The organism is Ruegeria sp. BF10, assembly GCF_056538725.1.
The window spans coordinates 1907866-1957702 of sequence record NZ_JBQFTR010000001.1 but is presented as its reverse complement, the minus strand read 5'-3'; the positions used below and the strand labels follow the sequence as shown (position 1 = coordinate 1957702).

Below are 49837 nucleotides of genomic sequence, written 5' to 3'. Positions count from 1 at the left end.
GGACGCGATCAGCTCGATCTCGTCGCGCTGACGACCCAGTTCCGACGTGATCGAGCCAAAAAGCTCGGGATCACGATCAGCAAGGGACTGGGTGAAAAATCCGGTGTCACGAAGATTGGCGTTCATGGGCGCTCCACATGGCTGGGTAAAAATCTTGCGGATTTCCTATCGGAAACGCCACATTTGCAAAAGGCTTAAAGCGACGATTTGGCCCGCTGCGGCGTCAAGACTGGCCTATCGGGGAAAGGTATGTTTGTTTCGGAACCAAATGTGCAGCACCGGAAACCGGAAAACATGAAAAAAAGAATCGCCTTTCTTGCCAGTGAGGTCAAAGTGGCGCAAACGGCCCGGGATATTCTGGTGTCCAAACACGGTAATGCGGCGCCCCGCGACGCAGATGTTGTGGTTGCTCTTGGGGGGGATGGCTTCATGTTGCATACCCTGCACAACATGCAGCACCTTGATACACCGGTATACGGGATGAACCGTGGCACGATCGGGTTCCTGATGAACGAGTATCACGAAGACGACCTGATGGCCCGCCTGGAAGATGCCGAGGAAGAGGTCATCAATCCGCTGGCGATGCGGGCGATGGATCAGTCCGGAAAGCTGCACGAGGCGTTGGCAATCAACGAAGTATCGCTGTTGCGCGCTGGGCCACAGGCGGCTCGTTTGAAGATCAGTGTTGATGGCCGCGAGCGCATGGATGAACTTGTCTGCGATGGAGCGCTACTGTCCACTGCGGCGGGGTCGACGGCGTATAATTACTCGGCACACGGGCCTATTCTGCCGATTGGCTCGGACGTTCTCGCGTTGACGCCGATCGCCGCATTCCGCCCCCGCCGATGGCGTGGTGCATTGCTGCCGAAAATCGCGAAGGTACGGTTCGATGTGCTGGATGCGGACAAGCGACCCGTTATCGTTGCCGCTGATTCCGTAGCTTTCCCAGACATTGACTGGGTCGAGATCCGATCCGATCCCACGATCTCACACCGCATTCTTTTTGACCCCGGGCACGGTTTGGAAGAACGACTGATTTCCGAACAATTCACATAAATTTTCGTTTCTGCGAGCTTTTTTGAGCCTGTGTGAAGCAGTTCACAGGGGATTTGCTCATAATTGGATAGTGTGGACTTGCCCGGAGAACACGCCAAGGTGGGAGTGAGTGGCCACCTGAACGGCGTATTCGAATGATTGCGCAGATTTTGCGCTGGCGAGGGTGGGTGGTGCTACGCTCGTCATCAGAAATCCGGGCTTATTTTAGCAGTCGGGCCCCGGGTACAATGTCCCGGGGTCTATTTTTTGCAGCCACCCTGCAACTCTGTCTTTTCCCAAAGCGGCAGGCACATTTGCCCCACGCGTGCCTCGATGGCCGCGGCCGCATCCACCGCCAGATCTTCGCGCCAGCGCTGAGCGGCAATCTGAACACTGATCGGCTGAGGACCCTTCGGCAATTCAGCCAGCCGGGCCGGGACACATGCCGCAGGCAGGCCCAGAAAGTTCATCGCATAAGAATATACGGCGCACCCCAAAACCTCGTGCACACCCTCAGCGCCTTCGGTGTCCCGGTCGGGTTTGAAGAACGGTTGTGGCAGGAAAGGCGACAGCACCAAAGGGTAATCCTGCAAAAACAGGGACCATTCGCGCGCATAGTGGCTTCGTTTGGCCAGCATCCGAACCATCTCGGTTTCGACAATTGGCGGGAATTCCTGAAAATACACCGCAAAGATATTCTGAATCGTTTTCGAACCAGCGGCTTCGATATCTGATTTCATAAGCGTCAGCACTTCGCCCATCAGCGTACGATAACCGATTCGACCGCATTCAAAAACGTCAGGCGGGTCAATCTCTTGCACCACATATCCCGCATCAACCAGCGCCTCTCGTGCCGTGTCGAGTGCTTTCTCGACCTCGGGGTGCAAGGCATAGCCGAATGTGTTTTTCGTAAAGGCCACCTTGACGGGCGCGTCGGGGGCAGGGCCACGCCAGGGCATCGGCACGTGAAACGGATCACGCGCGTCGGCGGCGATCAGGCTGGGCATGGACAGATACAGGTCAGCGGCCGACCGGGTTATCAGGCCCTGAACAGACATCGACTGCGCCAGCAAACCGCGTTCGGCTTTCTGGCTTGGGTTCCATGCCGGGACGCGCCCCAGCCCGGGCTTCACCGTCACGGCTCCGTTGGCCGCCGCGGGAAAGCGCAGGCTGCCGCCGATATCGTTGCCGTGGGCCAGCGCGCCGATTCCGGCCATGACCGCAGCGCCAGCCCCGCCGGAAGAGCCGCCGGGTGAGATATGCCGCCCCCAGGGGTTGTGCGTACGGCCATACAGCGGATTGTCCGTGTCGGCGCGGAAAGAGAACTCGGGCGTGTTGGTTCGTCCGACAACAACAGCCCCTGCCTTTTGCAGATTGCTTACAACCGGGGCGTCATCCGGTGCAATTACATCTTTCAGTGCGACGACACCGTTGGTTGTGGCGTGGCCTTTTTGGTCAACATTCACCTTGATCGTGACCGGCACGCCATGCAGCGGACCCGTGGGTTTACCGCCAGCCCGCGCATTGTCCAGCGCTCTGGCGCGTTCCAACGCCTGCTCGCGCAGGTCTTCCACCACCGCATTCAAATCCGGGTTGACCTCATCCATTCTCTCGATCGAGGCCTGAACCGCCTCGGTCGCACTCAGGTCGCCGCGTCTTGTCAGGGTGGTCAGGTCTGTGGCGCTGAGACGCCAGATATCGGTTTGTGTCATGGGTCCTCACTGTCTTAACGTGACAGTAGGGAGGCTGCTTCCGGTTGCAAGAGAAGACAAAAAAATGGGCGGCTAATGCCGCCCCCGGGTTACTTGGCGTAACCGATTGTCTGCAAGGACTCTTTGATCTCGTCAAGAATGGCTGGATCATCGATCGTTGCAGGCATTTTATAGTCCTGACCGTCTGCAATCGACACCATCGTACCCCGCAGGATTTTACCCGAACGTGTCTTGGGCAACCTGTCGACGACGACGGCCAGTTTGAAGGCCGCCACCGGGCCGATCTTTTCCCGCACCATCTTGACGACTTCCTGAACCACGTCGCCATGATCCCGATCAGCGCCGGCATTCAGGCACAGGAACCCAACGGGCATCTGACCCTTTAGCTGATCCGATACACCGATCACAGCGCATTCGGCTACGTCCGGGTGAGCGGCAAGCACTTCTTCCATCGCCCCGGTCGACAGGCGGTGGCCCGCGACGTTGATGACATCATCGGTGCGGGCCATGATATAAAGATATCCGTCCTCGTCGATCATTCCGGCGTCGCCGGTTTCATAATACCCGGGGAAGTGCTCCAGGTAGGATTTCCTGAACCGCTCCTCGGCGTTCCAAAGGGTCGGCAGGGTGCCCGGAGGCAGCGGCAGCTTGACCGCGATGGCCCCCAGTTCGCCGGCTTTCATCGGGTGGCCACCTTCGTCGAGAATTTGCACGTCATAGCCGGGCATCGGTTTCGCGGGCGAACCCAGCTTGATCGGAAGCTCTTCGATGCCCAGCGGGTTTCCAGCAATGGCCCAACCGGTTTCGGTCTGCCACCAATGGTCGATCACCGGAACCTTCAGCGCATCCTGTGCCCAGATGATAGTGTCGGGGTCAGCGCGTTCGCCCGCCAGATACAGCGCCCGCAGATGAGACAGATCGTATTTGGCGATCAATTCGCCCTTTGGATCTTCACGTTTGACGGCACGGATCGCCGTAGGGGCGGTGAAGAAGCTTTTGACTTTATGTTCCGAGATTACACGCCAGAAGGTTCCCGCATCAGGGGTGCCGACCGGTTTGCCTTCGAACACGATCGTCGTGTTCCCGTGGATCAGGGGTGCGTAGCAGATGTAGGAATGTCCAACGACCCAACCCACATCGGATGCCGCCCAGAATACATCACCGGGATCAACGTTATAGATGTTCTTCATGGTCCAGTTCAGCGCCACCAGATGCCCGGCAGTGGGGCGCACGACGCCCTTGGGTGCCCCTGTGGTGCCCGAAGTGTACAGGATGTACGCCGGATCGTCTCCGTCGACGGGAACACATTCCGCCGGTTCAACACCGTACTGGAACCCGTGCCAGTTGTAGTCACGCCCTTCGATCAGCTGAGCAACTTCTTGTTCGCGCTGAAAGATGACGCAGAAATCCGGCTTGTGCTCGGCAAGTTCGATGGCGCCGTCCAGAAGCGGCTTGTAGTGCACGACCCGGCCAGGTTCCATACCGCAGGACGCCGCAATGACGGCTTTGGGTTTGGCGTCGTCGATACGGACCGCCAGTTCATTGCTGGCAAATCCGCCGAAAACAACGGAATGCACAGCGCCCAGACGAGCGCAGGCCAGCATCGCTTCAAGCGCTTCGGGGATCATCGGCATGTAGATGATGACGCGGTCACCTTTCTCGATGCCTTTCGCCCGCAGCGCGCCGGCAAGATTGGCCACGCGGTTGCGCAGCTCGACATATGAAATCTCGCGCTTGGTATGGGTGATCGGGCTGTCATAGATGATGGCGGTCTGCTCGCCGCGCCCGTTTTCCACGTGGCGGTCCACGGCGTTCCAGCAGGTATTGACCCGTGCGTCGCTGAACCATTCGTACAAGGGCGCGTTGTCGTCGAACAGAGCTTTGCTGGGTTCTTTGACCCAATCGATCCCCTTGGCTGCGTCCATCCAGAACGCCTCGGGGTCTTTCTTCCAACTGTCATAAACGTCCTGATACGCCATCTCGTCCTCCTCACAACGACTTGGTCTTTGTGTTAGGACCCAGAAAACTATCGGGCAAGCGCGTCAAATGACGACGCGTCAGTTTATCGCAAAATATTTGCAGTAATTCGCGCAACGGCTTGCAAATTTTTGCAAACTTCTTTCTCACCATTGGATTTTCTGCGCCGAAGAGGCCATTTTGCAAACTTGCAAACTCGACCATGCAAAAGATCACGTCCGAGGCGAGTCGGCATAATGCCAATTCGCCATTCTTCCGCGTGCCCCAGGGTTCCCACGGAGATGCCACGACATATAGCCGTCAAAGTGTGAGAATTGTGTTAACCGCACCCCCGCGGGGGATGTGGTTCAGGGTGTCGGGCGGCCGGCTTACCCGTAATGCGCCACCGGCGTCCCCGCGATGGCAGCCATGTTCAACAATCCGCGTGCGGTAATGGATGGGGTGACGATATGCGCCTTGTTGCCCATTCCCATCAGAATGGGGCCGACTTCGATCCCGTCCGCTTTCATTTTCAGGATATTGCGCACGCCGCTGGCCGCATCCGCATGGGCAAAGATCAGCACATTTGCCGCGCCCTGCAGGCGTGAACCCGGAAAAATCCGCGCCCGAAGATCCGCATCAAGGGCCGCATCCAGGTTCATTTCGCCTTCATAGACAAAGTCGCGCGGTTTCTGGTCCAGGATGTCCAATGCGGCGCGCAGGCGTTTTCCCGATCCTTCCGCCTGATTGCCGAATTGCGACTGCGAGCAGAACGCGATCTTGGGTTCGATCCCGAATCGGCGAACATGCCGCGCGGCGCCAATGGTCGATTCGGCCAACTCCTCCGGTGTCGGCAATTGCCGGACATGCGTATCGGCGATGAACAGGGGGCCGTCTTCCAATATCATCAGCGACAACGCGCCGTGCGGGCGCAGGTCGCCGTCAGCCAGCACCTGTTCAACATAGTTCAGATGCCAGCGATATTCGCCGAACGTGCCGCAGATCATACTGTCAGCCTCGCCCCGATGCACCATGATCGCGCCAATGGCGGTTGTATTTGTGCGCATGATCGCTTTGGCCAGATCCGGGGTCACACCTCGGCGCTGCATGATCTGATGATACGAGCTCCAGTAATCGTAATAACGCGGATCGTTTTCCGGGTTCACGATCTGGCAGTCCGTGCCCGGGCGAATGGTCAGGCCCAGTTTTTCGCACCGGGATTCGATGACTTCGGGGCGTCCGATCAGGATCGGTGTTTCCGTTGTTTCCTCAAGAATGGCCTGTGCAGCCCGCAGCACCCTTTCATCTTCGCCTTCGGCAAATACGATGCGACGGGATGCGACGGCCGCGGCCTCGAATACGGGGCGCATCAAAAGCGCCGACTTGAAAACAGACTGGTTGAGTTTTTCCTTGTAGACCTCAAGATCCTTGATGGGGCGCTTTGCGACGCCGCTTTCCATGGCTGCCTTGGCAACGGAAGATGAGACGACGCCCACCAAACGCGGATCAAAAGGTTTCGGAATCAGATAATCCGGCCCAAAGGTCAGTTGCTCGCCCTTGTAGGCGGCAGCCGCCTCGGCGCTTGTCGTCGCGCGGGCCATTTCCGCAATGCCGTCAACGCAGGCGATCTGCATCGCGTCATTGATCTCGGTCGCGCCCACATCCAGAGCGCCCCGGAAGATGAACGGGAAACACAATACGTTGTTGACCTGATTGGGAAAATCGCTGCGCCCCGTGGCGATGATCGCGTCCGGGGCTACCTCACGCGCGGCTTGTGGCAAGATTTCAGGCGTCGGGTTGGCCAGTGCGAAGATGATCGGACGATCGGCCATTTTCTGAACCATTTCAGGCTTCAGGACATTCGGGCCGCTCAGGCCCAGAAACAGATCCGCATCGCCGATGACATCATCCAGAGTCCGCAAGTCCGTTTTCTGCGCGAACTGCGACTTGTGCGGGTTCATATCCTCGGCACGCCCCTCGTAGACGAGCCCGTGAATATCGCACAGCCAGATGTTTTCCTGTTTCACACCCAGTTTCACCAGCATGTTCAGGCAGGCAATCCCCGCGGCCCCGCCGCCGGTTGATACGACCTTGATGTCCGCAAATGTCTTGCCGGCTACATGCAGAGCATTCTTCGCAGCGGCCCCAACGACAATGGCGGTTCCGTGCTGGTCATCGTGGAAAACGGGAATGTTCATGCGCCCGCGGCACAGCTTTTCGACTATGAAACAATCCGGCGCCTTGATGTCTTCCAGGTTGATGGCCCCGAATGTCGGCTCCAGCGCGCAGACGATATCCGCCAGCTTTTCCGGATCGGGCTGATCGACTTCGATATCAAAACAGTCAATGCCTGCGAACTTTTTGAACAGGACGGCTTTGCCTTCCATCACCGGTTTCGAGGCCAGCGCCCCGATGTTGCCTAAACCAAGAACCGCAGTGCCGTTGGACACCACGGCGACAAGGTTGCCGCGCGCCGTATACTTTTCCGCGTTTGCGGCGTCGGCTTTGATTTCAAGGCTGGCCTCGGCAACGCCGGGCGAATAGGCGCGCGCCAGATCGCGACCATTGGCCATCGGTTTCGTGGCCTTGATCTCGAGTTTTCCAGGTTTCGGATGGGCGTGATAGTCAAGCGCGGCCTGTCGCAGGCTGGGGGTGTCAGACATTGGAGATTCAGTTCCCTCTGAGAATTTGATTTAACATTAAACTATTCGTCCGAGCTTGGCTACGTTGCGTAACAATGCCGACGTGTCGCAGTTTCGAGCCGGACATGGGTTGAATTTTGACACAATTTTTTTACATCTAGGTAACTTTGCGAAACGCACAAACACTCAGGCAAGACGAAGCAGCAATGACATACAAGACAGATGATCAGGCCCACGGCCTGTCCAACGGTCCTGGGGCCGGCACTGGACTTGGGCGGCTGACCATGTGGTTTGCGGCGTTGACGGGAGTTATGCTTCTCGGTGCGATTGTGATCTGGCCGGAACAGGCAGCGTTCTTCAACCAGGAAGGCGGATTGTTCGAAACGGTTTCCGCGGTTTGTTTGTTTGTTGCGGGGGTGGTGGCGTTGTGGCGATACCCGGGTGTCACCCGGCTGTATATCGGGCTGACATTCCTATTGTTGGCCGAGCGTGAGCTGGAAGCAGGCGTTTATCCTGAAGGCAGTTTGCCGTTCCTGATCCTTGACGGTCTGGATGTCGTGCTGGACGTCAATGTGGTCAGGGTCTTGCTGGCCTGCGTTATCCTGGGCGGCGTCATCTGGCATGGGGCCCCGACGGGATGGCGTGCTGTCAAACGGCGCGCTCCCTTTATGATCGCGTTCATGGCGGCCGGCTGTCTTGCCGTCATCGCTCAGCTTCTTGAGGAATATACCGGGCTGCACAGCGACGCTTTGTCGACAGTTATGAAAACGCGACTTTTCGTCATGGAAGAAACGCTCGAGATGTTGTTTTCGATTGGCATTTTGGCCTCTGTTCTGATCGGATGGCCAAAATCGAAATCTGACGAGACATCTCATGACAAAGACAGCCGAGCCTTCGCAGACCCAAGCTGAATTTCGTTTGCCAACCCAGGAAATTCGAAACGACATCCCCTTTTATACCAAGGTGTTGGGGATGCAGATGGACATGATCTATCCCGCAGACGATCCGCGCGTCGCAGTGTTTTCAGGGCACGGTCTGCGGTTGCGGATCGAAAAAGACGCGCCCGAAGGTCCGGGAACATTGCGCATCCTGACAGATGACCCGGAACGCTTTGCAGATGGCCAACGCGTTCTTGTTGCGCCGAATGGGACCCGGATCGAAATCGAAGAGCGAAATCCGCCGCTGGTGATGCCTGAAACAGTTCATTCCTTCGTGGTGCGCAGGCTCAAGGATCAGGCGCCCTGGATCATCGGTCGGGCGGGGATGCATTATCGCGATCTGGTGCCGGATCGTCTGGGCGGATCGATCATCGCCAGCCATATCCGCATCCCGGACGGGGGCCCGGTGCCCGATATGGTGCATTTTCACAAAGTCGGGTTCCAACTGATATTCTGCATTCATGGCTGGGTGGATGTCGTCTATGAGGATCAGGGAGAGAGAATGCGCCTGACCGCAGGGGATTGCTTTATCCAGCCGCCGGAAATTCGTCATCGCGTGCTTGAGGCGTCGGACAATGTTCAGGTCATCGAGATAGGTGTGCCAGCGGAACATGTCACGGAAATCGACCATGACATGCAGCTTCCCACGCCGCATTTTCGCCCGGACCGCGAATGGCAGGGACAACGCTTTGTCTACAACCGGGCCAAGGACGCCGAATGGGTACCGTTCCGCCTTCCGGGTTACATCTGCCGCGACACGACAATTGCCGAGAACACCAAAGGGGTCGCAGGCGTTCAGGTCGTTCGCAAAGGGCAGGGCGATACCGAATGGGCCAGCCACGATACGGACATTCACTTTACCTTCGTGATGGACGGAGCGGTCACACTGGAAGGCGAAGGACGCGAGCCCTATCGGCTGGAGCAGGGAGACGCCTTTGTCATCCCGCCCGGGATGCGCACGCGCTTGTCCTCGCCCTCGGACAACATCGAGTTGCTGGAAGTCACCTTGCCCGGTACGTTCACGACAACACTGGGCTGACTGAAAAACATTGGCTGGGGGCTTCAATTCCTCTGCCTTTTTACTTAACGGTCCAAATTTCTGACCAGATGATCAAAAAAAACGGGGAATCGCCATGTCGCTCAAAGACGCTGCCTTGTCAGTCCGCGAAAACGCCTATGCGCCTTATTCGAATTTCAAGGTTGGCGCAGCGCTTCGATCCTCCTCGGGTCAGGTCTATTCCGGTTGCAATGTTGAGAACGTGGCATATCCCGAAGGCACTTGTGCCGAGGCCGGTGCAATCGCCGCGATGGTTGCTGCGGGCGAGCAGGAACTGACCGAGGTCTACGTGGTTGCCTCCAGCCCTCAGCCTGTGCCGCCCTGCGGTGGGTGCCGCCAGAAACTGGCCGAGTTTGGCAAGCGCGATGTGAAAGTTACACTGGCAACCGTGGACGGTGCCGAATTCGAGACAACCATTGGGGATTTATTGCCGGGCGCATTCGACGCGTCTCATATGGAGGATGTCTGAACGCATGGATGCCCGCTCGATCATAGCAAAACTGCGCAGGCAGGAGGTGCCCGGTCGCGAGGAGCTGATCTGGTTTGCGCAGGGGCTTGCGGACGGAAGCGTCAGCGACGCGCAGGCCGGGGCTTTTGCCATGGCTGTCTGCATGGGCGGTTTGGGCCCTCGGGGACGTGCGGATTTGACGATCGCGATGCGCGACAGCGGTGACGTACTGACCTGGGATGTGGACGGACCGGTGGTCGACAAGCACTCGACCGGTGGTGTCGGGGACAGTGTCAGCCTGGTTCTTGCCCCGGCGCTTGCGGAATGTGGGGCGTATGTCCCAATGATCTCGGGCCGGGGCCTGGGGCACACCGGTGGAACGCTTGACAAGCTTGAGGCCATCCCGGGGGTCAGCACTCAGATAGGGCAGGACCGTCTTGCGCAGATTCTGCGCGATACCGGCGCGGCCATCGTCGGGGCGACGGGCCAGATCGCGCCCGCAGACAAGCGTCTTTATGCGGTGCGGGATGTGACCGCGACGGTTGAGAGCCTGGATCTGATCACAGCGTCGATCCTGTCTAAAAAGCTGGCCGCCAGCCCGGACGCGCTGGTTCTTGACGTCAAGGTCGGCAGCGGCGCTTTCATGAAAACGATGGAAGATGCCCGCAAATTGGCCACCGCATTGACCGAGACCGCCAACGCAGCAGGGTGTCGCACGTCGGCGGTGATCACTGACATGAATCAACCCTTGGCCCCGGCGTTGGGGAATGCTTTGGAGATCGCTGAGGTGATGAAAGTGCTGACCACGTCGGATATGTCACCTTTGGCAGACATTTCTGCCGAGCTGGGGGGCGTCTTGCTGACCGATGCAGGAATGTGCGGTTCGGTCGAGGAGGGGCGTGACAAAATCTTTGAAATCATCCGTGACGGACGCGCCGCAGAGCGATTTGGTCGCATGATGGCAGCGGTTGGTGGCCCCGTTCAGTTCGTCGAGACCTGGGCTCGGTTCCTGCCTGAGGCGAATGTCATCCAAGAGGTTCCGGCCCCGCAGGACGGCTTCATCTCGGCCGTCGATGGCGAAGCTCTGGGTCTTGCGGTGGTTGCGCTGGGCGGTGGCCGTCAGGTCGAAAGTGACGAGATCGACCCCGCCGTCGGGATATCCAGTATTCTTCGGCTTGGCGATCGCGTGTCCAAAGGCACGCCGATTGCCGTGATCCATGCTGCGCGGGAAGATGCCGCGCGCCGAGCCGCAGAAACCGTGCTGAGCGCGATTGAGATCAGCGATACGGCTCCGACGCTTCCAGATCTGATCCACGAAAGGGTTCGCGTATGAGCCGTGCTTTTCTCGTCGTCATGGATTCCGTCGGAATAGGCGGTGCGCCTGATGCCGATCGTTTTTTCAATGGCGACGTCCCGGATAGTGGGGCAAACACGCTGGCTCATATCGCGCAGGCCTGTGCCGAAGGGCGGGCCGAAGACGGTCGCTCGGGTCCTTTGAACCTGCCGAACCTCGACGCGCTGGGGTTGGGTGCGGCTGCGCGGCTGGCGTCTGGGGACGCAACCCCCGGATTGGACGCCGAAGCCAATGGGTTGTGGGGCTGCGCGCGCGAGCATTCGCCCGGCAAAGACACGCCCTCGGGCCATTGGGAGCTGGCAGGTCTGCCGGTGCCCTGGGATTGGCACTATTTCCCGGATACGGTTCCAGCTTTTCCAGCGGACCTGAGCCGCGCAGCGGCCCAAGCCGCCGGGACCGAAGGCATCCTTGGCGATTGCCATGCCTCGGGCACGGCGATCATCGCTGAACTGGGTGCCGAGCATATGCGAACCGGCTGGCCGATCTGCTACACCTCAGCCGACAGTGTGTTTCAGATAGCAGCCCATGAAGAGAGTTTCGGGCTGGACCGTTTGCTGGGTTTGTGCCGCGCGCTTGCCCCGCGCTTGCACGAGATGAAAGTGGGTCGTGTCATTGCGCGCCCCTTTGTCGGCACGCCAGAGGCGGGCTTCAGACGGACAACCAACCGAAAGGATTTCGCCATTCAGCCGCCCGCTCCGGTTCTGACCAATTGGGCGCAGGATGCCGGGCGGAAAGTGCACGCAGTGGGCAAGATCGGCGACATCTTTTCCATGCAGGGTATCGACACGCTGCGCAAAGGGTCGGACGCTGAACTCATGCAGCACCTTTCAGAACTGGTGGATGACGCCGAAGAGGGCAGCCTGACTTTCGCCAATTTTGTTGAATTCGACAGTCTTTATGGCCACCGCCGCGATATCAGTGGTTATGCCCGAGCATTGGAATGGTTCGACCACGAGATCGGCGAGATTCTGCCCCGGCTCCGCCCCGGCGACCTGTTGGTGTTGACCGCCGATCATGGCAATGATCCCAGCTGGACCGGGACAGATCACACACGTGAACAAGTACCGGTTCTGATTTCCGGATCAGGCACGGGGCAGATCGGCCAGGTGGACTTTGCCGACATTGCCGCCAGCATCGCCCATCACCTGAACATTCCGGCGCAAGGGCCGGGAAGGAATTTTCTATGAGCGTCGCCGATCTGCCGAAAATAGAATTGCACCTGCATCACGAAGGCGCCGCGCCACCGGCGTTCATTCGTCAGCTTGCGCATGAAAAACGGGTGGACCTGAGCGGTATCTTCAAGCCGGACGGATCCTATGATTTCCGCGATTTCGCGCATTTCCTAAATGTGTATGAAGCTGCTTGCGAAGTTCTGAAGACGCCCGAAGACTTCCGGCGGCTGACATTGGCCATTCTCGAAGAAAGCGCCGAAAACGGTGTCGTCTATTCTGAGACTTTTCTGAGCCCCGATTTTTGTGGCGGCGGCGACCTGCACGCCTGGCGGGACTATCTGAACGCCATTCAGGACGCGGCGGACGAGGCCGAGCGCAAGTTTGACATCACCCTGCGCGGCGTCATTACCTGTGTGCGCCATTTCGGCCCCGATCAAGCCAAGCGCAGCGCCTATTGCGCGGCAGAGACTGCGGGCGACTGGATCACCGGTTTTGGCATGGGTGGCAATGAATCCGTTGGCACTCAGGGCGATTTCAAATGGGCGTTCGATTGCGCGCGCGAGGCCGGGTTGCGGCTGACGACACATGCCGGTGAGTTCGGAGGCCCTCAAAGCGTGCGCGATGCCGTCCGTGATCTGGGGGTCGAGCGCATCGGGCACGGTGTTCGCGCCATCGAGGATCCGGACCTTGTTCGCGAACTGGTCGACCGGGACATCACTCTGGAGGTCTGTCCGGGATCGAATGTGGTTCTGGGGCTTTTCCCGGATTTTGCGACACATCCAATCGCGGCCTTGCGTGATGCGGGCGTGAAAGTCACCGTCTCAACGGATGACCCGCCATTTTTTCACACGACCATGCGGCGGGAATATGAAATGCTGAACGCAGCTTTCGGCTGGGAGGCCGAAGATTTTGCGGCCCTGAACGAAACCGCCCTGGAAGCGGCCTTTTGCGATGACGCTACCCGTGCGCGGGTCAAGAAAAGACTGGAGAAAACATGAGCGAACATCTGACCATCGTCGATCACCCGCTGGTGCAACACAAACTGACGCTCATGCGGGACAAGGGGACCTCGACCGCCGTGTTCCGGCAGTTGCTGCGCGAAATTACGCTGCTGCTGGCCTATGAGGTCACGCGCGAAATACCGTTGACCACGCGCCATATCGAAACACCGATGGAAGAAATGGACGCCCCCATTCTGGCGGGCAAGAAAATGGCGCTGGTGTCGATCCTGCGCGCTGGAAACGGGATGCTGGATGGGGTGCTGGAGCTGGTTCCTTCCGCGCGCGTCGGTTTTGTCGGCCTGTATCGCGACGAAGAAACGCTGAAGCCCGTGCAGTATTACTTCAAAGCACCCGAGAGCCTTAAGGACCGTTTGGTTATCGCGGTGGATCCGATGCTGGCCACCGGCAACAGTTCGGCTGCGGCGATTGACCTGCTGAAAGAGGCGGGGGCGACGGATATCCGCTTTCTCTGTCTGTTGGCCGCGCCGGAAGGTGTGGCGCGCATGAAAGAGGCGCACCCGGATGTGCACATCGTCACCGCCGCACTGGACCGCGAACTGAATTCGAAAGGCTATATCATGCCGGGTCTGGGCGATGCGGGCGACCGGATGTTTGGAACCAAGTAACCCGGATTATTCGCCGCATATGTTTTGCAGCCGGACCCAATCGCGGTCCGGCAACACCTGTTCCAGGGTACGGCCAGCCATGGGATCAGCCTCGATCAGACCCAGTACTGATTCACCGGTAATGTCCTGGGCATAGGCGTAAGGGGTAGAGGGCAGGGCGCTTTGCGAGAACATCGCCAGCAAGTCGTCGTCCGGAAGGGATGGTCGGGGCTGCGAGAGGACCTGTTCGGTATACGTGTCAATGATCTCAGGTGTCAGTTCCCCGGTCGTCAACAACCGAAAGGCCGAGGATGCCCCGGTTCTGTCCAGCAGATCATCCAGCGGGTCCTTGAGCGCCGTCCGCGCGCGCTCTGCGATAACATAACCTGCTGCGACCGCAGGGTCTTCGTGGTCTTCTACCAGGGCACGATTCAATAGAACGGTGCCACCCGGCAGGCTGAGGCTGTCCTGAACGCCCGCGGGCAGAATAACGATCTGCCGGACGCCCGTACGACTGGCCAACCGATCCAGTGAAGCCTGCGCATCCACAGACGTGCAGGCCGGGCCCGAGACGCGCTCGATCCGCCGCAGGATCGTGTCTCCGATCTCCTGTCGTTTGATTTCGGGCACGACCGAGACAACATGGTTTTGCAACGCACCGGGCAGCCAAAACAACAATACCGCCAGAACCGCGGCCACAACGCCTCCGACGCTCATCCAGCGCAAACGACCGGGATGAGGACGAGAGCGTTCGATGGCACGTTGCAGCCGGTCGATCGCTTCAAGCATCGTGGTTTCGGATTCTCCCAGTTCCAGTGTCTCATCCGGATCGCCGTCGGGGCAAAAAACAGCCGGAAAGACACCGGGGTTCTGCCGTTCAAGCGCTGCCAAAGACCAATGCGTCAAAGCCCTGTCATTGAAATCGGAAATGGTCAGGGTGGCCTTGCCAATCGACACCACAACTTCGCGCCGCTGTTCATCGGGCGAAGGGCGCCACAGACCGGTGGCTTCGATCCGCTGGTACTGTTTCAGGGCCGTCATCTGGTTGGGGTCTGCTCGAAATTGTTTTGCCACAGCTTAGCATGGTGAAATCGCCGGGCGCAAACCTGTTGCGCAGGTATTCCGATTTGTGCTGGATACCCGTCAGGAAAAATTTGATCGCAACAAAGGCGCGGACATGCAGCAAGACACGACCACCTCTCCGGTGCTGGCTTCGGTCCTTATGGTGGCTGCAATGGCAATTATCGGTGTGATCGACAATGTTGTGATCCTGCTGGCCGAGACGGTCGGGCTGTGGCAATTCCATTTCATGCGTGCATTGCTGATGCTGCCGCTGATTGTCGGCCTGTCCCTTATGGGGCTGGGCGGGCTGAGGCCCCATCGGTGGGGAGCGGTCACCTTGCGCAGTCTTCTGATCACGACGGCCATGTTTTTCTATTTTGCGTCGCTGTCGATGATGCCGATTGCGCAAGCCCTGGCAGGGTTGTTCACCTCGCCGATTTTCGTGCTGTTGATTTCGTCCATAGCGCTCGGGCAAAAGATCGGGCCGTGGCGCATTCTGGCCGTTCTGGTTGGTTTTTCGGGCACTCTTCTGGTTTTGCAGCCAAACCCGGTTGCATTTGACATGCGTTCGGTTTTCCCGGTTGCCGCTGGTTTTTTCTATGCCTTGAGTTCGATCATGACGCGGACATATTGCGCGCGTGAAAGCACGGTAGCGATGCTGGCAGCCATGGTCATTACCCTTGGGCTGTCAGGGGCCGTGGGTGCCGCCTTGTTCACAGTTGCACCCGTTGCCACGCTGGACGGGCCGGACGGCTTTGTTACACGGGGTTGGGTCTGGGAAGTGGGGCCCGCGCTGCAATGGATTGTTGTTCAGGCCGTCGGGTCAACGATTGCCGTCTTCATGCTCATCAAGGCCTATCAGGTAGGCGAGACCTCTTACGTGGCCGTGTTCGAGTATTCGGTGATGATCTTCGGGCCGCTCTTTGCATTCGTCGCACTGGGTCAGGCCCTTGATTTGATGCAAGTGTCCGGGATTGTCCTGATCGCGGCGGCAGGGGTTTTGCTGGGCTGGCGGGCCAGGCGGTCATCCACCCAGCAGGAACTTGCCTGAAACGTACAACAGCGCACTGCCAACGGATTTTGCGGTTGCAACCTCAACAAGCGGGTTCATTTCAACGGATCAGGTGCAGATGGATTCGTAAGTTCCATGCATGCTGACCGTTTCGAAAATTGCACAAAAGCCTGTTTAAGCCTTGTGAGTGTTTACCAAATCGCCCTGAGAACGCGCTGAGACGGCCTAAATTGGGCATAAATATGTCCGAAATAAGACAGCCCCGATTTTTGATGTTAGCTGTTTGGCATAGTGAGTTTGTGCCAAAGGGGGTTAGGCACGTGTCTGAAGTTACGAGTATTTCTGTATATCTTGATCAGTCGTCTGAAACTGATCCATCCGGTTTGAACCACGCCGTGAACGCGCGCCGTGGTGGCTTTTTGAACGGCACGAAGGTTGCGACAACCAGCGGGTGGAAACAGGTTGAACGCATTGCCGTCGGCGATCTGGTCCGAACTCTGGATCACGGGTTCAAAGAGGTGCGCCGCATCTCGACCAGCGTCGTGGTCATTCCTGCCGAAGAGCGCCGTTCCGAGTATTTGCCGGTTTTCGTACCTGCACGCGCCGCATATAACGGGCGCCCCGTCTGGCTGATGCCCGAGCAGGGCATCGCTCTGAACCTGTCGCAGATTGATGCCAGTGTCAGCGGGTGTTCCGTTGTCTCCGCACGATTGCTGAATGGCGTGGGTCGGTTTATGTCGCAGGCACCGGGATCGTCGTTTGAGGTCCGTTCCCTGTTTTTCGACGAAGATCAGGTAATTTTTGTCGAGGGCGGCCTGCAAGCGTACTGCCCTTCCGGCCTGTTCAACATGCGCGGCACAGCCAGCGGGGCTGGTTACGATGTCGCCGATGAAGACACCGGCACAGAGCTGGTCAACCAGATTGCAAGCAGGGGCGATATGTCGGCCCTTGCCAATCCATTGGGTGCCCTGCCTGCACCCATTCCGCAGGAACCGATATTTCCGATCCGTCCGCCCTCTGGGGTCAGGCGGCCGGGTCGACCGGGGCGTCCAAACGCACCGGTGCTGTTTTTGCGGCCCGAATGGCAGATCTAACCAAACACTGACAAAAACGATGCAGGCGCGTGAACTCACGCGCCTGCATCACTGTTTCAGGCAGCTTTTGCTTCGGGGTTGAAGCGCCCGTAGAAGGTTTGCCCCTTCTCGGCCATCTCACGCAGCAGCGGCGGGCAGGCAAAGCGTTCGCCATATTTCTCGGCCAGCTGATCGCATCGTTCGGCTGCGTAGGGCGTGCCGATGATGTCGAGCCAGCTGAGCGGACCACCGGACCAAGGCGCAAAGCCCCAGCCCAGAATGGCGCCTACGTCGCCTTCACGGATGTCTTCCAGCACACCTTCTTCCAGCGCCCGAACCGCTTCCAGAACCTGCGCGAACATCAGGCGCTCCTGTACTTCGATCAGGTCGGGCTGGTCTTTGGCAAGTGGATACTTCTCTTGAAGACCCTTCCAGTATTCGACGCGTTTGCCCTTTTCGTCATAGACGAAGAAGCCGGCGTTTGCCTTGCGCCCCAAACGGCCCTGTTCTTCCATCCAGAAGATCAGATCGTCCGAGGGGCTTTCCGGATAGGCATCGCCCATGGCTGCCTTGGTCGCACGGGCGATCTTGGCCCCCAGATCAATCGAGGTTTCGTCGGTCAGCTGAATCGGCCCCACCGGGAAGCCCAGCTGACGCGCCGCGTTGTCGATCAGCACGGGGCTTACGCCTTCGGTGATCATCCGTGCACCTTCGTTGATGTACGGAATGATGCAGCGGTTGGCGTAGAAGAAGCGCGCATCGTTGACCACGATCGGCGTCTTGCGGATCTGGCGCACATAGTCGAGCGCCTTGGCAACGGCGCGATCACCGGTTTCCTTGCCCTTGATGATCTCGACCAGCAACATCTTCTCGACCGGCGAGAAGAAGTGGATGCCGATGAATTGGTCCGGACGCACGCTTGCCTTGGCCAGATCTGAAATCGGCAGGGTCGACGTGTTCGAGGCAAAGATGCAGTCTTCCGGGATGATCGCCTCGACCTTTTTGGTCATCTCGGCCTTTACGCCCATGTCTTCAAACACGGCTTCGATGATCAGGTCACACCCTTTCAGATGGTCCAGATCCGGTGTCGCCGTGATGCGCGCCAGCATGGCCTCTTTCTTTTCGGCCGTGACCTTGCCGCGCTTGATACCCTTGTCCAGATAGGTTTCGGTATAAGCTTTGCCTTTGTCGGCCGCCTCCTGATCACGGTCGATCAGAACGACCTCCATGCCAGCTTGGGCAGAAACCAGTGCGATACCGGCCCCCATCATGCCAGCGCCCAGAACGCCGATTTTCTTGACGCGTTGATCGGGCACACCTTTCGGACGGACCGCGCCTTTTTCAAGCGCTTCCTTGTTGAGGAACAGTGTCCGGATCATCGCCGACGAGGACGGGTTCATCAGAACGTTGGTGAACCAGCGGGCTTCAATTTTCAAAGCGGTGTCAAAATCAACCAGCGCGCCTTCATAGATTGCGCTCAGAAGGGCTTTGGCCGCGGGGAAGGCGCCTTGCGTTTTCCCATGAACCATGGCGCTCGCGCCCACGAAGGTCATGAAACCGGCAGGGTGGTAAGGCGCGCCACCGGGCATCTTGTAGCCCTTCGCGTCCCAGGGTTTCACCTGATCAGCGTCCTTGGCATTCAGAACCCATTCCTTGGCCGCGGCAACCGGATCGTCGGCAACCGCGTCGATCAACTGCGCGCCCTTGGCCTTGGCCGGGTCCATCATCTTGCCTTCAAGCAGTACGGGGGCCGCCGCCATGGCGCCAACCATGCGGCTGTAACGGATGGTGCCGCCGCCGCCGGGGAAGATGCCCAACAGGATTTCGGGCAGACCGATCTTGGACTTTGGATTGCTGGTCATAACACGGTGATGACACGCCAGTGCGATCTCGGTCCCGATCCCGGCGCAGGTTCCGTTGATCGCGCAGGCGATGGGTTTGCCGCCTTTCTTGGTCTTGGGGTCCATGCCCGCCAATTCCAGCTTGCGCAGGATGTGATGCCCGCCCATGACGAAATCAAACAACGCCTGTGCGGGTTCGTCACCCGCTTCCTGACGGATAGTCGCCAGTGTGTTCAGGTCCATGCCACCGGCAAAAGAGCCTTCCTTGCCCGAGGTGATGACAATACCTTTGATCTCGTCGTCGCTCAGGGCCTGATCAATCAGTTGGCTGACTTCCTGAAAAGCTTCGCGGGTCAGCACGTTCATGGATTTCCCCTGGGCGTCCCAGGTAACGAAAGCGACGCCGTCCGCGTCTTTGGTCAGAGTGAAATCAGTCATTGTCATCTCCAATCTGGTCAGCCGTCAGCGGGCTGCCGTCTTTCCGGGTGAAAGAGAATCCGTTCTCATCATCCTTCACCATCATGTCTATGTCGCTGTAATAGCCGGTCTCGGTCGGGGTCCGTGTGCCCACCACCAAAAAGGTCGCGGGCGCATCGGTTTTGTTCACAAGGTGGTGGCCGTTGGCCTCACCAGCGGGCCAAGCGGCGCAGTCACCGGGCAGCATCTCATGCTCACCATCGTCATCGATCAGCACGCATTTGCCGCTGAGCATGATGGCAAATTCGTCCTGCTCCATATGGTAGTGGCGCAGCGACGAAAGGCCCCGGGGCTCCAGCCGCACGATGTTGACCCCGTACTGGGTCAGCCCGCCCGCATCCCCGACGCGCTGCACGAAACGACCAGCGGTCGCCTCGGCCAGCTTGCCCGGATAGGACGAGCCCCCCTTGAACGGGATCTGAGAGAGATCCAGCTTGGGCATCAGACCCGCTCGATAATCGTTGCCGCACCCATGCCGGACGCAATGCAGAGCGTGGCCAGACCGATTTCCTTGTCCTGGCGCTCCAGTTCGTCCAGCAAGGTGCCGATGATGATCGCACCGGTTGCGCCCAACGGGTGTCCCATCGCGATCGAGCCGCCGTTGACATTGACCAGGGCCGGATCGACGTCAAACGCCTGCTGGAACCGCAGCACGACCGAGGCAAAGGCTTCGTTGACTTCGAACAGGTCCAGATCGCTGATCTTCATGCCGTTGTCGGCCAGGATCTTCTCGGTCACCGGAACCGGGCCGGTCAGCATGATGGTCGGGTCGGTGCCGATCTTGGCGGTCGCCTTGATGCGGGCGCGCGGCTTCAGGCCGTATTTCTCGCCAAATTCCTTGTTGCCGATCAGGACGGCCGCAGCCCCATCCACGATGCCCGAGCTGTTGCCGGCATGGTGGATGTGATTGATCCGCTCTAGATGCGGGTATTTCAACATTGCTACCTTGTCGAAGCCGGGCATCTGTTCGCCCATCATCTGGAAGGACGGGTTCAGCGCGCCAAGGCTTTGCATGTCGGTGCCGGGGCGCATGTATTCGTCACGGTCCAGAATGGGCAGGCCGTTCTGGTCCTTGACGGTGATGACCGACTTTTCGAACCGGTTGTCGGCCCAGGCTTCCGCCGCGCGCTTTTGCGATTCAACCGCCAGAGCGTCCGCGTCATCGCGGCTGAACCCGTATTCCGTGGCAATGATATCGGCCGAGATGCCCTGCGGCACAAAGTAGGTCTCCATCGCCAGAGAGGGGTCAACGGCAATCGCCGCGCCGTCGCTGCCCATGGGAACACGGCCCATCATCTCAACGCCACCTGCGATGTAAGCGTCGCCCGCGCCGCCCTTGACCTGGTTTGCGGCCAGGTTCACGGCTTCCATTCCGCTCGCGCAGAAACGGTTGATCGCCAGGCCGGGGATCGACTGGTCCAGGTCCGAGGCCAGAACAGCCGAACGCGCCAGACAGCCGCCTTGTTCCATCACCTGTGTGACGTTGCCCCAGATCACGTCTTCGACGGCGTGGCCTTCCAGGTTGTTGCGTTCTTTCATCGCGTTCAGGGTCAGGGCGGACAGGCGCACCGAGGTTACCTCGTGCAGGCTGCCATCCTTGCGGCCCTTGCCGCGCGGTGTGCGCAGAGCGTCATAAATATAAGCTTCGGTCATGGGTCTTCTCCTCAAGCTCGATCCGACGGGTTGCCGGGCATCAGGTCATAGGGGTGTTTCCAGCCGGGCTGCTCGGACAGGCGAGTCAGCCAGGCGTCGATATTGGGCCAGTCGGCACGGTCAAAGCCGAATGGTTCGGGGTAGTAAAGGTAGCCGCAGCAGCTGAGATCAGCGTTGGTTACGCCGTCGCCGACGATCCAGTCGCGGCCTTCCAGATGCGTGTTCAGCACCTGATAGGCAGCCTTCAGGCGGCCCTGGTTAAAGGCGATCACATCCGGGTTGCGATGCTGTTCGGGCAGAAAATTGATCAGGAACCGGGTCAGGCCCGCCATCGAGCTGAGCTTGTGATTGTCCCAAAGCACCCAGCGCAGGATGTCATAGTTCTCTTCCCGGTTTTTGCCGCCGAACTTGCCGGATTTTTCAGTCACATAGGCCTGAATGGCACCAGATTGGGAGGTTTGGAAATCACCATCGACCATGAAGGGTGCTTCGCCCATCACGTTGAGTTGTGAACGGAACTCGGGGCTGCGGGTGACATCCTTGAAGAAGTCGACAAAGACAGGCTCCCAATCGAGACCGGACATTTCCAGCGCCAGAGCGGCCTTGTAGGAATTGCCGCTTTCTCCGAAACAGTGCAGTTTTATGCTCATGCAATCGCCCCTCCCGTGGCGCACGTGGCTAAGCCGGAATTGAGTATTTTTGAAAAGATGAAGGTCAGTCGGTAACCTTTGATCAACCATCTTCCTATTCAATGGTCGCGCGGTACAGGCTGGAGAGCCGATGACCGCAAAAGGTGAAGTCGTCCCTGTCCTGATGGCGAGTGCGCCCGGTGGCAGGGACGCGTCGCAGCTTCATCTTTTCATAAATACTCCCGCCGGAGGCACCCGGCATCCAAGTTAGCGGTTTCGTAATAAATCGCCGCTGGCATTCACTTTTTCCGGGCTTCCAGTTCGGAATTGAAGATTCGCAGGCGATGGGTCAGGTTGTCCTCGTTGATTACGCTGTTAAAATTTTCGAACAGAAACGACAGCGCCTCTCCCTCGTCCAGACCGGCTTCGCGCGCGAACGCTTTGAGCTTGCGGTACCCGTCCTCGGTCATTGCCACGGGAAAGCGGCGAGTCAGGCGGAAACGTTTTGGCATGTTGTTCCTCCGGTAAGCTGGGTCCGGTCAATGTTGCCCGGACCCAGATTGAGATCAGAAGCTTGCCGCGTCCAGCGCCATGACCGTGTCCGCACCGGTTTGAATGCGCGACAGGTGCAACGCCGTGGCGGGGAGGCGCCGGGCCATGTAGAAGCGGCCGGTGTTGATCTTGGTCTCGTAGAACTCTTTGTCCGACGTGCCATTGTCCAGCGCTTCTTGCGCGGCCTTGGCCATACGCGCCCACATCAGGCCCAGGCAGACATGGCCAAACATGTGCATGAAATCGTAGGAACCGGACAGCGCGTTGTTCGGATTCTTCATCCCTTCCTGCATGAAATACATGCCGGCAGCCTGCAGATCCTTGGACGCAGCCTTCAGCGGTTCGATGAAGGCTTTGTCATACGCCTCGTTCTGGCCCGCGTTTTCCTTGCAGAAGGTTTTGACCATGTCGAAGAAGGCCATGACATGCTTGCCGCCATCCTGCGCCAGTTTGCGGCCAACAAGGTCCAACGCCTGTACGCCGTTGGCGCCTTCATAGATCATGGCGATCCGGGCATCGCGGGTATATTGCGACATGCCCCATTCCTCGATATAGCCATGGCCGCCATAGACCTGCTGCGCCTGAACGGTCATGTCGTAACCTTCATCCGTCAGGAAGCCCTTGATGACCGGGGTCAACAGTGAGATCAGGCCGTCTGCGTCCTTGTCGCCCGACCTGTGCGCCTTGTCGATCATCGTGGCACCCCACAGAATGAATGCGCGTGCACCTTCGGTGAAGCTTTTCTGGTCCATCAGGTTTCGTCGGATGTCAGGGTGAACAATCAGCGGATCGGCCGGGCCGTCCGGGTTCTTTGTGCCAGTAACATCACGGCCTTGCAGGCGATCCTTGGCGTATTCGACAGCATTTTGATACGCAGCTTCGGCCTGAGACAGGCCTTGCATGCCCACACCCAGACGCGCTTCGTTCATCATGGTGAACATGGCGCGCATGCCTTTGTGCTCTTGGCCCAGCAGCCAGCCGGTGGCCTCGTCATAATTCATGACGCAGGTCGAGTTGCCGTGGATGCCCATTTTCTCTTCGATCTTGCCGACCGATACGCCGTTGCGTTCGCCCAAAGAGCCGTCTTCGTTGACGATGAACTTGGGAACGATGAACAGCGAGACACCCTTGATACCCTCGGGGCCGCCGGGGATTTTCGCCAACACCAGATGGATGATGTTGTCGGCCATGTCGTGATCGCCAGCCGAGATAAAGATCTTCTGGCCCGAGATTTTATAGCTTCCGTCACCCTGCGGTTCCGCTTTGGTGCGCATCAGGCCCAGATCGGTGCCGCAATGCGGTTCCGTCAGGTTCATGGTGCCGGTCCATTCACAGCTGACCATTTTGGGCAGGTACTTGTTCTTCTGTTCGTCCGTTCCATGCGCCAGAATCGCCGATGCAGCACCGTGCGTCAGGCCCTGGTACATTGTGAAAGCCTGGTTGGAACCCGAGAACATCTCGCCCACGGCGGTGCCCAGCACATAGGGCATGTTCTGACCGCCATACTCTTCCGGCATGTCGAGGCCAGTCCAGCCACCTTCCTTCATCTGCTCGAAGGCGTCTTTGAACCCGGTCGGGGTGTACACAATGCCGTTTTCCAACCGGCATCCTTCGGTGTCGCCGACAACGTTCAGCGGATGCAGAACATTGGTGGCAACCTTGCCGGCTTCTTCCAGAACCGCGCCGGTAAACTCGGCTTCCAGTTCGTTGTAGCCGGGTATGTCCGACTGCGAGACATTCAGTACGTCGTGCAGGATGAACTGCATGTCTTTGGTTGGCGCGTTGTAAACGGGCATGTGAAGCTCCCTTAATTCATATGTCCGGATGACAGGTCGAGGTTACTCGGCTGCCTTCTTTTCCTGTTTCATCGAGGCGATGACTTTCTCGCCCCAGCGCAACTGCTCTTTCAGATCGTCGATGGCCTGCGTCAGCTCTTCGCGGCGCGATTCCATGTCCTCCAGACGCTCGCACGCGATTTCATAGGTGCGGGTCATCTGCGTGACCTGCTGGTCGCCGACATGGTACAAATCCAGCAGTTGCCGAATTTCTTCCAGGCTGAAACCAAATCGTTTGCCGCGCAGGATCAGTTTGAGCCGCGCCCGATCACGCTTGGTGAACAGACGTTTCTGGCCTTCACGGATCGGGAACAGAAGTTCCTTGGCCTCATAGAACCGCAAGGTGCGTGGTGTGACATCATAGGTCTCGCACATCTCGCGGATGGTCATCACATCTTCGGTCATTCGTCATACTCTCGTCACTGGCGTCATGAGATATGAGTTGCGCAGTTGATACGCGCTTTACAACACGAGAGTGACGTTTACGTAATCCAGACGCTGCGTCATTTCGAAGTTGACGTAACATCCGGTCACGTAAGCATGGTCTGACGCAATTTTCTTTCCGTTACGTCATGCGGTTTTTCCCGCCAAAGCTGTCGCAATTGCGGAAACACTGCGCATTTGTTTGCGCGGATTCAGGGTGATCAATTTGGTTTTTCGGACTCGGAAGACGCGACTATCCCAACGACTTGGCCGTCTGGTCGCGCAGACGCTTGAGTTCGTCCATGGCTTCATCCAGTTGCTGGCGCTGCTGCTGAAGCTCGTTCATCTGGCGATCCGCCATCTCGACGAACGTGGCCATCTGCGCCTCATTGCCCTGATCTTCGTAGATCAAAAGCCATTGGCGAATCTCTTCCAGGGGGAATCCGAACTTGCGGCCGCGCATGATCAGCTTCATCCGCGCGCATTCACGCGGGCCGTAAAACCGGGACCGACCTTCACGGTCCGGTTGCAAAAGCTCGATGTATTCGTAATAGCGCAGAGTGCGCGGGGTCACGTCGAACTCGGCGCACATCTCTTTGAATGACAAACGGTTGTTGGACATTCCCGATCTCCTTGTCAGCAACCTAGGCGGTCCCGATCCCAAGCGCAACAGGTGGGCTTGCCCTTTGCGGAAACAGCGGCTCATAAAGGACGGGCAGAGAACAGGACGCAAACCTATGGTCGACAAGACAGTTTTAGCCCGCCAGTTTATCGAGGCGATCCCCCACGCGCGGGCATTGAACCTCAAGCTCACGCAGATCGGCGAGGGCGAGGCAGAGATCACGTTGCCCTACAATGAGGATCTGATCGGTGATCCGCGCACAGGGGTGATTCACGGTGGGGCGATTTCCACAATTCTGGACACTTGCTGCGGTGCTGCCGTGATGAGCCACCCCTCGGCCCCCGGCGGGACAGCCACGATCGACCTGCGAATTGACTACATGCGCGCGGCGACACCGGGTCAGACGATTACGGCGCACGCCGTCTGCTATCACATCACGCGGAACGTGGCTTTTGTACGAGCGACGGCTATGGACGACGACAAAGACCTGCCGGTGGCCACGGCCTCGGGGTCTTTTACGGTTGAGGGGAAATAACATGGCAAGACCTCGTCCCGAACCAATGCAGGTGGTCAAGCAGCGACGCGATGCAGCGTTGCGTGCGCTGGTTGACGGTGTGCCTTACATCCGCTTTCTCAATATCAGCTTCGACCGGCGCGGGGATGAACTGACCGGTGTTCTGAACTTCGATGACAAGTTGATTGGCAACCCGTTCCTGCCTGCGATTCACGGCGGTGTAACCGCGGCATTCCTCGAAGTGACCGCTGTCATTACCCTTAGTTGGGAGCATTTGTTCCCGCGTATCGAAAGTGGCGAGATCGACGGAGAGGCCATTGTGACCGACCCGAATATCCGCTTTCCCAAAACCATCGACTTTACCGTCGACTACCTGCGTTCGGGCCTTCCACGGGATGCATATGCGCGTGCCTTTATCAGCAGATCCGGGCGGCGGTATGCCTCGGTCCGGGTCGAAGCCTGGCAGGACAATCATGCGAAACTGTTTGCGCAGGCTTCCGGACATTTCCTGATGCCGCAACCCCCCAGAGATCAGAGCTAACCATGCAGGACGCCTCGGCGCCCATTACGCACAGGCGGGTGTTGAAGATCGCGGTGCCGATTGTCCTGTCGAATGCCACCGTGCCCATTCTGGGTGCGGTGGATACGGGCGTGGTCGGGCAGATGGGCGAGGCGGCCCCAATCGGGGCGGTCGGCATCGGCGCTGTGATCCTGTCCACAGTCTATTGGATTTTCGGTTTCCTGCGGATGGGAACCACCGGGATGGCGGCGCAGGCACGCGGGGCAGGCGATATCGTTGAAACCCGGGCGCTGCTGATGCGCGGTCTGATCCTGGGAGGCGCGGCAGGGCTGTTTTTTATCCTTGCGCAAGTAGCCGTGTTTTCGGGTGCCTTCGCGCTTTCCCCGGCAAGCCCCGAAGTCGAAGCCCTGACCCGGTCCTACCTGGAGATTCGCATCTGGGGGGCACCTGCCACCATCGCGTTATATGCCGTTACCGGCTGGCTGATTGCCGTCGAGCGTACGCGCGGCGTGTTCGCCCTTCAGGTCTGGATGAACGGGTTGAATATCGTTCTCGACCTGTGGTTCGTTCTTGGGCTTGGCTGGGGGGTCGAGGGAGTTGCCATTGCCACCCTGATTGCAGAATGGACAGGATTGGCATTGGGGTTATGGCTTTGTCGGGATGGGTTCGCAGACGGAATCTGGCGTGATTGGGCGCGGGTGTTCGATGCTGCCCGGCTGCGGCGCATGTTGCAGGTCAACGGTGATATCATGCTGCGTTCGGTTCTGTTGACCGGATCGTTCACCACATTCCTTTTTGTTGGCTCGGATCTGGGTGACGTGAATCTGGCCGCCAATCAGGTCTTGCTTCAATTTCTTGAAATCACCGCCTTTGCGCTTGATGGGTTTGCCTTTTCCGCCGAAGCGCTGGTCGGAGGCGCAGTCGGGGCCAGAGACAGGTATCAGGTGCGTCGCGCCTCGGTCATGGCCTCGCAATGGGGTGTTGGGGGGGCGCTGTTGCTGGGAACGGTTTTCTTCTTGGCCGGCCCGGCGCTGATCGACCTGATGTCAACTTCACCGCAAGTGCGTGAGGCCGGACGCGAATACCTGTTCTGGGCTGCAATCGCCCCGGTGATCGGAGTGGCAAGCTGGATGTTCGACGGTATCTACATCGGTGCCACCTGGACCCGCGCCATGCGCAACGCGATGATTCAGTCAGTGGCGATCTATGTGGTCGCACTTTTCATACTGGTGCCGAGTTTCGGCAATCACGGCCTGTGGGCCGCGTTGATGGTTCTCAACATCGCACGTGGGGTGACAATGGGCTGGCGCTATCCCAAGCTTGAGGCACAGGTCGCCTAGAGCAGCGTCAACAGGTTTTCCGGCGGACGCCCGATGGCGGCTTTGTCTCCGGCAATTGCCAAAGGCCGCTCGATCAGGATCGGGTTTTCGGCCATGGCACGGATCAGGTCTTCGTCGGGCGAGGTTTTGGCCAGCCCCAGTTCCTTGAACCGTTTTTCGCCCGTGCGCATCATTTCGATGGGCGACAGCCCAAGGGCGGATTGCGCAGCGCGCAACTCGTCTATTGACGGCGTGTCTTCCAGGTATTTTCGTACAGAGATCTGCGCACCGTTTTCTTCCAAAAGCGCCAGACCGGCGCGGGATTTGGAACAGCGGGGGTTGTGCCAGTATTCGATCACAGCCAATCCTCTCGTTTGCTGCCGACAGCTTGCGATACGGTGTCAAAACCGTCACGCGCCAGCAAGTCATCCAGCCCTTCGGCGATGTCGGCCGCCAGGGAAATGCCGCCATACACCATCGCGGTATAGAACTGCACAGCCGATGCCCCGGCACAGATCTTGGCATAGGCCTGCTCGGCATTGCTGATGCCGCCCACGCCTATCAGGGGGATATCCCCGTCCGTAAGTTTGCTCAGCCGCGCCAGTACACGGGTGGACTTTTCAAACAATGGGGCGCCCGACAAACCACCGGTTTCGTCTTTGTGTACGCTGCGCAAACCGTCGCGGGACAGGGTGGTGTTGGTGGCGATCACAGCGTCCACCCGGGTTTCGCGGGCGACCTCGGCGATGTCCTGCAACTCCGCCTCGGTGAGATCCGGTGCGATTTTCAGGAAGATCGGCAACGGGCGCGGCAGCGCATCGCGCGTCTCGATCACACCGCTCAAAAGCGCAGTGAGTGCGGCTTTGCCCTGCAAATCCCGCAACTTTTCCGTGTTCGGGGATGACACGTTGACGGTCGCAAAATCCAGATATTCGGCACAATGGGCCAGCACTTTTACAAAGTCGCCGGCGCGGTCTTCGCTGTCCTTGTTCGCCCCCAGATTCAGGCCGATGACCGCGTCTTTTGGGCGGTGTGCCAGCCGTTTGGCCATCACCTCCATGCCTTCGTTGTTGAAGCCAAAGCGGTTGATGGCTGCCCTGTCCTCGGTCAGGCGAAACAGGCGGGGTTTGGGGTTTCCCGGTTGCGGGCGCGGCGTGACCGCCCCGACTTCGACAAAACCGAACCCGGCGCGGGACAGCGGGGTCAGAACCTCGCCGTTTTTGTCGAACCCGGCAGCCAGCCCGACCGGGTTCGGCAGGTTCAGCCCGGCAACGACGGTTTTCAGGCGCGGCGTCGTTACCGGCCCCGGTGCGGGTGCAAGCCCGGACTTCAACGCCTTGATCGACATCCCGTGGGCGGTCTCGGGGTCCATGCGGTGCAGGGCGGCAAGGCCCAGTTTCTCCAACAGTTTCATCCGAACGTCGCCCCGGCTTCACCTGAACCGCATCGGATCAGGCGCGACGTTTCCACCGCCGCCTGACGATGGATCACCGCCGCCCGATAGACCGGGTCAGTGACCATTTCCAGAAATGCATGTGCCGTCGGATAGCGGGCAATGAAAACGACATCCCATGCCTCGTCCGCCGGTCCAATCAGGGTTGCTTCAAACACCCCACGCCAGAGGATGCGCGCCCCGATGCGTTCAATGATCGGAGCGGTTTCAGCCCCGTAGTTCTGATAGGCTTGCGCTCCGGTCAGCCCTGCATTTGCCAGCTCATGCGCGGTTGGGTACTGCGCCTTGGCCCGAAACTTCACCAGATTGAGCATTTCGATCGGCATGTCCCGATCCAATGCCTTGAAGGCCTCGAACTGGTCGCGGTCCGGGTCGATGTAAGATGTCATGTCATGTCCTCGGGAAACTGGTGCGCGGTGCCGTCAAAGGGCAGAGGGCGTGACCAGACGACATCGCTCATCCGGATCTGGCGATAAAGGTGCGGGAACAGGGCACCCCCGCGCGAGACCTCCCATTTCAGGTCGTCGCCCATCGCGTCTGCGTCACAGGCCAGCAAAACCAGACCATCGACACCGGCAAAATGTTTGGCTGCGGTTTCAGCGGCTTGTTCAGCGGTGGAAAAGTGGACAAACCCGTCAGCGACATCAATCGGTGCGCCGTCCGAGGCACCCTGGTTCTGCAAGGCGGCCCACTCTTCGGCTCGGAAAATCTTGTAAATCAGCATACGGACCTGATGCCCCGCGCCGAAGATGGAATCAAGTCGGATTTCTTCTTTGACTCTCTGCCGTCATGCGCGCACGATCACCACAAATAACAACTGGGAGTACCATGATGCAGACCCGAATTTTGACTTCAGTCGCGGTTCTGGGCCTGACCGCCGGAGTTGCGGCAGCCGACTACAAGTTGACAATTTTGCACACCAACGATTTTCATTCTCGTTTCGAGCCGATCAACAAATACGACAGCGGATGCGACGCGGAAGACAATGCCGAAGGAAAGTGCTTTGGTGGATCGGCGCGCCTAGTCACTGCCGTGAAAGACGCACGTGATCGTGCCGACAATTCGATTCTGGTGGATGGCGGCGATCAGTTTCAGGGGTCTCTTTTCTACACGTATTACAAGGGCAAGGTCGCTGCCGAGTTCATGAACAAGCTGGGCTATGACGCCATGACCGTGGGCAACCACGAGTTTGACGACGGCCCGGAAGTGCTGCGTGGCTTTATCGACTCGGTCGATTTCCCGGTCCTGATGTCCAATGCCGATATTCGCGACGAAGAGCTTCTGACCGACCACATCAAGAAATCTACTGTGATCGAGGTGGGTGGCGAACAGATTGGCCTGATCGGGCTGACGCCGATCGATACGCATGAACTTGCGTCGCCCGGTCCCAACGTGACCTTTTCAGACCCGGTACCGGCTGTTCAGGCCGAGGTCGACAAGCTGACGGGCGAAGGCGTCAACAAGATCATCGTGCTCAGCCATTCGGGCTATGGCGTTGACCAGCGTGTCGCGGCAGAGACAAGCGGGGTCGACGTGATCGTTGGCGGGCATTCGAACACCTATCTTTCGAATGCATCGGACAAGGCCGTGGGCCCGTATCCCACGGTGGTCAACGGTGTGCAGATCGTTCAAGCCTATGCCTACGGCAAGTTTCTGGGCGAACTGAACGTCACGTTTGATGACGACGGCAATGTGGTCGAAGCCGTTGGTGAACCCTTGATCATGGACAACACCGTGACCGAGGATCAGGCCGCATTGGATCGGATCGCCGAACTTGCTCAGCCTCTGGATGAAATCCGAAACAAGGTTGTCGCCAGCGCGGCCGAGGCCATCGAGGGGGACCGCTCTGTATGTCGTGTACAGGAATGCCAGATGGGTAATCTTGTTGCTGATGCGATGCTGGCGCGGGTTGCCGATCAGGGTGTACAGATTGCCATCGCGAACTCGGGTGGTTTGCGGGCGTCTATCGACCCCGGAGACGTGACCATGGGTGAAGTGCTGACCGTGCTGCCGTTCCAGAACACGCTGTCCACTTTTGAGATCAACGGGCAGACCGTTATTGACGCGCTGGAAAATGGCGTCAGTCAGGTGGAAGACGTGAAGGGGCGTTTTCCTCAGGTCGCTGGCCTGCGCTTTACCTGGGATCCCAGTGTAGCGCCGAACGAAGGGCGTATCATTGATGTGATGGTCGCCGAAGGCGATGGGTTTGTTCCGATCGACCCGAACAAAACCTACCTGGTCGTAACCAACAATTACGTCCGCAATGGTGGCGATGGGTATTCGATGTTCGAGGGCGATGACAAGAACGCCTATGATTTCGGTCCGGATCTTGCGGATGTAACCGCGGAATACCTGGCGGCAAATGCTCCGTATCAGCCTTATGTTGATGGGCGCATCAAGCAGTAGTGACTCTGTTTTCGAAAAGGACAAAAGCCGCGTCATCATGATGCGGCTTTTTTGCTTCCACGGATCAACTGAAATCGTATTCCGGCCAGAGTTCCGAGCCCAGGCCGTCAAGCATCGGTTTGATCTGATCCGCGACCTCGCGCCAGCCCCGGATTGACTTGGACGAACCCCTGGCGGTTGGCAAGCTTGCACGCGTTTTTGCAGGCACTTCCGGGTTGTCGGAGTTTGAGGCCAGTTTGCGGGTGGTGAACCGGGCAATTGACCTCCAGTTTCCCCCTCACGCCTACTCTCGTCCATGACCCGCACAAGGTCCCGGTGGTCTGGGAATTGTATTTCCTTTTCGGGTATCAGCCAAGGCACGCGTTACCTGATCCGTGTGTATCAGCGCGTTCGCCGATTTCTCGGCAAACTGCGGATCATCGGGCTTTGTCCACGAGGCTTCAGTGAAATGTGAGCAGGGCTTTCCTTACAGCTTCACCCCGGTCAAAACGAAGCCGGAAAAGGCTTGATAGTCCGAGTTCTTCGGGAACTTTTTGAGCCCCCGTGGGGTCTTTTCAGTACCTGTGGACGCTTGTCAGCCTCCCAAAAGGCCGCCGCTTTGCTCTTGTGGGATCGCGTTTTCTGGTTTTCCATGCAATCCAGTAAGGTCCTGTGTCAGAACCAGGATTGGAACGGTGGTCCATTACCATGTGCGGACGGTTTGCAATAACTCTTCCCAATGACGCGATGGCGCAGCTGTTTTCCGCGCGCCCGGCTAATGCGTTGCCAACCGTCCCGAATTTCAACGTGTGTCCGACAAATCAGGTGCATGTGGTGCGGGGTGGTGAATCAGGCCGTCATCTGGATGCGCTGCGCTGGGGGTTTTTGCCACATTGGTACAAGACGGAAACTGCCGGCCCGTTGCTGATCAACGCACGTGCCGAGACTTTGGCGGAAAAGCCCGCCTTTCGCGATGCCTGCCGATCACGCCGCTGTCTGATTGTCGCAACAGGGTTTTACGAATGGACCAAGACGGACGAGGGAACGCGCTTGCCCTGGTACATCCATCGCAGGGATGGCGCCCCCATTGCTTTTGCAGGGATCTGGCAGGACTGGGGGGTGGATGAAAACCGTCAGGGCACCTGTGCCATCGTGACAACGGCGGCCAACGAAAACCTTGGCACCATCCATCATCGGATGCCGCTGATCCTTGAACCCGAGCACTGGTCATTGTGGCTGGGTGAAGCGGGAAAGGGGGCTGCTCGTCTGATGCAGCCGGGGGCAGAGGATGTGCTGACGTTTCATCGCGTTGATCCGGTCGTGAACTCGAACCGGGCCAGCGGGCCTGATCTGATCGAGCCTTTGCACGTGTGAGGGCGTGCGGCCTTTCCTTTGCAAACGCGGCAAGCTAGACCTTCGGCATGGCTCTGAACTTTCCTGATCTGACACAGCTTTACGCCCATGGTTTTGACACAGTCATCGATGTGCGCAGCCCGGCAGAGTTCGCTGAAGATCATCTGCCTGGCGCGATCAACCTGCCGGTTCTTAACAACGAGGAACGCGCCCGTGTCGGGACCATGTATGTACAGGAGAGCCCGTTTCTGGCGCGCAAACTCGGGGCCGCACTGGTGTTCCGCAATGCGGCCAACCACGTCGAGCAACATCTAAGCCACCATGAGGGCAGCTGGCGCCCTCTGGTCTATTGCTGGCGCGGCGGACAGCGTTCCGGGTCGTTCACATGGATGCTGCAACAGATCGGCTGGCGGGCGGATGTGATCGAGGGCGGCTATCGCACCTACCGCAGGCTGGTGAATGCGTATTTGTACGATGATCCGTTGCCACATCGGTTGGTGGCGCTGGATGGCTATACCGGAACGGCCAAGACAGAATTGCTGGCACTTTTGCAGTCACGCGGGGTGCAGGTTCTGGACCTCGAAGCACTGGCCAATCACCGAGGGTCCCTGCTGGGGGAAAGACCGGGCGGGCAGCCCAGCCAGAAAGCTTTTGAATCGGCTCTGGCTGGGGCGCTTTGTGCGATGGATACGGCGGGCCCGGTTGTCATCGAAGCGGAATCTTCCAGGATCGGCAGCCTGATACTGCCACCCAGCCTGTGGAACGCTTTGTGCGCAGCCCCGCGGGTGAACATCTCGGCTCCGCTCGAGGCGCGTGCCGCCTATCTGGTTCAGGCCTATGATGACATCCTGTCAGACAGCGACCGGTTGCGAGAACGGCTGTCGCCGCTGCGTTCTCATCGTGGGCACGAGGTTGTTGATGGTTGGGTGCAGCTGATCAATGCAGGTAAAAAACAGGTGCTGACCCGGGCCCTGATGGAGCAGCATTACGACCCGGCATACGCAAAGTCGCGGCGGTCTCGTTCCGTCGAGGTGCTGGCCGATATTGAGATCGCCGTTCTGAGCGACGCCGGCCTGAGCGAGGCAGCGACCCGGATCGAAACCCTGCTGGATCAGCTTTGAAGACGCAGCCCCGGTGCTTCGGTGAGTTCGCCGATTGCCATGGCTGGATAGCCAGCGTTCTTGAGGTCTTGCAGGACGGTATCGGCATCCTTTGCCGCGACCGCGGCCAGCAGGCCGCCTGCTGTCTGCGGGTCGAACATCAAGGCGGCTTTGCCCTCGGCGGGCAGGGCAGGTGCTATTGCCCGGTTGTCTGCAAAAAGGGTTGACCGAACACCCCGGTCCGTCAGCTCCTGCGCGCCATCCATCACGCCCACGGCACCCAGGTCCATCATGGCCCCACATCCGGAAGCGTCACAGATGCCTTGCAGATGTCCGGCCAGACCAAACCCGGTCACGTCGGTCATCGCATGGGCCCCGGCCAATATGCGGGCCGCCTTGCCCTGCGGCTGCACCATCTGCTGGTAGGCTGCGGCGACCCAGGCACCATTGGCCTGGCCGGCCATCTCGGCCGCCATAAGAACACCGCTTCCTATGGGTTTGGTCAGGATCAGACGATCCCCCGGTTGCCCGCCCGCCAGTGTGATCGGGGCGGATTCGCACAACCCGGTCAGTGTGAAGCCGATCGTCATCTCGTCACCCATGGAGCTGTGTCCGCCCACAATCTCGGCACCGGCGTCCCGCATGACGGCTCCTGCGATCGACATGATTTCCGACATGGTTCGGCTTTGCAGGGCAGAAGACATGCGCGGCAAGATGATGGTTGCCGTGGCTGCCTGAGGCGTGGCCCCCATGGCCCAAATATCGCCTAAGGCGTGAACAGCCGCGATACGGGTCATAAGCGCAGGATCGTTGGTGAAAGCCCGCAGGTGATCGGATGTCATGACCTGCTGAACTCCGCCCGTCTGAAGCAGAGCAGCGTCATCGCCGGGCAGGGGGGTGATGTCCGGGCGAATGGGGGCGGGCTGCGATTTCAGCGCAACCTGCAATGCACCCCGCCCGACCTTGGCACCGCATCCGCCACACATCGGTTTTTCACCCAGCGCCTCGACAAGTCCGGCGGCACGTGCGCGCGGCAGCGCAGGGGGCCTCATCTGCGGCAGGTCCCGGAACTTGTTCATGAAGGTCTGGTCGATGTGGTTCTTCCATTGCCACATCATCGCTCCGCTGTAGGACAACCCAAACCGCTCACCCAGCGCTGATTTGCCGCCCAGCGAAATTAGTTTCAGGTAATCTTTCTGCGGGACATATCTGCGCATCCGCCCAGCCCCCAGCGCCGCGCGCAGATTGTCGAACAGAACCGGTGCTTCGCGCACTGCATAAACTCCGGCCTTGGGTCTGGGATTGTCCGTCAGATGGGCGCAATCACCGGCGGCAAAAACCACGGGATCGCTGGATTGCAGGTAGCTGTTCACCCGGATGAAGCCATCCTCAAGGTCCAGCCCGGTCTTTTCGATCCAGTCATACGGGCGGGCTCCGGCCGCTCCTGTCACGAAATTGGCGGGAATTGTGCGCCCGTCCTGCAATGCGACGTGATCCGAAGCGATCCGGCTGATTGCCGCGTTTTCGATCACCTCTACACCAAGATTCCGCATGGCTTGCCGGATCGTCGCTGCCGCCTTGGGTTTGGTGGCCGTCAGGGCGAAGGCATTGTCGATCAGTGTAACCTGTGCTGTCCGACCTTTGGCCCTGAGCGCGTGAGCCATCGCCATGACCAGTTCAACTCCGGCGACTCCACCGCCGATTACGACGACCGAGGCAGGGCCGCTGCCTTCCAGATAAGCCGCCCACTTTGCCGCGAATGGCCCCAGTGGTTTGGCCGGTACCGCATGTTCCGCAAAGCCGGGCATTGCGGGCATGTCCGACGTGATGCCAACATTGACCGATGCCACGTCGAAACCAACCGGAGGATGCCCGGGAACATGGATTTCCTGACGATCGGTATCGAGTCCGTCGGCCGAGCCCAGAATGACCCGTGCGCCTGCAAAACGCGCCAGTTTGACCAGATCGATGTCCAGTTCCCACCGGTCATAGTGCCCTGCGATGTAACCTGGCAACATTCCGGAATACGGGGCCGTCGGGCCGGGGTTGATCACGGTCACCCGCGCCCCGGGCAAAGGGTTCATCCCCCATTTGCGCAGCAGCAGCGCGTGGGTGTGACCTCCGCCAACAAGAACCAGATCGCGGGTCAGGGGCAGTGGGGGAATATGCATAGGTTTCAATTCGCGCTATGGTCCGGGACGTCCTCGACCTGCTCGACGGCGTGGGTGGCCCAAAGCTCATCCTCGCCAGCATCCGGCAGGTCTTCTGGTATTTCATGACGGTGTATGTGCCATTTTGCAATGAACAGGGCCGTGATCGGAGCGGTCAGGAACAGGAATAGCGTGATGAGCAGTTCGTGCAGGGACAGCTTTCCTTCCAGAAAAACAGAATGTGCGATCGAGGCCAAAAGCACGCCACCCACCCCCAAGGTCGTTGCCTTGGTCGGCGCGTGCAGGCGGGACATTGGGTCTTTCAACTTGATCATGCCAAAAGACCCGACAAAGCCGAAGATACCCGAGACAATCAGGAAAAAGGCGATCAGCAGTTCCACGATGAATGTCATCCCGCCCTCACTCGATAATATTGCCGCGCAACATGAAGCGCGCGTAGGCCACGGTGGAGACAAAACCAAGCATGGCTATGATCATGGCGGCCTCGAAGAAGATCTCGGTGCCCTGATCCAGCCCATATAGGATCATCAGGGCGATGGTGTTGATCACCATCGTGTCCAAGGCCAGAACCCGAGTGCCAACCCCGTCAGCAGTGATGATCCGCCACAGACACATCATGATCGCCGCACCGAAACAGGCAAATGCAAAATAAATCGCGTAGTCGATCATTCGAAAATCTCCTTCAGGCGTCGTTCATAGCGCTGCTTGATCTGGTCTCGCACCTCGTCAGGGTTCGGTGCGTCGAGGCAATGTACCAGCAGGTTGTGCCCCTGCGCCGAAAGATCGCAACTGACGGTGCCGGGAGTCATCGTGATGGTCCCGGCCAGAAAGGTGATTGCTTCGGGGGTGCGCAACTCAAGCGGGACACAGACCCAGTTGGGCTGGCGGTCATCATTGCGCTTGAACAGGATGATCCGGGCCACTGTTACGTTTGCAACCACGATATCCCAAAGCACCACCAGCATGTATTCCACAACCATTGGCCAGTTGCGCACTTTGGGACGATCCGGCCAGTATGGCTGTGTGATGAAAGGAATGATGATCCCGAGGATCAGGCCAAATACCAGAGAGTTCAGCGAAGGCTTGTTCGCCAGCAGAATCCAGACCAGCGTCAGCAAAATCGTCAGGTGTGGGTGCGGGAAAATCCGGCGCAGCAGTTTCATCACTCTTCCCTTCCCAATACGGCAGAGATGTAGTTTTCAGGCGTAAACAACTGTTCTGCGGTTTTGCTCGTGTACTCCAGAGCCGGACCTGCGAACAGGGTCAGCAGGATCAGACCTGCCACGGCCCCGAACACAGCCGTAAAGGCAAGGCCGGGTTGCGGTTCGGGGGCGGCGGGGGCAGGCGCCTCATCGCCTTCGGCGGTTTCATCGGCTGTGACAACCTCAGCGTCGTAGCTTTTCCAGAAAATCAGCGTCCCGGCGCGGGCGAGCCCGACGATGGTGACGAATGATCCAATCAGGATAACCGCCCAGGCCGTGGTGGCATCGGATGCATCGCGCGAAGCGTCCAGAACCAAAAGCTTGCCTACAAAGCCGGACAGCGGCGGCATTCCAGCCATCGCGATGGCGCCGACAAAGAACAATGCAGCTATCAACCCGCTTTGCGGCATCGGTGGCTTGGGGGCTATGGCACCTCCCTGCCGTTCCATGATCAGGTCAGCAATGAGAAACAGCAACGCGGTCGCAAGTGTCGAATGAAACACGTAATAAAGGGCGGCTGCCGTCGCGCCGGGCGTGAATTGAGAAATCGCGATCAGCAAAGTACCCATGGACGCAATGGCGCAGAAGGCAACCATGCGGGCAATATGCTGCGATCCCAGAATGCCGACGGCACCGACCGCAAGCGTCAGCAGCGCCGCAGGTTGCAGCCACTCGCCAACCAGACCCTGCGTGACTTCGACGTCGGGGCCGAAGGCCAGCGTGTACATTCGCAGGATCGAATAGGCCCCGACCTTGGTCATGATTGCAAACAGGGCAGCAACAGGCAGCGGAGCGTTGGCATAGCTGGCGGGCAGCCAGAAATGCAGCGGCAGAACGGCAGCCTTGATGCAGAAGACCAGCAGCAACAGCACTGCGCCAACCCGCAGCAATGCGGTATCTTCGGCCGGAATTTCTGCAACGCGCACGGCGATGTCCGCCATGTTCAGCGTGCCGGTCACGCCATAGATCGTACCGAGGGCAAACAGAAACAGGGTCGACCCCAACAGGTTATACGCCACATACTGCACACCCGCTTTCAACCGCACCGCGCCACCGCCATGTGTCATCAGGCCGTAAGAGGCGATCAGCAGAACCTCGAAGAACACGAAAAGGTTGAAGGCGTCGCCGGTCAGGAAGGCCCCGCAGACGCCCATGAGTTGGAAATGGAACAGCGCGTGGAAATGCTTGCCCCGGTCATCCCAGCCCGACGCAATGGCATACAGCACGATCGGCAGGGCCAGCAGGGCGGTCAGCAGAACCATCATTGCGGACATGCGGTCCAGCACCATGACAATGCCAAAGGGGGCGGGCCAGTCGCCAAGCTCGTACACCTGAATGTCCCCGCCCGAGGCCTGAGCCGTGATCGTCAGCGCAATCCCAAGCAAAGCCACGACACCCGCGACCGAGAAGATACGTTGCAGGTCCAGGTGGTATCGCAGGACCATGATGATAAACGGGGCCAGAATCGCGGGCAGGACGATCGGCGCAACGATCCAGTGGTTCATGCGTCATCTCCCGGCGCGTCAACACTGTCCTGGGCGGTCATGTCGATATGGTCGTCTTTGGCGGACAGGTATGCGCTGAGTGAGATCATCACGATCACGGCGGTCATCCCGAACGAGATCACGATAGCCGTCAGGACCAGCGCCTGTGGCAGAGGGTCGGTATAGGGCACGTCCTTGTACTTGTTCAGAACCGCTGGCGCGTTCAGCGCCAGTCGTCCGGTCGCGAACAGGAAGACGTTCACCGCGTATGTGATCAGAGACAGGCCCAGAATGACCGGAAACGTCCGGCGGCGCAGGATCAGGAAGATCCCGGCGGCAGTCATGATGCCAACGGCGGAGGCTACGAGCGCTTCCATCAGGACTGCTCCTTCTCTTGTTTTTCTTCCAGAAGATCATCCCGCAGTGGGTTGATATCCATCGGGAATTCCTGAGCCATTCCCGGCTGCCACGCAAAGCGGGACAGGCTGTCCAATGCAAGCATGACCGCACCCAGAACCGCTAGGAATACGCCTGTATCAAACAGCATGGCGGTGGCCCATTCGAACTCCTCCAGCGGAGGCCAGTCGATGTAGCCGAAATCGCTGGTCAGGAAAGGACGATCGTTGAACCACGCGCCCAGTCCGGTTGCTGCGGCGATCAGAACGCCCCAGCCGATGGTGCCGTGGTAATAGAACCTCTGCCGCTCGATGGCCCAGGTATAACCGCTGGCCATGTACTGCATCAGGTAAGCGATGGCGACGATAAGTCCGGCGATAAAGCCACCGCCGGGCTGGTTGTGCCCGCGGAAGAAGATGTAAGCCCCGACCATAAGTGCGATCGGCATCATCACGCGGGTAACCACAACCATCATCAAGGGATGAGAGTCGCCGGATTGAGGCCAGTGCGGTTTGCGGTTCAGCAGATAGCTGCGGACGTTGGTGCTGAGCACGGATTCCGTCAGCGCAAAGATGATCAGTGCGGCGATGCCCAGAACGATGATCTCGCCAAAGGTGTCAAAACCCCGGAAGTCGACAAGGATCACATTGACCACATTGGTGCCGCCGCCGCCTTTGTAGGAATTGGCCAGATGGAACTCTGAAATCGTCGGGAAAGCGAAATCGCGCATCATCATCGCGTAGATCAGCGCACCGGTACCAAGGCCCGCGACCACGGAAATCGCCGCATCCCGCCAGCGCCGCGCCGCCGAACTGTCCCAGGGCGTTTCGGTCGGCAGAAAGTTCAGCGACAGCAACAAAAGGATCATTGTCACCACCTCGACCGAGATTTGCGTCAAAGCAAGGTCAGGGGCCGAGAGATAGTTGAAGGCAATCGAAACGATCAGGCCGACAACACCGATCAATACCAGCGACAGAAGACGATTCCGGTGGAACCACATGATGCCCAGCGTCGCACCCACAAGGCAGATCCAGCCAATGATCGGAATGATCTGAGCCGGCAGCGGAACGCGGGTTTCAATACCAATTGTCCCGGTCGAATACGCGTAATAACCCAGGCCAACGGTAAAGGCGACAAAGATGATGGCATAGCGGCTGAGGACCCCGTTGTGCAATTCATCCGTGATCCAGCGGCTCAACCCGGTCAGCGCTTCTATGATTGCTTCGAAGATCTGTTTGGCTTCGGGGCGGGGCAGGGCGTTCCAGACCTGCTCACCCCGTTTGTGCAGCGCCAGCAGGAACAGACCGCCCAGAGTCGCCACGACCGACATGTAAAGGGCCGGTGTGAAGCCATGCCAGAGTTTCAGCGAGTAATACGGAAGCTTCTCGCCGCCAATCACTGCGCTTGACACCACTGCAACCAGAGGTCCGACAATGGCAGCGGAATAGAGGCCGATCAGGATGACAAGTACGACCAGGAATGCAGGCGCGATCCACAACCCAACGGGCGGGTCATGCGGATGGGCCGGATAATCTTCCCTCTGTGGACCAAGGAAAACGTGACTCACAAAGCGGAAGGAATAGGCGGCCGAGAACAACGCAGCCAACAGCGCCAGCCCCGGCACCAGGTAATGAGAGTGCAGCCATGTGGTATGCACGGTTTCCTCAAGCATCATCTCTTTGGACAGGAAACCATTCAGAGGCGGCAGCCCGGCCATCGAGAGGGCGGCAATCGTGCCAATGGTGAAGGTGATCGGCATCAGGTGGCGCAAGCCGCCCAGCCTTTTGATGTCGCGCGTGCCGGTCTCGTGATCCACGATCCCGGCGGTCATGAACAAGGCGGCTTTGAACGTCGCGTGGTTGATGATGTGGAACACGGCAGCGACGGCTGCAATCTTTGTGCCAAAGCCCAGAAGCATGGTGATCAGGCCCAGATGCGATACGGTCGAAAACGCCAGCAATGCCTTCAGATCGTCCTTGAACAACGCGATAGACGCGCCGATCAGCATGGTAACCAGACCCGTGGTGGCCACGATATAGAACCACGCATCCGTACCGGCCAGAACCGGCCACATCCGTGCCATCAGAAACAAGCCGGCTTTCACCATGGTGGCAGAGTGCAGATAGGCCGAAACCGGTGTCGGCGCGGCCATGGCGTGCGGCAGCCAGAAATGAAACGGGAACTGCGCCGACTTGGTAAAACAGCCCAGCAGGATAAGGATCAGCGCAGGCATGTAGTAGGGTGAAGCCTGGATCAGTTCTTTGTTCTGCAAAATGACGCTGAGGTCGTAGGACCCCACGATATTGCCGAGGATCAGCATCCCGGCAATCATCGCCAAGCCGCCAGAGCCAGTGACAGCCAAGGCCATGCGCGCGCCCTGACGACCTTCGGGAAGGTGCTTCCAATAGCCGATCAGCAGGAATGAGCTGAGCGATGTAAGTTCCCAGAAAATAAGCAGAAGCAGGATATTGTCGGACAGGACAATCCCGACCATCGCGCCCTGAAACAGCAAAAGATAGGTAAAGAACTGCCCCATCGGGTCTTCGCGCGACAGATAGAACCTTGCATAAAGGATGATCAGCAACCCTATGCCCAGGATCAGCAACGCGAACAAAAAACCCAATCCGTCCAGCATGAAATTTGCGTTCAGACCCAGCCCCGGTATCCAATCGAACCGGGCGGTCACCACCTCTCCGCGCATCACTGACGGGATATGAATCAACAAGCCCATCAGGGCCAGGAATGTGGTCAACCCGGCGGCGGAGGCGGCTGCGTTCCGGCCTGCCCGGATCAGCAGGGCGGGAAAAACAGCGCCAAGGAAGGGAAGGGCCGCGATAAGGAATAGGGACAAGTGCGATACTCCGATCTGGGCGGTCAGTGTGAAGCCAATTTTGTAAGGATATTTTCCCGACTGTCCAGATATTGTAACTTTTTTACAGAGTCCTAATGGCCCGGTCAGGAATTCTGCCACGTTGCGAAAAAATGACGCGATCTTGATGCGGGTCGGGGTTTTTCAACGCCCCCGTTTCAGACCATCTGTGATAGAACAAATCTCAGCGAACAGGAGGCTGAATCTTGGCCGAGAAAGTGAACCGAGCCCGAAGATGGATGATGATCGGCGTTTGTGCTGCGATCGCAGGCGGGTTTGCGATCAGGGAATACCGTTTGATCCCCGAAGATCATGGCGGCGGCCGGATCAGCGTAGCCGTTGCTCATGAACAGGCATCAGACGGGCGCATTCTGCTGGTCGATATCCGCACGCCGCGCGAATGGCGGGCATCCGGAATTGGCGAGGGTGCTGTGCCGCTGGACATGCGGCGAGAAGATTTCGTCAATGCACTGACGGAATTGACCGGCGGCAATCAGGCAGCGCCAGTGGCGCTGATCTGCGCGCGCGGTGTGCGTTCAGCACACCTGAGCAACCGCCTGATCGAGGCTGGATTCACCAATGTGATCGACGTGCCAGAGGGTATGCTGGGTTCGGCCGCAGGGCCGGGATGGGTTCGGGCCGGATTGCCGGTGCGTAAATATGATGAGGATGCAGGATGATCCGGCAGTTCAGCCTGGCTTTGGCCTTGTCAGTGACCGGGCAGAGCGCTTTCGCGGGGTGTGCCGGCCAAGAGGATACCTGTGAGACTCCCATGGGAGCCTATCACATCGAACTGCCCGATGCGGACAATGCGCCCATGGTGGTGTTCCTGCATGGGTATGGCGGCAGCGGGTCGGGTACGATGCGCAATCGCGGGATGGTCGAACCACTGTTGAAACGCGGGTATGCGGTGATGGCCCCTGAAGGGCTGGAACGGCCCGACCGGGGCGGAACCAAAAGCTGGAATTTCTATCCAGGCTTTGGGGATCGGGACGAAACCGCCTTTCTGACCGAAGTGGTGCAAGACGCGGCAAGGCGGTTTGGTATCGACGCCGACCGTGTCTTGCTGGGCGGGTTTTCCGCTGGCGCTTTCATGGTCAACTATCTGGCTTGCGAGGCCCCCGATGCGTTCTCGGCCTATGTTCCGGTGTCCGGTGGTTTCTGGCGCCCGCACCCTGATGCCTGCAAAGGTCCGATCCGCATGTTCCATACGCATGGCTGGACCGACAATGTGGTGCCGCTGGAAGGGCGCCTGCTGGGCGGAGGGCGCTTTCAGCAGGGGGATATCTACGCGGGCCTGGAAATCTGGCGTGATGCCAACGGTTGTGTCGATCACAAACCGGCCGGGTTCAGCACGACGGGTGAATTCATGCGCCGCCGCTGGACCAATTGTGCCGAAGGCAGCGCGCTGGAATTTGCTTTGTTTCCCGGAGGGCACACCGTTCCCGCGGGCTGGGCCGACATGATGGTCGATTGGTATGAAGGGCTTCCCGGCAGCTGATCACTCGGCAGGGGTCATGTTGCCTTTGCCTTCGACCAGTCGCTTCAGTTCATCGCGATAGCGGCGCGCTGACCGGGTAATGGCGGGTTCGCTGAAATCCTCTCGCATTCCGACCATCTTGCGGGCGGCACCTGCCGAGACACCGCTGAGCGCAGACAACGGGATAGCCAGTGCCAGGCTGATGGCGATCGGGGCCAGCCAGATCGACACCAGACCGGACAGGATACCGACGCTCAGCGCCACTCCGCTTACGGTTTCAAGCGCGTGGCACAGGATCAGCGTTCGCAGACCATAGGTGCCACCGTCGCGGGCCTGTGGCGACCAGCCGCGCTGAATGCCAAAAGCCGTACGGAAAACAGCGATCATCTGTTGCACCATCAGGATCGGAGCGTAAAGGATCGACAACAGAACCTCGGCCAGGAAAGAGCCGAGGAATTTGCGCCCGCCACCGAAATCCGCATAGCGTACACCGCTCAGCGGCAGGGCCAGAACGCCCAGAACCTTGGGGGCCAAAAGCATCGCGTACATGACCAGAATGATCAGCACGTGACGGGTTTCCGACATCTCGGGCCATTGCGGGAACAGAGGATTGTCGGGGCTGAAATAATGCAGGACAGAGGCATCCTGACCCTGACCGATCAGCGCCCACATCAACAATAGTGCAAACCACAACGGTGACATCAGATAGCCGACTGCGCCATGGAACATGTGGAACCGCGACACGGCACGGAATCCGGAAGAACCCAGCAGTTTCAGGTGTTGCAGGTTGCCCTGGCACCAGCGGCGGTCCCTCATGGCGTGATCGATGAGGGTGGGCGGTGTTTCTTCATATGACCCGCGAATACGAGGCAGGAAGCGCACGGCCCATCCGGCGCGGCGCAGCAGGCCGGCCTCGACGAAATCGTGGCTCATGATCAGCTTGTCCTGACCGCTGAACGAACGCAGCTTGGGCAGTCCGGCGCTGGTGGCAAAAGCCCTGGTGCGGATGATGGCGTTGTGGCCCCAATAGTTGCCTTCCTGCCCGCACCAGCGGGCCAGACCTTCGGCAAAGGCGATGCCGTAGACGCCATTTGCAAATTGCTGCATCCGGGCAAAGACCGACTGCGCGCCGATCAGCTGCGGATAGCTTTGAATCAAGCCCGCACCCGGATCGCATGCCAGTGCATCAGTCAGGCGATGGATCGCGCGCCCGGTCATCAGGCTGTCGGCATCCAGCACCAGCATGGCATCCCAATCCGCGCCCCAGCGGCTGACCCAGTCGGCAATGTTGCCCACTTTGCGATCGGTATTCTGTTCGCGGCGGCGATAGTACAGCTCAAGCCCAGGTGCCAGCGTGGTGCGCAGCGCCTCGACGCTGGCCTGTTCCTGCGCCGCAATCTCGGGGTCGCGCGTGTCCGACAGAATGAACATGGCATAATGATGTTTCCCGCCGCGTGCCTGAAGATCCTCCAACATGGTGCGGGCATTGCCCAGTACGTTCCAGGGGACCTCGTTGTAGACCGGGGTCAGCAGGGCCACCCGCAGGGGTTGCGCTGCGGTCAGGCGCTCGGGACGTTCCTGTTTTGCCAGCGACACCATGCCCAGCAAAACGGTGCAGACGGTGAAGGAAATCCAGAAGAAGTTGAACGAAATCAAAGTCAAAAGGATGCCTTCAATCACGTTGATGCCTTCCGCACCGAACCAATCGCTCATGACCCATAGCAAGGCCAGAGTGGCGGCCATTGCAGGCGAAAAGGCCAGTGCGCGCCAGAATCCGGCAGATGATTTGTGCTGACCGGAAGGTGCGTCCGCATCCCGGAACCGTGCGCTGAAGTTCTGCGCAGGCATCGCCAGGGGCGCCTCGGGCGGCATGATATGCAGGTCGCTGCTCATGTGGTCCAACGGTATAGCCAGACCTCGGAGGCAGGCTGTTTGTCTTTCAGCAACTGCGCCCGCAATTCCACATGGTTACGCTCGCCGGGCTGGAATGAGAACGCCAGACGCAGGCCACCGGTATCCGGGTTGCGTTGCAAGACGCCTTCCGAGGTTTCCGCATGGGGGGAATCCACGAAAATCGTGATCGCGTCTATATCCGCGAACAAATCGCTTTCTTCAAAGTCGATGACGGCCAACCGGCCTTCGCCAAAGGTGTTTTCGCCCATCGCGGTGTTGATCACGCGTGGCATCGGTGTGCGCTGGGGTTCTTCCCCCCAGATCAGGCGATAGGACAGGTCGACCTGACTGCCTGCCGCATAGGGTTCAGCGGGCCGCCAATAGGCAACGATGTTGTCATAGATTTCCTGATCTGCCGGGATCTCGACCAGCGTGACCGAGCCTTTGCCCCAATCTTCACGGGGCTCGACCCACAGGCCCGGGCGTTTGTGATAATTGGCTTCAAGATCGGCATAGTCCGAAAACTCTCGTTTGCGCTGCATCAGACCAAACCCGCGCGGGTTTGTGTCGACGAAGGATGAAACCTGCAATCGGGTCGGGTTGGCCAACGGACGCCACAGCACTTCGCCTGCGCCATTGCGGATCAGCAGGCCGTCACTGTCGTGTACAGCAGGGCGGAAATCGTCGAACCGGCTGTGGTTGGTCTGGTCGAACAGGAACATCGAAGTTCCCGGAGCGATGCCCACATGGGACAGGTCTTCGCGCGGGAACAGCGTTGCTTCGATATCCATGATGCAATCCGCGCCCGCCGTGACGTTGAAACGATAGGCGCCGGTCACGCTGGGGCTGTCCAGCAATGCATGCACGACCATGTTGCGTTGGCCCGGTTCGGGACGCTCCAGCCAGAACCGGATGAATTCGGGGAATTCCTCGCCATCCGGATCGCCGGTTTTCAACGCCAGACCCCGCGCGGACAGCCCGTAAACCTCGTGCAGACCGATGGCGCGGAAATAGCTGGCCCCCTGCCAGACGCAGAATTCATCTGTCTTGCCGGGGCGGTGCATTTCAGTGCGCAGGCGCAGGCCCGAGAAGCCCAGCGTGTCATCGATCGGCAGTTGCGGCACGTCTTCGGACTTGTCGAACATTTCCAGATCGAAGGCGACCGGCTTGGTCATGCCGTTCTCGACCGTCTCCACCTTTACGGTGCGGGGGAAATACAGGCCGGGGGTGAAGAAATCGACATTGAATGGCGTCTCGGTTTCATACCACAGTGCCCGATCAAGCCGGAACCGGATGGAGCGGTATTGCTGATAGGTCAGGTCCTGCCATTCCTGCGGTACCATCTCGCGTTCCACATAGGGGCGGCTGGCCAGATCGCGGGCCATTTCAATTACGTAGTCGCGGTCAAAAGGCGTCTCACCGCCCGTCGCATACGCGGTCGGGGCAAAGGCCAAAGCAGTCGTCGAGACGAGGAATGCGCGGCGGGTGAATTTCATTTCTTCGACTTCCAGGGTTGTGACTTGAACCAAGCTGCCAGATAGGCAACGGCGATGATCATCGCAAACCCAATCATGTTGGCGACAAAGACAGTGGCGACATCCCGCCCAGCCTGATCCAGCGCGACGCCGATCAGCCGGGCCGCGGCCATGGAAAACACAAAGACGGCAAGGGATTGCTGGCCGACCTTGGTGACAACGGCCAGCAGGAATTGCCAGATACGTGCGCCCACACCATGGCCTGTCGCGATCAGACGGTGGCCGTGCTCGCCCGCTGCGACCCATCCCAGATAGGCCAGCGACAGAAAGTGGACATATCGCAGAAGGCCGAACTCGGTTTTGCCGCGCAGCTCTTCGGTCAGGGGCCAGCCCTTGCGGATCACTGCGCCTAGCTCGGGTGCAGCCGTATTGATCCAGGTGAAGACTTTCCAAGACCCGAACGGGGCTGACAGGACGACAAAGGCAATTGCCACCCAGATCAAAGACTTCGACACGGGCGGGGCCGGAATCCAACCGCGCATGAAGGCAAAGCCGGTGAAGAACAGCAATTGCCAGCCAAAAGGGTTGAAGAACCACTGGCGCGCGGACCAGGGTTCAGCGGGAAGGGCCAGCGCGCCGGTTTGTGCGATGAACCAGATGGCCAAGCAAACTGCCGCCATCAGCCAGAAACTGACGCGATGGAGCGCCATGTAAAGCGGCATCAGCGCCAGTACGACCAGATACATCGGCAGGATATCGAAGTAGTTCGGAACATAGGTCAGAGTGAAAATCCCGACCATTTGCGGCGCTGGATCATTGAAGAAATGCTGTAGGTTCAGCGACGAGACATAGGTTTTCTCGAACGCGCCAGTCTGATCCAGCGCGGCCATCGTCATGGCAACAAAGAAGAACAGGGCAATATGCGCCCAATAGACCTGCCAGATGCGGTAGGCCACTCGGGCGGTGCCCATCCACCAGCCTTTGCGCAGAAAAGCACCTCCAAATGCGATGGCCGAGGCCATGCCCGAACAGAACACAAAGATCTCGGTTGCATCGGAATAGCCAAACCGCGCGGGAATCCATTTGGCCCAGGGATCGTTTGGAATATGGGCGATCAGGATGATGAACATCGCAATGCCGCGGTAGAAATCCAGACGCGGATCGCGCGTGCTGGCAGGGGCAGCGGCCGGGGCCGCAGCGGGTACATAATCAGAAGCGGGCGATATGGTCGCCATACGTTTTCTGTCCTTCTTGGTCTTTTTGTTATTCTGCGGGAACGCTTTGTGCGTCACCGCTGTCGCGGGCCGCGTCGATCAGGGCGCGGCGCGCGATGGCATAATTGTCTTCGCCCCCGGCGCGCTTGGCCCGGCGATCATCCAGAATGCGCTCGACTGCATCGAGGCGCCCGGCCCGAAGACCGGAATCGATGGTAATGCGTTCAAATACATCACGTTGCGCATGGCTGCCACCGGCCAGTTGCATGGAATCGCGTGCCGTCAAAAGATGATCAAAGGCCGTGGCGTAATGACCGTCACCAAAGGCCTCGAGGCCCATGGCAGCGGCAACACCGGGGTCTGCCATGCGGCGGGTCATGTCGTCATTGGCGCGCGCTGCATCCTTGTTCATGCGGCTCAGCATCTTGGCCGTGGCGTCGGCGCGGTTATCGCCGGTCAGCGCCAGCATATAGTGTAGATCCGCAAAGATCAGGCAGCCGTCTTCTGTTCGTGCGGCACTCAGATCAGCCAGTTCTTCCCAGCGGTTCCCAACATCTATGCCTTCGAGCTCAAGCCGAGACAGAAGTGAAGTTGCGTTCGAGATGTCCCGGTAATCGTCGGTTTTGTCCTTGCGAATATGGGCGTCATACAGTTCCATCACCTGATCGACCTGACCCAGATCCAGATGCATCAGCGCCTTGTGCCACCACACGTGGTAACGGAAATTGTTGCAGTGGGACCAGGCGGCCTCACGCCCGGCCAGCCAGTCAAGGCCCAGCTGCGCATTACCCGTCATCTCGTGGACATGGGCCACCGCGTGCAGGCCCCAGGCATCATCGGACACCATCCACAGCGCCTGACGGCCCGCGATTTCGGCCTTTTCGTAAGCGCCTGTTTCTTCCAGTGCGAAGGAATGACAGCCCAGCAGATAGCCGCGCCCCGGATGATCGGGTTCATAAGCGGGCAACACCCGCTCGATCGAGCGGCGCATCCCATTGGCGTCACCCAGGACAAAGCGGGTTGCGTGGCTTAGTTTCATCGCCAGCGTGTCCTGCGGGTGATCGCGCAGAATCGTTTCGAATTTCTGAACCGCCTGCGTCTGTTGCCCCGCCAGATAGAGGGCAAGCGACTCCACATAAAGACGCTCACGCGTGGTGATGGGCTGGCGTTCCATCGCCGCGTGGGCAGCAGCCAGCGCTTCGACGGCAACGGCCATCATCTCGCGCCGCCCAAGCAGCGCCATGAACAGACCTTTGATCGCATGACCCAGCGCGAAGTCGGGCTCGAGTTCAAGCACTTTGCCCAAATGCTGAGGCGTGACAGCGGCATGAGCCATGAACCCAAGCAGAACACCATTCCACGCTTCGACGGCCGCCGGCTGGGTCAGGGTGTTCATCTGTCCGAAAACGTCTTGTTTCATGCTTGGGTCCAATCTGATTGCGATATTTGACACTGTTCGATGTAACAGAGTGTGCAATAGCGGCGTAACAGTATCGACGCTGCTCTCGAATTGGTGAAATGACGTGTGCGAAAAAGGTGAAAAAAACCGCCGATTCAAGGGCATGTTTCAGCGACTTGCCGCCTAATTGTGCAAGTATTTCAATCCTCGAACGGGTTTTTTGCGCTCAGAACGGCCTCGGTATCGACTCCACAGACCGGTGGAGCGTTTCGATATGTTACAGGTGTGCGAGACAGGTTCAGAGGATTCCCGATCAGGTTGACCTGACCCGGCTGGGCCTGCATGGCAATCTGCATTCGTCTTGCGGCCACTTGTTCCGTGTTGAACACCTGATCCAGCGTCTGAACCGGGCCGACGGGCACTTTGACAGCTTCGAGGCCGGAAATGACGGTCTGGGTGTCAAGCGCCTTCACTGCGGGGCGAAGGATGGAATTCAGTGCATCACGATGTT

At 59.0% G+C, this 49837-nt stretch carries 47 protein-coding genes (1 of these 47 cut by a window edge); 18 read left to right on the top strand and 29 right to left on the bottom strand.

Translation table 11 applies throughout. From position 1 onward, the window contains the following. Nucleotides 1-294 precede the first annotated feature (294 nt). Nucleotides 295-1056, top strand: coding sequence for an NAD kinase (locus ACR0DJ_RS09835; protein ID WP_254440103.1), 762 nt, complete (start codon nt 295-297; stop codon nt 1054-1056). A gap of 239 nt (nt 1057-1295) precedes the next feature. On the opposite strand, the gene ACR0DJ_RS09830 is transcribed toward ACR0DJ_RS09835, so the two are convergent. The 4 genes from ACR0DJ_RS09830 to ACR0DJ_RS09815 all read right to left on the bottom strand — a co-directional run bounded on the left by ACR0DJ_RS09830 (nt 1296) and on the right by ACR0DJ_RS09815 (nt 7366). Further along, nucleotides 1296-2747: an amidase family protein gene (locus tag ACR0DJ_RS09830; protein ID WP_170347248.1), complete on the bottom strand. Its 1452-nt coding sequence runs from the start codon at nt 2745-2747 to the stop codon at nt 1296-1298. 89 nt (nt 2748-2836) lie between these two features. Next, nucleotides 2837-4726 carry a propionate-CoA ligase PrpE gene (gene prpE / locus ACR0DJ_RS09825; RefSeq protein ID WP_480684740.1) on the bottom strand — a complete coding sequence of 630 codons (1890 nt, stop codon included), beginning with the start codon at nt 4724-4726 and terminating at the stop codon, nt 2837-2839. Between the two features lie 10 nt (nt 4727-4736). After that, the gene (locus ACR0DJ_RS09820) at nt 4737-4928 is read right to left on the bottom strand and encodes a hypothetical protein (protein WP_480686249.1); all 192 of its coding nucleotides are present in this window, start codon (nt 4926-4928) and stop codon (nt 4737-4739) included. 164 nt (nt 4929-5092) lie between these two features. Continuing rightward, nucleotides 5093-7366 (bottom strand): NADP-dependent malic enzyme, encoded by a 2274-nt coding sequence (locus ACR0DJ_RS09815; RefSeq protein ID WP_480684738.1) that lies wholly within the window; start codon nt 7364-7366, stop codon nt 5093-5095. A gap of 185 nt (nt 7367-7551) precedes the next feature. Between ACR0DJ_RS09815 and ACR0DJ_RS09810 the strand changes: the two genes are divergently transcribed. From ACR0DJ_RS09810 to upp, 7 genes are all read left to right on the top strand, one after another. Beyond that, nucleotides 7552-8256 (top strand): hypothetical protein, encoded by a 705-nt coding sequence (locus tag ACR0DJ_RS09810; RefSeq protein WP_480684736.1) that lies wholly within the window; start codon nt 7552-7554, stop codon nt 8254-8256. Next, entirely contained in the window at nt 8219-9322 is a 1104-nt protein-coding gene (locus tag ACR0DJ_RS09805; protein WP_170347244.1) for a cupin domain-containing protein, read from the top strand. Before ACR0DJ_RS09810 ends, ACR0DJ_RS09805 begins: the two co-directional genes overlap by 38 nt. Nucleotides 9323-9416: 94 nt before the next feature. Next, nucleotides 9417-9809: a cytidine deaminase gene (locus ACR0DJ_RS09800; RefSeq protein WP_170347243.1), complete on the top strand. Its 393-nt coding sequence runs from the start codon at nt 9417-9419 to the stop codon at nt 9807-9809. A gap of 4 nt (nt 9810-9813) precedes the next feature. After that, nucleotides 9814-11121: a thymidine phosphorylase gene (locus tag ACR0DJ_RS09795; protein ID WP_425079021.1), complete on the top strand. Its 1308-nt coding sequence runs from the start codon at nt 9814-9816 to the stop codon at nt 11119-11121. Further along, complete coding sequence (locus tag ACR0DJ_RS09790) at nt 11118-12329, top strand: phosphopentomutase (protein ID WP_480684733.1); 1212 nt, start codon at nt 11118-11120, stop codon at nt 12327-12329. The genes ACR0DJ_RS09795 and ACR0DJ_RS09790 overlap by 4 nt, the downstream gene beginning before the upstream one ends. Continuing rightward, nucleotides 12326-13312: an adenosine deaminase gene (locus ACR0DJ_RS09785; RefSeq protein ID WP_480684732.1), complete on the top strand. Its 987-nt coding sequence runs from the start codon at nt 12326-12328 to the stop codon at nt 13310-13312. Before ACR0DJ_RS09790 ends, ACR0DJ_RS09785 begins: the two co-directional genes overlap by 4 nt. Beyond that, complete coding sequence (gene upp / locus ACR0DJ_RS09780; RefSeq protein ID WP_152457415.1) at nt 13309-13941, top strand: uracil phosphoribosyltransferase; 633 nt, start codon at nt 13309-13311, stop codon at nt 13939-13941. Before ACR0DJ_RS09785 ends, upp begins: the two co-directional genes overlap by 4 nt. Nucleotides 13942-13947: 6 nt before the next feature. Here the strand turns inward: upp and ACR0DJ_RS09775 are convergent, their stop codons facing one another. Further along, nucleotides 13948-14961: a hypothetical protein gene (locus tag ACR0DJ_RS09775; protein ID WP_170347239.1), complete on the bottom strand. Its 1014-nt coding sequence runs from the start codon at nt 14959-14961 to the stop codon at nt 13948-13950. A gap of 136 nt (nt 14962-15097) precedes the next feature. Between ACR0DJ_RS09775 and ACR0DJ_RS09770 the strand changes: the two genes are divergently transcribed. Beyond that, entirely contained in the window at nt 15098-16033 is a 936-nt protein-coding gene (locus ACR0DJ_RS09770) for a DMT family transporter (RefSeq protein WP_257600298.1), read from the top strand. Nucleotides 16034-16314: 281 nt separating this feature from the next. Continuing rightward, on the top strand, nt 16315-17088 hold the full coding sequence (locus ACR0DJ_RS09765) for a Hint domain-containing protein (protein WP_425077933.1): 774 nt from the start codon (nt 16315-16317) through the stop codon (nt 17086-17088). A 56-nt stretch (nt 17089-17144) separates the two neighbouring features. Here the strand turns inward: ACR0DJ_RS09765 and ACR0DJ_RS09760 are convergent, their stop codons facing one another. From ACR0DJ_RS09760 to ACR0DJ_RS09725, 8 genes are all read right to left on the bottom strand, one after another. Then, on the bottom strand, nt 17145-19346 hold the full coding sequence (locus tag ACR0DJ_RS09760) for a 3-hydroxyacyl-CoA dehydrogenase NAD-binding domain-containing protein (protein WP_480684731.1): 2202 nt from the start codon (nt 19344-19346) through the stop codon (nt 17145-17147). After that, entirely contained in the window at nt 19339-19827 is a 489-nt protein-coding gene (locus tag ACR0DJ_RS09755; RefSeq protein ID WP_170347235.1) for a cupin domain-containing protein, read from the bottom strand. The genes ACR0DJ_RS09760 and ACR0DJ_RS09755 overlap by 8 nt, the downstream gene beginning before the upstream one ends. Then, nucleotides 19827-21038, bottom strand: coding sequence for an acetyl-CoA C-acetyltransferase (locus ACR0DJ_RS09750; RefSeq protein ID WP_171363086.1), 1212 nt, complete (start codon nt 21036-21038; stop codon nt 19827-19829). Before ACR0DJ_RS09750 ends, ACR0DJ_RS09755 begins: the two co-directional genes overlap by 1 nt. Nucleotides 21039-21049: 11 nt before the next feature. Then, entirely contained in the window at nt 21050-21688 is a 639-nt protein-coding gene (locus ACR0DJ_RS09745) for a glutathione S-transferase family protein (RefSeq protein ID WP_480684730.1), read from the bottom strand. A 278-nt stretch (nt 21689-21966) separates the two neighbouring features. Further along, a complete protein-coding gene (locus ACR0DJ_RS09740; protein ID WP_257600301.1) occupies nt 21967-22179 on the bottom strand; it encodes a hypothetical protein in 213 nt (70 codons plus the stop codon). 54 nt (nt 22180-22233) lie between these two features. After that, a complete protein-coding gene (locus tag ACR0DJ_RS09735) occupies nt 22234-24015 on the bottom strand; it encodes an acyl-CoA dehydrogenase C-terminal domain-containing protein (protein WP_425077935.1) in 1782 nt (593 codons plus the stop codon). A 42-nt stretch (nt 24016-24057) separates the two neighbouring features. Next, nucleotides 24058-24459, bottom strand: coding sequence for a MerR family transcriptional regulator (locus tag ACR0DJ_RS09730; RefSeq protein WP_117869542.1), 402 nt, complete (start codon nt 24457-24459; stop codon nt 24058-24060). Nucleotides 24460-24730: 271 nt separating this feature from the next. Further along, the gene (locus ACR0DJ_RS09725) at nt 24731-25099 is read right to left on the bottom strand and encodes a MerR family transcriptional regulator (RefSeq protein ID WP_152457425.1); all 369 of its coding nucleotides are present in this window, start codon (nt 25097-25099) and stop codon (nt 24731-24733) included. 115 nt (nt 25100-25214) lie between these two features. On the opposite strand from ACR0DJ_RS09725, the gene ACR0DJ_RS09720 reads away from it, so the two are divergent. From ACR0DJ_RS09720 to ACR0DJ_RS09710, 3 genes are read left to right on the top strand one after another with little or no spacing between them, the layout of a single operon-like run. Then, entirely contained in the window at nt 25215-25634 is a 420-nt protein-coding gene (locus tag ACR0DJ_RS09720; RefSeq protein ID WP_257600304.1) for a PaaI family thioesterase, read from the top strand. A gap of 1 nt (nt 25635) precedes the next feature. Beyond that, the gene (locus tag ACR0DJ_RS09715; RefSeq protein ID WP_425077936.1) at nt 25636-26154 is read left to right on the top strand and encodes a PaaI family thioesterase; all 519 of its coding nucleotides are present in this window, start codon (nt 25636-25638) and stop codon (nt 26152-26154) included. A 2-nt stretch (nt 26155-26156) separates the two neighbouring features. Then, complete coding sequence (locus ACR0DJ_RS09710; RefSeq protein ID WP_480684728.1) at nt 26157-27473, top strand: MATE family efflux transporter; 1317 nt, start codon at nt 26157-26159, stop codon at nt 27471-27473. Here ACR0DJ_RS09710 and arsC read toward each other — a convergent pair. From arsC to ACR0DJ_RS09690, 4 genes are read right to left on the bottom strand one after another with little or no spacing between them, the layout of a single operon-like run. Continuing rightward, complete coding sequence (gene arsC / locus ACR0DJ_RS09705) at nt 27470-27811, bottom strand: arsenate reductase (glutaredoxin) (protein WP_480684727.1); 342 nt, start codon at nt 27809-27811, stop codon at nt 27470-27472. The two genes, ACR0DJ_RS09710 and arsC, sit on opposite strands and share 4 nt — an antisense overlap. Beyond that, a complete protein-coding gene (locus ACR0DJ_RS09700) occupies nt 27808-28866 on the bottom strand; it encodes a quinone-dependent dihydroorotate dehydrogenase (protein ID WP_480684726.1) in 1059 nt (352 codons plus the stop codon). The genes arsC and ACR0DJ_RS09700 overlap by 4 nt, the downstream gene beginning before the upstream one ends. Next, nucleotides 28863-29294, bottom strand: coding sequence for a DUF1330 domain-containing protein (locus ACR0DJ_RS09695; protein ID WP_480684724.1), 432 nt, complete (start codon nt 29292-29294; stop codon nt 28863-28865). The genes ACR0DJ_RS09700 and ACR0DJ_RS09695 overlap by 4 nt, the downstream gene beginning before the upstream one ends. After that, nucleotides 29291-29629 (bottom strand): DUF952 domain-containing protein, encoded by a 339-nt coding sequence (locus ACR0DJ_RS09690; protein ID WP_480684723.1) that lies wholly within the window; start codon nt 29627-29629, stop codon nt 29291-29293. Before ACR0DJ_RS09690 ends, ACR0DJ_RS09695 begins: the two co-directional genes overlap by 4 nt. 107 nt (nt 29630-29736) lie before the next feature. On the opposite strand from ACR0DJ_RS09690, the gene ACR0DJ_RS09685 reads away from it, so the two are divergent. From ACR0DJ_RS09685 to mnmH, 3 genes are all read left to right on the top strand, one after another. Then, nucleotides 29737-31311, top strand: a complete 1575-nt coding sequence (locus tag ACR0DJ_RS09685) for a bifunctional metallophosphatase/5'-nucleotidase (RefSeq protein WP_480684722.1) — start codon at nt 29737-29739, stop codon at nt 31309-31311. Nucleotides 31312-31998: 687 nt separating this feature from the next. Then, nucleotides 31999-32664, top strand: coding sequence for an SOS response-associated peptidase (locus tag ACR0DJ_RS09680; RefSeq protein WP_170347222.1), 666 nt, complete (start codon nt 31999-32001; stop codon nt 32662-32664). A 47-nt stretch (nt 32665-32711) separates the two neighbouring features. Further along, nucleotides 32712-33764 (top strand): tRNA 2-selenouridine(34) synthase MnmH, encoded by a 1053-nt coding sequence (gene mnmH / locus ACR0DJ_RS09675; RefSeq protein ID WP_480684721.1) that lies wholly within the window; start codon nt 32712-32714, stop codon nt 33762-33764. Here mnmH and selD read toward each other — a convergent pair. The 7 genes from selD to ACR0DJ_RS09640 are packed head-to-tail and all read right to left on the bottom strand — an operon-like array spanning nt 33755 to nt 41847. Further along, nucleotides 33755-35914, bottom strand: coding sequence for a selenide, water dikinase SelD (gene selD / locus ACR0DJ_RS09670; protein ID WP_480684719.1), 2160 nt, complete (start codon nt 35912-35914; stop codon nt 33755-33757). The genes mnmH and selD overlap by 10 nt on opposite strands. Before the next feature lie 5 nt (nt 35915-35919). Beyond that, entirely contained in the window at nt 35920-36306 is a 387-nt protein-coding gene (locus ACR0DJ_RS09665; protein ID WP_480684718.1) for a Na+/H+ antiporter subunit G, read from the bottom strand. 7 nt (nt 36307-36313) lie between these two features. Next, nucleotides 36314-36583, bottom strand: a complete 270-nt coding sequence (locus tag ACR0DJ_RS09660) for a K+/H+ antiporter subunit F (protein WP_152457439.1) — start codon at nt 36581-36583, stop codon at nt 36314-36316. Further along, nucleotides 36580-37077 carry a Na+/H+ antiporter subunit E gene (locus ACR0DJ_RS09655; RefSeq protein WP_170347218.1) on the bottom strand — a complete coding sequence of 166 codons (498 nt, stop codon included), beginning with the start codon at nt 37075-37077 and terminating at the stop codon, nt 36580-36582. Before ACR0DJ_RS09655 ends, ACR0DJ_RS09660 begins: the two co-directional genes overlap by 4 nt. Beyond that, on the bottom strand, nt 37077-38621 hold the full coding sequence (locus ACR0DJ_RS09650) for a monovalent cation/H+ antiporter subunit D (RefSeq protein WP_425077944.1): 1545 nt from the start codon (nt 38619-38621) through the stop codon (nt 37077-37079). Before ACR0DJ_RS09650 ends, ACR0DJ_RS09655 begins: the two co-directional genes overlap by 1 nt. Next, nucleotides 38618-38977 carry a Na+/H+ antiporter subunit C gene (locus ACR0DJ_RS09645; protein WP_117869526.1) on the bottom strand — a complete coding sequence of 120 codons (360 nt, stop codon included), beginning with the start codon at nt 38975-38977 and terminating at the stop codon, nt 38618-38620. The genes ACR0DJ_RS09650 and ACR0DJ_RS09645 overlap by 4 nt, the downstream gene beginning before the upstream one ends. Further along, nucleotides 38977-41847 carry a monovalent cation/H+ antiporter subunit A gene (locus ACR0DJ_RS09640; protein ID WP_425077945.1) on the bottom strand — a complete coding sequence of 957 codons (2871 nt, stop codon included), beginning with the start codon at nt 41845-41847 and terminating at the stop codon, nt 38977-38979. The genes ACR0DJ_RS09645 and ACR0DJ_RS09640 overlap by 1 nt, the downstream gene beginning before the upstream one ends. A gap of 260 nt (nt 41848-42107) precedes the next feature. Here ACR0DJ_RS09640 and ACR0DJ_RS09635 point away from each other — a divergent pair, with 260 nt between their 5' ends. Both ACR0DJ_RS09635 and ACR0DJ_RS09630 read left to right on the top strand, forming a co-directional pair. Continuing rightward, nucleotides 42108-42545 carry a rhodanese-like domain-containing protein gene (locus tag ACR0DJ_RS09635; RefSeq protein ID WP_480686248.1) on the top strand — a complete coding sequence of 146 codons (438 nt, stop codon included), beginning with the start codon at nt 42108-42110 and terminating at the stop codon, nt 42543-42545. Beyond that, nucleotides 42542-43366 carry a CE1 family esterase gene (locus ACR0DJ_RS09630; protein ID WP_170347215.1) on the top strand — a complete coding sequence of 275 codons (825 nt, stop codon included), beginning with the start codon at nt 42542-42544 and terminating at the stop codon, nt 43364-43366. Before ACR0DJ_RS09635 ends, ACR0DJ_RS09630 begins: the two co-directional genes overlap by 4 nt. On the opposite strand, the gene mdoH is transcribed toward ACR0DJ_RS09630, so the two are convergent. The 5 genes from mdoH to ACR0DJ_RS09605 all read right to left on the bottom strand — a co-directional run. Continuing rightward, a complete protein-coding gene (mdoH, locus tag ACR0DJ_RS09625) occupies nt 43367-45238 on the bottom strand; it encodes a glucans biosynthesis glucosyltransferase MdoH (RefSeq protein WP_480684717.1) in 1872 nt (623 codons plus the stop codon). Next, the gene (locus ACR0DJ_RS09620; protein WP_480684715.1) at nt 45235-46734 is read right to left on the bottom strand and encodes an OpgD/OpgG family glucan biosynthesis protein; all 1500 of its coding nucleotides are present in this window, start codon (nt 46732-46734) and stop codon (nt 45235-45237) included. The genes mdoH and ACR0DJ_RS09620 overlap by 4 nt, the downstream gene beginning before the upstream one ends. Beyond that, complete coding sequence (locus tag ACR0DJ_RS09615) at nt 46731-47948, bottom strand: OpgC family protein (RefSeq protein ID WP_480684714.1); 1218 nt, start codon at nt 47946-47948, stop codon at nt 46731-46733. Before ACR0DJ_RS09615 ends, ACR0DJ_RS09620 begins: the two co-directional genes overlap by 4 nt. A 28-nt stretch (nt 47949-47976) precedes the next feature. Beyond that, nucleotides 47977-49347 carry a tetratricopeptide repeat protein gene (locus tag ACR0DJ_RS09610; RefSeq protein ID WP_425077949.1) on the bottom strand — a complete coding sequence of 457 codons (1371 nt, stop codon included), beginning with the start codon at nt 49345-49347 and terminating at the stop codon, nt 47977-47979. A 179-nt stretch (nt 49348-49526) separates the two neighbouring features. Next, nucleotides 49527-49837, bottom strand: the 3' end of a protein-coding gene (locus ACR0DJ_RS09605) for a CaiB/BaiF CoA transferase family protein (protein WP_480684713.1). The gene runs 874 nt beyond the window's last position; only the last 311 of its 1185 coding nucleotides appear in the window; its start codon lies off the right edge, out of view — the gene reads right to left on this strand; it ends in the stop codon at nt 49527-49529.

Excerpts from the sequence above, each read along its gene's own strand:
- ACR0DJ_RS09615 (WP_480684714.1), bottom strand. The coding sequence starts at position 47,948 with ATGGCGACCATATCGCCCGCTTCTGATTATGTACCCGCTGCGGCCCCG.
- ACR0DJ_RS09680 (WP_170347222.1), top strand. The coding sequence starts at position 31,999 with ATGTGCGGACGGTTTGCAATAACTCTTCCCAATGACGCGATGGCGCAG.
- ACR0DJ_RS09720 (WP_257600304.1), top strand. The coding sequence starts at position 25,215 with ATGGTCGACAAGACAGTTTTAGCCCGCCAGTTTATCGAGGCGATCCCC.
- ACR0DJ_RS09790 (WP_480684733.1), top strand. The coding sequence starts at position 11,118 with ATGAGCCGTGCTTTTCTCGTCGTCATGGATTCCGTCGGAATAGGCGGT.
- mnmH (WP_480684721.1), top strand. The coding sequence starts at position 32,712 with ATGGCTCTGAACTTTCCTGATCTGACACAGCTTTACGCCCATGGTTTT.
- ACR0DJ_RS09785 (WP_480684732.1), top strand. The coding sequence starts at position 12,326 with ATGAGCGTCGCCGATCTGCCGAAAATAGAATTGCACCTGCATCACGAA.
- ACR0DJ_RS09770 (WP_257600298.1), top strand. The coding sequence starts at position 15,098 with ATGCAGCAAGACACGACCACCTCTCCGGTGCTGGCTTCGGTCCTTATG.
- ACR0DJ_RS09730 (WP_117869542.1), bottom strand. The coding sequence starts at position 24,459 with ATGACCGAAGATGTGATGACCATCCGCGAGATGTGCGAGACCTATGAT.
- ACR0DJ_RS09610 (WP_425077949.1), bottom strand. The coding sequence starts at position 49,347 with ATGAAACAAGACGTTTTCGGACAGATGAACACCCTGACCCAGCCGGCG.
- ACR0DJ_RS09660 (WP_152457439.1), bottom strand. The coding sequence starts at position 36,583 with ATGATCGACTACGCGATTTATTTTGCATTTGCCTGTTTCGGTGCGGCG.
- ACR0DJ_RS09760 (WP_480684731.1), bottom strand. The coding sequence starts at position 19,346 with ATGACTGATTTCACTCTGACCAAAGACGCGGACGGCGTCGCTTTCGTT.
- ACR0DJ_RS09800 (WP_170347243.1), top strand. The coding sequence starts at position 9,417 with ATGTCGCTCAAAGACGCTGCCTTGTCAGTCCGCGAAAACGCCTATGCG.
- mdoH (WP_480684717.1), bottom strand. The coding sequence starts at position 45,238 with ATGAGCAGCGACCTGCATATCATGCCGCCCGAGGCGCCCCTGGCGATG.
- ACR0DJ_RS09700 (WP_480684726.1), bottom strand. The coding sequence starts at position 28,866 with ATGAAACTGTTGGAGAAACTGGGCCTTGCCGCCCTGCACCGCATGGAC.
- ACR0DJ_RS09710 (WP_480684728.1), top strand. The coding sequence starts at position 26,157 with ATGCAGGACGCCTCGGCGCCCATTACGCACAGGCGGGTGTTGAAGATC.
- ACR0DJ_RS09750 (WP_171363086.1), bottom strand. The coding sequence starts at position 21,038 with ATGACCGAAGCTTATATTTATGACGCTCTGCGCACACCGCGCGGCAAG.
- ACR0DJ_RS09715 (WP_425077936.1), top strand. The coding sequence starts at position 25,636 with ATGGCAAGACCTCGTCCCGAACCAATGCAGGTGGTCAAGCAGCGACGC.
- ACR0DJ_RS09725 (WP_152457425.1), bottom strand. The coding sequence starts at position 25,099 with ATGTCCAACAACCGTTTGTCATTCAAAGAGATGTGCGCCGAGTTCGAC.
- ACR0DJ_RS09630 (WP_170347215.1), top strand. The coding sequence starts at position 42,542 with ATGATCCGGCAGTTCAGCCTGGCTTTGGCCTTGTCAGTGACCGGGCAG.
- ACR0DJ_RS09815 (WP_480684738.1), bottom strand. The coding sequence starts at position 7,366 with ATGTCTGACACCCCCAGCCTGCGACAGGCCGCGCTTGACTATCACGCC.
- upp (WP_152457415.1), top strand. The coding sequence starts at position 13,309 with ATGAGCGAACATCTGACCATCGTCGATCACCCGCTGGTGCAACACAAA.
- ACR0DJ_RS09805 (WP_170347244.1), top strand. The coding sequence starts at position 8,219 with ATGACAAAGACAGCCGAGCCTTCGCAGACCCAAGCTGAATTTCGTTTG.
- ACR0DJ_RS09835 (WP_254440103.1), top strand. The coding sequence starts at position 295 with ATGAAAAAAAGAATCGCCTTTCTTGCCAGTGAGGTCAAAGTGGCGCAA.
- ACR0DJ_RS09665 (WP_480684718.1), bottom strand. The coding sequence starts at position 36,306 with ATGACATTCATCGTGGAACTGCTGATCGCCTTTTTCCTGATTGTCTCG.
- ACR0DJ_RS09775 (WP_170347239.1), bottom strand. The coding sequence starts at position 14,961 with ATGACGGCCCTGAAACAGTACCAGCGGATCGAAGCCACCGGTCTGTGG.
- ACR0DJ_RS09635 (WP_480686248.1), top strand. The coding sequence starts at position 42,108 with ATGATCGGCGTTTGTGCTGCGATCGCAGGCGGGTTTGCGATCAGGGAA.
- ACR0DJ_RS09735 (WP_425077935.1), bottom strand. The coding sequence starts at position 24,015 with ATGCCCGTTTACAACGCGCCAACCAAAGACATGCAGTTCATCCTGCAC.
- ACR0DJ_RS09745 (WP_480684730.1), bottom strand. The coding sequence starts at position 21,688 with ATGAGCATAAAACTGCACTGTTTCGGAGAAAGCGGCAATTCCTACAAG.
- ACR0DJ_RS09830 (WP_170347248.1), bottom strand. The coding sequence starts at position 2,747 with ATGACACAAACCGATATCTGGCGTCTCAGCGCCACAGACCTGACCACC.
- ACR0DJ_RS09650 (WP_425077944.1), bottom strand. The coding sequence starts at position 38,621 with ATGAACCACTGGATCGTTGCGCCGATCGTCCTGCCCGCGATTCTGGCC.
- ACR0DJ_RS09795 (WP_425079021.1), top strand. The coding sequence starts at position 9,814 with ATGGATGCCCGCTCGATCATAGCAAAACTGCGCAGGCAGGAGGTGCCC.
- ACR0DJ_RS09685 (WP_480684722.1), top strand. The coding sequence starts at position 29,737 with ATGCAGACCCGAATTTTGACTTCAGTCGCGGTTCTGGGCCTGACCGCC.
- ACR0DJ_RS09695 (WP_480684724.1), bottom strand. The coding sequence starts at position 29,294 with ATGACATCTTACATCGACCCGGACCGCGACCAGTTCGAGGCCTTCAAG.
- ACR0DJ_RS09690 (WP_480684723.1), bottom strand. The coding sequence starts at position 29,629 with ATGCTGATTTACAAGATTTTCCGAGCCGAAGAGTGGGCCGCCTTGCAG.
- ACR0DJ_RS09810 (WP_480684736.1), top strand. The coding sequence starts at position 7,552 with ATGACATACAAGACAGATGATCAGGCCCACGGCCTGTCCAACGGTCCT.
- prpE (WP_480684740.1), bottom strand. The coding sequence starts at position 4,726 with ATGGCGTATCAGGACGTTTATGACAGTTGGAAGAAAGACCCCGAGGCG.
- ACR0DJ_RS09755 (WP_170347235.1), bottom strand. The coding sequence starts at position 19,827 with ATGCCCAAGCTGGATCTCTCTCAGATCCCGTTCAAGGGGGGCTCGTCC.
- selD (WP_480684719.1), bottom strand. The coding sequence starts at position 35,914 with ATGCATATTCCCCCACTGCCCCTGACCCGCGATCTGGTTCTTGTTGGC.
- ACR0DJ_RS09655 (WP_170347218.1), bottom strand. The coding sequence starts at position 37,077 with ATGAAACTGCTGCGCCGGATTTTCCCGCACCCACACCTGACGATTTTG.
- ACR0DJ_RS09645 (WP_117869526.1), bottom strand. The coding sequence starts at position 38,977 with ATGGAAGCGCTCGTAGCCTCCGCCGTTGGCATCATGACTGCCGCCGGG.
- ACR0DJ_RS09620 (WP_480684715.1), bottom strand. The coding sequence starts at position 46,734 with ATGAAATTCACCCGCCGCGCATTCCTCGTCTCGACGACTGCTTTGGCC.
- ACR0DJ_RS09820 (WP_480686249.1), bottom strand. The coding sequence starts at position 4,928 with ATGGTCGAGTTTGCAAGTTTGCAAAATGGCCTCTTCGGCGCAGAAAAT.
- ACR0DJ_RS09740 (WP_257600301.1), bottom strand. The coding sequence starts at position 22,179 with ATGCCAAAACGTTTCCGCCTGACTCGCCGCTTTCCCGTGGCAATGACC.